This window comes from Methylobacterium dankookense, from assembly GCF_902141855.1.
GTDB lineage: Bacteria > Pseudomonadota > Alphaproteobacteria > Rhizobiales > Beijerinckiaceae > Methylobacterium > Methylobacterium dankookense.
Genome location: NZ_CABFVH010000036.1, coordinates 1 through 56,254, shown reverse-complemented (window position 1 = coordinate 56,254; position 56,254 = coordinate 1). Strand labels below are relative to the sequence as shown.

The following is a 56,254-nucleotide window of genomic DNA, read 5'->3' as shown; positions in this document are numbered from 1 at the left end:
CCCTCGTCAGCCTGCCCACCCTGGCAGCCTGATCCTCCCGGCCCAAGCCGGTGATCGCGATGGCTCTCAACGAGCTACACCACGCCAAGGGACACGACCTTGAGGCATGTCGGGAGGACCCCCGGGCCGGCGAGGGCGGGCACCGCGGCGATTGCAGAGATCCGGCGACGGTTGCGACCTCCACCTCACCGTCGACTTGGTAGGGGTGCGTCGTGAGGCGGCGGACCGGGTACGCGCGGGCGACGATCTGGGGGTCGATCTGGTCCACGAGGGGGGCGCGGTCGGTGCGGTCTGCCGGAACGACGAGGGCGCCGTGGTCGGCGCGCTCGCCGCCTTCCCGGGCCTGACGCGGCTTCTCGACTGCCTCGCGCGGGAGGTGTCCTTCGTCGCCCATGTCGAGGAGGTCTCGTCGACGCGGTGCGTGGTGACGGTGTCGAGGACCGACCCATGATCATCGTGGGCGGCAGTTACCGGGAGGTCTGCGCTTACCCGGAATGGGACCGGATTTACGGTTCCGGTGGCCGGGCCGCCGTGGCCGTGAGCGGGCTCTCGCCCGGCTCCGTGCTGCACACCTACGCCTACTCGGGTTGGGCGGCGGACGTACGCGCGACCATGGCGTCGTTCGGCGTCCGTGCCGAAGTGGTCGAGATCGAGAAGGAACTCGTCTTCGAGTACTACCATCCCCTGAGCAAGGAGCCCGTGCCCAAGGCGTCGGCCGGTCTGCCCCGCATCGCGGTCTCCGGGGACGTCGTGCTGAGCTTCGGGATGCTGGAGGGGCCGGCCACGGTCGTGGCCGGCCGGGCGGTCCACGACCCGCAGTCGGACAGTCGCGAGGCGGCCTTCTCGGCGTCGGGGTCGCGGGCAGGCGAGCTGGCATACGTGGTGAGGGACTACATGCTCGCTGCGGCGGATCCGTCGCAGGCGGCGATGGATGTGGCGACACGCATCATGGCCGATGAGGGCGCCTCGGTCGTCGTCGCCCGCCACGCCATCGGCGGCGCCAGCGTCTATGTCGGTGACACGAAGCCGCGGCTGGTTCCGGCCTACATATCGGACACGTGGTTCAAGATCGGCTCCGGCGACGTGTTCTGCGCCGCCTTCGCGCACTACTGGGGCGAGCGCCGGCTCGACCCCGTCGAGGCCGCCGACCTGGCATCGCGCAGCGTCGCCCATTTCAACGACGGTCATCGCCTGCCTCTCCCGGCGCCGCATGCCTTGGGCGCTCTCGTGCCGCAGCCGGACACGGCGCATGGGGGGCGGGTCTTTCTTTCGGGACCGGCGGCGACGCTGCCTCAACGCTGGCTCCTCGACCAGGCACGGTGGTGGCTTCTTGATCTCGGGAGCGAGGTGTTCTCGCCGTTCCATGAGTACGGCGAGCGGCTTGCCGCGAGCGCCGGTCCCGCGCTCGCCGGGCTGAGGGCCTGCACGGCTGTCCTCGCGCTTGCGGATGGCGGCGACCCGGGAACGAGCGCCGTCATTGGGCACGCCCGGGCCGTCGGGGTTCCGGTGGTCGTCCTGGCGGAAGCGGTGGCTGCGACGGACCTCGCGGTGCACGCGGGCATGTCGTGCGAGATCGCCCGTGACTTCACGACCGCCCTGTACCGCGCACACCTGGCCGGAATGCGCTGACCCGACCGGACATCGTCGATGAGACCTCCGACCCGACCCCCTCCCAAACCGATCCGTGGCGTCTCGGCGGAACCGGTCCAGCCGCGTGGCTCGGCTTCGGCCGCGGACACCGTGGAGCGTCTCAAGTCGGCGCAGGAGACCTGGCAATCCTTCCAGGACTTCCTGGACCGGCGCATGCACTCGCGCTGGGTCTTTCGGGGCTGCGCGTCCCGCGAATTCCTATGTATGCCGAGCGCGGGCCGCACGCCGAACCACGACCCGCTGTTCGAGGAGCACCTGTTCCGCGCCTTCAAGCGCGAGGCACGGTTGCACGTCGCGCTGCCCGGGGCGACCGATTGGGACTGGTTGGCCCTGGGGCAGCATTTCGGGCTGCCGACGCGCCTTCTGGACTGGACGACCAACCCACTCGTCGCGTGCTTCTTCGCGGTCTCCAGCGACCCCCTGGACGACGATGCCGTGATCTACGCCTATCCGGTGGACGACACGCTCGTCATAAATCCGGAGGGCGGACCGGGCCCGTTCGAGATCGACCGCGTGGGGTTCCTGCTCCCGACCACGACGGCCCCGAGGATTGCGAGCCAGCGCGGGTTGTTCTCCGTCCATCCCAGGCCCAGCGAACCCTGGATGCCGAGCGGACTGGCTGAAAACAGCTTCGTCATACCGCGAGGGGTCCGGTCGCGCTTCCAGCGCAAGCTCTTCAGCCTCGGCATCGATGCGGCCCATATCTGGGCTAGCCTTGAGGGCGTATGTCTCTCGCTGAGCTGGCAGTATCGGCAGCGTCTCGGCATTGGCGCCGCCGTGTTCTGAGGAGGTTGCATGCCGGGCCCTGACGCAGCAAGCACGGATGCGGCTGTCCTCCAGGCCGTCGCAACGGCCGTGCGAGAGATCGACCTGACCGGGACCGAAGCCTGGGGGGACCTGGGCGCGCTGTCGGCGCACACGCACGTCGACTCCGTCGAGGTCTTCGCCGACGAGATCAAGGTGCGTGCCGGCAGCTTCGAGGGCCCGATCAACGTCCATTGCACCCTGAATTACGGGAACGGCGCGGACGGCCTTACGGTATCGGAGACCTTTCCAGGACGGTTCGAGGGCAGCCTCTCCCCCGCGGGGCCGGTCATCCTACGGCTGAAGGTGGACACGAGCAGCTTCTACGCCTGAAACGGCCACGGAAACCGCAGGGGCGTATTTATGGTGACGGAGCGGAGGGATGAGTCCCCCTCTACGTCAGACACGACGGTGAAGCGTACTTCCTGACCGAAGGTGGGCCGTTTGCACCTGACCTCGATTGCGGTCGAGTGTTCTATGATCCTGGCGAGAACTTCGGGATCATCAACGATCCGACGGACGGGCGCGACCTGCCGTTCAAGAGCGAGCCTGGCTCGTTGAGAAATGCTCGGCGACGGGTGAAGCCGAGAGGCCGATTTCCGGCCGACGTACCTCCCGGTGGGCGTAGTTGGCGGGGCGCGGTGCATCCGGGGGATGCCGCGGCCGCGCCGTTATTCACCAAGCTTTGCTATTTTCCCTGCGCGTAAGGGCCGGATTACCTTTAAGCAAAGACAGCCGACTGTCCGTGGATCTCCCGAACCAGGTGAGATCTCAAGGTGGCGTTGGCTTTCACGTCGGAAGTAGGCACTTGCGCCTGTTCCGTGCTATAACGAGCGCCACGGATGGCGCGCGCTCTTTTCGCCCTCGGTCTCGAACGCCAGCTGCCCGTTGAACGCACCATGATGTCCGGGAAGAACACTTAATCGCTTTCATAGGTCAGCCTATTCGCTTTGAAAGGCAGCCTAATCACTTTCCCCCAGAAGTGCAATATCACACGTCAAGATTCGCCACGCTGAGCGCGTTCTCCTGGATGAACTCGCGCCGAGGCTCGACCACGTCGCCCATCAGCTTCACGAAGAGGTCGTCGGCGTCGGTCACGTCCTTGACCTTGACTTGGAGGAGCGAGCGCACGTCGCGGTCGAGGGTGGTCTCCCAGAGCTGCTGGGCGGTCATCTCGCCGAGGCCCTTGTAGCGCTGGAGGGACAGGCCCTTGCGGCCGAAGGCCATCACGGCCTCGAACAGGCCGACGGGTCCGTGCAGCGCGGTCTCGTCGGTCTTGCGCATCAGCGTCGCGGGCTCGCCGTAGATCTCGCGGAACGCGTCGGCTCGCTCGGCGAGGCGGCGTGCCTCCTGGGAGGTGATCAGGCCGGAATCCAGCGCCGCGACCTGGCGGACGCCGCGCAGCGTGCGGCTGAGGCGGTAGCCGCCCTCGAAGGCCTCGCCCTCCCAGCCGCGTTCGATTTCTTCGGCTATGGCGTCGAGGCGTTTGGCCGTCATGTCGGCGAGGACCTCAGCCTCGCCAGGGCTTTCGGCCGCATGCGCCGTGAAGGCGCCTGCAAGCACCGCCTGCTCGACGACGGAGCGGTCGTAGCGGGTATGCAGGCCCTGCAGGATGCCGCGGAAGGCGCGCGCCTCGTCGACCAGCGTCCGGAGCTGGGGCCCCGAGAACTCGGCGCCGGAGGCGAGGCGCAGCACCGCCCCCTCCGTGCCCTGGTCGATCAGGTAGTCCTCGAGCGCCCGCTCGTCCTTGAGGTAGATCGCCTTGCGGCCGCGCTCGGCTTTGTAGAGCGGCGGCTGGGCGATGTAGAGGTGCCCGCGGTCGATCAGCTCCGGCATCTGGCGGAAGAAGAAGGTCAGCAGCAGGGTCCGGATATGCGAGCCGTCCACGTCCGCATCGGTCATGATGATGATGCGGTGGTAGCGCAGCTTGTCCGGGTTGAAGCCCTCGCGGTCGGTGGAGGAGCGGCCGATGCCGGCGCCCAGCGCCGTGATCAGCGTGCCGATCTCGGCCGAGGACAGCATCCGGTCGGCGCGCACCCGCTCGACGTTCAGGATCTTGCCGCGCAGCGGCAGCACCGCCTGGAAGGCGCGGTCGCGGCCCTGCTTGGCCGAGCCGCCGGCGGAATCGCCCTCCACCAGCAGGATCTCGCACTTGGTCGGGTCGCGCTCCTGGCAATCGGCGAGCTTGCCGGGCAGCGAGGCGATGTCGAGCGCCCCCTTCCGGGTCACGGTCTCGCGCGCCTTGCGCGCCGCCTCGCGGGCCGAGGCCGCGAGCACGACCTTGCCGACGACGGAGCGGGCCTGGGTCGGGTTCTCCTCCAGCCAGGTCGAGAGGCCCTCGTTCAGCACGTTCTCGACCGCCGGGCGCACCTCCGACGAGACGAGCTTGTCCTTGGTCTGCGAGGAGAATTTCGGGTCCGGCACCTGCACCGAGATGACCGCGGTGAGGCCCTCGCGGCAATCCTCGCCGGTGAGCGAGATCTTCTCCTTCTTGGTGATGCCGGAGGATTCGGCGTAGCCGGTGACCTGCCGGGTCAGCGCCGCGCGGAAGCCCGCCATGTGGGTGCCGCCGTCGCGCTGCGGGATGTTGTTGGTGAAGGGCAGCACGGTCTCGTTGAAGGAGTCGTTCCACCAGAACGCCACCTCGACCCGGATGCCGTCGCGCTCGGCGCGCACGACGACGGGCTTGGTCATCCCATCGATGGGTTTGCGCGAGCGGTCGAGGTAGCGCACGAAGGCCTCGATGCCGCCGTCGTAGTAGAGTTCCTCGCGCTTCTTCTCGGCATGGCGCGCGTCGGTGAGCACGATGCGCACGCCCGAGTTCAGGAAGGCGAGCTCGCGCAGGCGCTTCTCGAGGGTGGGATAGTCGAACTCGACCATCGAGAAGGTCAGCTGGCTCGGCAGGAAGGTCACCTCGGTGCCGCGCCGCCCGTTGCCGGGGCCGACGACGGCCAGCGGGGCCTTGGCCTCGCCGTGGCCGAACTCCATCGCGTGCTCGGTGTCGTTGCGCCAGATCCGGAGCTTGAGCCAGACCGAGAGCGCGTTGACCACCGAGACGCCGACGCCGTGCAGGCCGCCCGAAACCTTGTAGGAGTTCTGGTCGAACTTACCGCCGGCATGGAGCTGGGTCATGATGACCTCGGCCGCCGAGACGCCCTCCTCCTTGTGGATGTCCACCGGGATGCCGCGGCCGTTGTCGGACACCGTGCAGGACCCGTCGGCGTTGAGCGTCACGGTCACGAGGTCGGCGTGGCCGGCGAGCGCCTCGTCGATGGCGTTGTCCACCACCTCGTAGACCATGTGGTGGAGGCCGGAGCCGTCGTCGGTATCGCCGATATACATGCCCGGGCGCTTGCGGACGGCGTCCAGGCCCTTCAGGACCCGGATCGATTCCGCGCCGTAGGCGTCGTTGTCAGTCTGCGGAGTGTCGGCCATGAAATTCCTCGGGCAGGCGGGGTCTTCGCCGTGCTCCGCCCAGCCCTGCCGGGCGGCTTCGCCTGCGATTCGTCGAACCCGCCTGATATAGGGGTTCAGCCTTGAAATTGCATCGGTTTCCCGGCGCGGCACCGAGGCTTGGACTGCGATTTCTGGCCGCTTCGCGTTAAAGCCCGGTTAGGGCTGTCAATCCTGCAGGAACGGGTTCGAGACGCGCTCCTCGCCGAGCGTGCCCGTCGGCCCGTGGCCGGGGATGAAGGCGACGTCGTCGCCGAGCGGCAGCACCTTCTCGCGGATCGCCCGGATCAGCTGCTCGTGGTTGCCGCCCGGCAGGTCGGTGCGGCCGACCGAGCCCTTGAAGACCACGTCGCCGACGAGGGCGAAGCGGGCGTCGCGGGAGACGAAGACCACGCTGCCCGGCGAATGGCCGGGGGCGTGCAGGATGTCGAAGGTGAGGCCGCCCACCGTGACCTGGTCGCCCTCGTCGAGCCAGCGGTCCGGCGTCACCGCGCGGGCGTCCTCGATCCCGTAATTGGCGCCGGTCATCGGCAGGGAATCGAGCAGGAACCTGTCGGCCTCGTGGGGCCCCTCCACCGGCACGCCGAGGCGCTCCTTCAGTTCGGCCGCGCCGCCGGCATGGTCGATATGGCCGTGGGTGAGCAGGATCTTCTCGACCGTGACGCCCTGCTGGGCGATGGTCGCCTCGATCCGGTCGAGGTCGCCGCCCGGATCGACCACGGCGCCGACCTTGGTCGCGTCGTCCCAGATCAGGGTGCAGTTCTGCTGGAAGGGCGTGACCGGGATGATCCCGGCGCGGGGCGTGGGCATGGGGCGTCTGCTCGCTGTTCGTCTGAGGCGCGTTCTAGCCCGGATCGCCCGGCGAGGGCACCTGCCCTGTTATGGGGCTTGCGGCCACCCTTGGAGGCTGTTGCCACACGCTCATCGCCAACAACCTGTCGGCGATGAGACGCACTTTTGAGTAGGTCGGCATCACTCTCGTAGATGAGGCGACCAGTATTACCTGCGCCAGAACATCGCTGCGTTGGACAGGAACGGCATTGGCACGGCGCCGTTATGGGATAGACCACGCACGATCTTGGAGACCGTGCCTCCGTTGACGCAGAAGTAGTGAGAAGCCTTACCTTGACTCCATCTGAGAACGAGGACGGCATGGAGGATGTGGCAGGCAGTCTGACGGTCACAAGGAAACTCGGCCATGACGGCTCCTTCACGCTGAACAAGCGAATTGCAGGGGCCGGCTTGAACGAGGCGACCAAAGATGCGAATCTAAGGCTGTGGGGCCGTCGCTCTCCGGTCTCTATCCAAGCCGGTTAGAGATTGAGGTTGATGGTTCTGGCTCAGACCGGTGCGCTAACACCGGTCTGAGCTATTGAGCTATTCCAAGCTCATAATTGCCGGCTATGAAGTCCTCCGCCGTTTTTGCCGACTAAGGCAGGAGAGATTGAAAGTTCAGTCGGAAAGATTTTCGTCTGAACCAGCATCTGAGCCACCCGACGCGCTAACATCGGAGGGTTCATTCTCGATATGCTCATATCGCGGGCGACGGCGGCGCCTTATCAGAAGGGGAAGATTCCCTGCTGCACGCCCGTGGGCGGTAATTCTGTACAGTCCGTCTATCAGATCAACTTCGCCATCACGTTTCATGCGGCTAAGTTGCGGGCTGAAGCTTGTGCGATCAAGATTGCCGTCCCAAAATTCCTTATTTGCTCGGTCAAGTATATCGCTCGAATTTAATCCAGAATAACTGCTGTTCAAAACAAGTCTTATTGCCTGTTTGATGCTAATGCCGCCCATTGTCGACGGGGAGCTGCCTTCCTGGCGAATATCCTGATCTTCAGAAAAATTTATTGCTTGAATTCCTATTGCCTTTGCTGCGGCGTTGATTTCCTGAATTTCTGGAAAGATAGAATTTAATTCTGAATTTAATTTATCGATTTGTGATTTTAGCTCTTCTCGGCGGGCGATTAACGGCTTTGCACGAGCTTCTAGCTCGCGCAGTCGACGCTCCACTAGGGACCGAAACTCACTCACGGCAACACCCACTCCGCGCTTGAGTCGGCGCGACTGGTGACAACATAAGCAACAAGTCAGACTTTGTCGATAGGCCTTTGTTGCCGGTTGGCGGCGAGGGGCCGGAAGTAGCCCTGGGTTATGGTTAACGGACTCCGACGTCTTCCGCTGCCCTTCTGAAGCCTCCCGCGAGCTTGGAGTCCGTTAACCATATTGACTCTGTCGGGCAGGCTCTCAAGCCGGCGTGCGCTTCAAGGGCGCGTCGAGCCCGCCGACCCGGAACCAGTGGTAGCCGTAGCCCTCCAGGCAGAGGCGGTGGCGGCCTTTCGCCTCCGCCTCGCTGCGCTCGCCCGTGAGGAGGTCGATCAAGAGGTCGCCCGCGGGCGCGGGCACGCCGGTCGCGATCTCGACCTCGATCGGCCCCGGATCGAGGTTGAGCACGCAGACGACGGTGTTGTTGCGCCAGTCGTAGCGTAGCGCCAGCACCGCGTTCCGGCCGGTGGGGAGCGCCGAGACCTGGCCCCAGCCGATCTCCGGCGCCTCCTTGCGCACCCGGATCATGCTCTGCATCCAGGTGAGCAGGGAGTCGCGCTCGTGCCGCTGCCCGGCCACGTTGACATGCGCGTAGCCGTAGGGGCCGTGGTCGATCACCGGCATCACCGGCCGCTCGGCGGCGGTGAAGCCGCCATGCCGCTCGTCCGTCCACTGCATCGGCGTGCGGGCGCAGTCCCGCTCCTTGAGGGCGAGGTCGTCGCCCATGCCGATCTCGTCGCCGTAGCGCAGCACCGGCGTGCCGGGGAGCGCGAACATCAGCGCGTAGGCGAGGCGGATCCGGCGCGGGTCGCCGTCGAGCATCGGCGCGAGGCGGCGGCGGATGCCGCGGTCGTAGAGCTGCATCCCCTTCTCGGGCCCGAACTCCGCGAAGACCGTGGCGCGCTGCTTCTCGGTGAGCCGGCCGAGGTCGAGCTCGTCGTGGTTGCGCAGGAAGGTGCCCCACTGGCAGGAGGCCGGGCGCGGCGTGGTCCGCTCGATCGCCTTGACGAGGGGCCGCGCGTCATGGGCGGCCAGCGCGTAGAAGCTCGCCTGGTTGACCTGGAAGTTGAACATCATGTGCATGCGGTCGGCGTCGTCGCCGAAATAGTCGAGATCCTGCTTCGGCAGGATGTTGGCCTCGGCCAGGATGATCGCGTCGCCCTTCCGCCACTGCAGGAACTCGCGGAAGTCGCGCAGCATGTCGAACTGCTCCCGCGGCTCGCCCTTCACCTCCGGCCCCTTCTGCGCGATCACGAAGGGCACCGCGTCCATGCGGAAGCCGGAGACGCCGAGCTGGATCCAGAAGCCCATGATCTTCAGGATCTCGGCCAGCACCGCGGGGTTGCCCGTGTTGAGATCGGGCTGGAAGTCGAAGAAGCGGTGGAAGTAGTAGGCGCCCGCCTCGCCGTCCCAGGTCCAGGTCGTCTTCTGCACGCCGGGGAAGACCATGCCCTCGTCGGCATTGGCCGGCTTCTCCTTCGACCAGACGTACCAGTCCCGGAAGGGCGAATCCGGGTCCTTGCGCGCCGACTGGAACCAGGGGTGCCGGTCCGAGGTGTGGTTGACCACGAGATCGATGATCACCCGCAGGCCGCGCTGCTTGGCGGCATGGGTGAAGGCCACGAAATCGCCGAGCGAGCCGTAATCGGGGTCGACGCCGTAATAGTCCGCGATGTCGTAGCCGCCGTCGCGCTTCGGCGAGGGCTGGAACGGCATCAGCCAGACCGCGGTGACGCCGAGCCCCTGCAGGTAGTCGAGCCGCCGCTCCAGCCCCGCGAAATCGCCGATGCCGTCGCCGTTCGCATCCATGAAGGTGCGCACCGACAGGCAGTAGATGACGGCGTTCTTGTACCAGAGGTCGGTGATCACGAGGGCCTCCGCGGCGTTGCAACTCGGGCTCGAAAGGCGCTCGGACGAGGGCGCCGGCAAAGCGCAGCCTGACGAGCCGGACGCGACGCGCGCCCTCTCCCGGACGGGAGAGGGGACCCGCGTCAGATCCGGGCGGCGCTGCGATCGCTCCGTCCGAACGTTCATGGGGCTTCGGGGCCCAAACGCCCGCCCGGGGAAAAGCGTTGCCGTTCCCCCTGCCCTCCTTAAAACAGCCGCGTTGTCCAGGCCCTGTTCAGCCGCCCCGGCGTTGTCTCGTGAGCGGCCGGGAACGGACCCCCGCGCCCCGCCGCACCCGGATCGTATGAACACCATCCTGATCAAGCTGTTCGCGACCGCGCTGACCCTCAGCCAGGTCACGACGCGGCCGGAGACCGTGAAGACGCGCTTCGATGCGGCCACGGACGGCGCCCAGGTCGTGCAGATCCTGCGCGACGGCTGCGCCCATATGCGCAAGGCCTTCGACATCGAGGACATCAACCTCGACGAGCTGATCTCGACGGCGATGGAGGATCCGAGCGCGGTGGCCGGGGCCTCCGCCCCGAAGATCCTGCACGGGCTCGATATCGGCGAGCTCAACACGAGCTACCGCCAATTCTGCAAGGGCGAGAACCCGGCCAATTCCCCCTTCGAGGCGGCTGCGGTGATCGCGTTCTACAACAAGGCCACCGAGAACCTGCCCACGGCGGAGGCGCTCCGCGACAAGGCGCTGCCCGGCATGACCCAGATCCTCGACGGGGCGGGCAAGCCCTTCGCCGAGACCTTCGAGGCCAACGGGCGGCGCCTCAACGTGCCGATCGAGAGCGTGCCGGGCCTCGTTCAGAAGGCCTTCGTCGCGGCCGAGGACAAGCGCTTCGAGAGCCATCGCGGCATCGACGAGCGCGGCGTGATCCGCGCCTTCATCGGCAACCTCGCCGCGCCCGGGCGGCCGCAGGGCGGCTCCACCATCACGCAGCAGGTGGTGAAGAACCTCTCGGTGGGCGACGACGTCACCTACGAGCGCAAGATCCGCGAGATGATCGTCGCGGCCCGCCTGGAGCGGATCCTGACCAAGCCCCAGATCCTCGGGCTCTACCTCAACGGCATCTATCTGGGACGGGGCGCCTACGGCATCGAGATGGCGGCGCGCTCCTATTTCGGGAAGTCGGTGGGCGCGCTCACCCTGCCGGAGGCCGCCCTGCTCGCCGGCATGCCCAAGGGCCCGAACTTCTACAGCCCCGACAAGTATCCCGACCGCGCCCGCGAGCGGCGCGCCTACGTGCTCTCGCGCCTGAAGGAGGAGGGCGCGATCACCGAGGCGCAGATGGCCGAGGCCGTGAAGGCCGATCTCGGCCTCAAGCCGGTCGAGACGGCGCGGCGCGACAGCGGCTTCTACGTGGTCGACTACCTCAACCGCGAGGCGCGCACGCTCGCCGGCGTCGAGTCGCTGACGGCCTCCTCCTACACGGTGCGCTCCACGATCAATGCCGGGCTGCAGCGGGCGGTGGAGGGCGCGCTCCAGGACGGGCTCGCCACGTACGAGCGCGCCACCGGGCGGCAGAGCTGGAGCGGCCCCGAGCTGAACCTCGCCGAGAGCGTGCGGCGCCTGGAGGCCGCTTCCCCCGCGCCCGAGGCCGCCCCGCAATCCGCCCCCACCGTGACGGGCGCCGAGCCGCCGCGCGACCGGAAAACCACACGGAAGGCCGAGGCGAAGGCTGCCGGACCCAAGTCCATCGACCCCAAGCCGGTCGCCCCCAAGCCGGTCGGCCCGAAGCCCGCCTGGCTGCGGGCGCTCGAGAGCGCCCGGCCGGTGCTCTACGACGTGCGCTGGCCGCTCGCCGTGGTGCTGGAGACGGGCCGCAACGGCGTGAAGGTCGGCCTGCCCGACGGCCGCGTGGCCGCCCTCGATCCGGGCATCGCCCGCGGCAAGCTCCAGCCCTACGACGCCGTGCGGGTGAAGCTGCGCGAGGGTAAGGGGGCTCCGCGGGCCGAGATCCGGGTGCGCCCGACCGTTCAGGGCGCCGCCCTGGTGCTGGAGAACCGCACCGGCCGGATCCTCGCCATGGCCGGCGGCTTCTCCTACCCGCTGAGCCAGCTCAACCGGGTGACCCAGGCGGTGCGCCAGCCCGGCTCCACGCTCAAGCCCCTCACCTATCTCGCGGCGCTCAATGCCGGGCTCCAGCCCAACACCCTGGTGATGGACAGCCCCGTGACGCTGCCGCCGATCGGGGGCGTCGGCGAGTCCTGGTCGCCCAAGAACTACGACGGCGGCGGCTCGGGCCCGGTGACCCTGCGGCGCGGCCTCGAATTCTCGAAGAACCTCGTCACCGCCCGCCTCCTCCAGGGCGGCATCGCCGAGAAGGCGCCGCAGAGCCTCAAGCGGGTCTGCGACATCGCGCTCGAGGCCCAGCTCTACGCCGAGTGCGAGCCCTACTACCCCTTCGTGCTCGGCGCGCAGCCGGTGCGCATGCTGGATCTGGCCGGCTTCTACGCCGCGGTGGCGAACGAGGGCGCGCGGCCCGCGCCCTACGCGCTGGAAGCGGTCGAGCGCGACGGCAAGCCGCTCTACACCCATGCCGCGCGCGAGCCGGCGCGGATCGGCTCGGCCGACCGGGTCTCCTTCTACCAGCTCAAGACCATGCTGCAGGGCGTGGTCCAGCACGGCACCGCGGCGGCGCTCGCCCGCAACGGCGCCTATGTGGCGGGCAAGACCGGCACCTCGGAGAACGAGAACGACGCCTGGTTCGCCGGGCTGACCAACGAGGTCTCGGTGGTGGTCTGGGTCGGCTACGACAATGCCGACGGCACCCGCCGGACGCTCGGGCGCGGCCAGACCGGCGGCCATCTCGCCGTGCCGATCGCGGGCCGCATCTTCGAGGCGGCCTGGGCCAACGGCCTGCCCAAGACCCCGCTGCGCGGCCCCTCCCCCGAGGCGCGGCCGCTCATCGCCGACATCGCCGTCGATGCCCGCAGCGGCCAGCGCGGCGGCGGGTTCATGGAGCATTTCCGGGTGGGCGGCGACGGGCGCGTGGCCGACACGCAGTACCGCCTCGTGCCGCGCGAGACCCTCTATGCGCTCAGGCCCGACGCCGAGGACGGCGACCTCGCCGGCACCGAGGACGGGGCCGACGTGCAGGGCGATTTCTTCGGCGGCCTGTCCGGCGGCCGCCAGCGGCGCGCCGAGCCCGACCTGCTCGACCCGTTCGGCGAGCGGCCGGCCGGGCGCAGCCGCCGCGCGCAAGGCGACCTCGACGGCTACCGGCCCTGGCCCGGAACCCAGCGCTCGCCCTTCGGCGACGACGACGACGCGCGGCCCCGCCGCCGCGACCCGGACTACCTGTTCGGCGACGACCCGCGCTACTGAACCCCCGATCCCTGTCGAGGAATGCCCGTGAACACGCTGCGTCCGGCGACCCTGTCGCTCGCCCTCCTGGCCGCCCACCCCGCCCTGGCCCAGACCGCGCCGCAGACGCCCGCGCAGGGGCCCGTGGCCTCCGACAGGATCAGGGAGGTGCCCTCGGTGGCGGGGCAGGATCCGGCGGCCCTGAAGCCCGGCACCATCCTGTTCACCGACCACCGCGACCAGCCGGCCAACCCCGAGAGCGGCCTCGTGCCCTATCTCGACTGGCTGCGCCTGCGCCCGGCCGAGGCCGCCGCGCTCTCGCCCTTCCCCGGCTACAAGGAGCCGGACTACGCCCAGACCGTGAACGGGGTGACGAAGCAGCGCCACGAGACCCTGAAGGTCTACGTGGCGGAAGGCCGCTTCGTGGTGGCAAGGCCCCCCGAGGCGATCGACCTCAACGCCTTCGCGAACCTCGACTTCGTCAAGCGGATGGACCCGGTCATCAAGCACAAGACGCTGAGCGCCGCCGAGGTGACGCCGACCAAGGACCCGGCCGCCGCCTTCGCCCGCCGCCCAGACCGGCCCTGGTGCGATGCCGGCACCTGCATCGAGTCCCGCTACGACCTGGAGGGCAAGCTGCCGCTCGGCGTGAAGCTCGCCAACAAGCTGGAGGAGGGCTCGTCCAAGAAGATCGCCGAGTACGTCTCGTTCCAGAGCGAATTGCACACCCTGCCGCCGGAGCAGGCCGCCGCGCTCTCCGGGCTCACCAAGCTCGCCACCCCGGTGACCGGCGGCATCGAGCAGACCATCTTCTGGGTCAACCAGATCCTGCGCTTCGGCAAGTTCCTGGCGGTGTTCCAGCCCATGCCGGGCGATCCGCAGAAGACGGTGGTGACCACCTACATGGCGCTCGCCATCAAGGCGGACGTGCTCGACCGCAAGGCGGAATATGCCCGCGTGCCGGTGCTGAAGAACCTGCTCCCGGCCCAGGTGCTGATGGGCAATTCGAGCTTCAACACCGGCAGCTCGATCAGCGCCGGCCTGCCCACCTACGCCCGCAACCGCATCGTCGCCTTCGCCGACGCGGTGTCGCGGCGCTGAGGCGGTCCGCCCTCCCCCGCCGAGGGGGAGGGCGGCGTCTCATACCGAAGTGCGTTGATCCCGACCCTTGGTCGCGATCAACGCGCCCGGCGGACGGCCGCCGCCGCGCAGGTGCGCGGGCATCGTACGATGAGTCGATCTCATCGCACTCTGGTCTCAGTACCCCCGGTTGCCGATCGTCGGCAGGCTCGGCTGGGTGTAGGCGCGGTTCACGTCCCGGCGGGTCTGGGTGCCGTTGGTGTCGCTGGAGCGCCGGAAATTGTCCGTGCTGAACTGCTCGGAGAAGCCGCTGCGGCTGTCCGAGCCCTCGGTGCTGCTGCAGGCGGCGAGGCCGAGGCCGGTCAGCAGGACGATGGGAAGGAGGAGGAAGCGCATCGCGAAAGGGCCTCGTGGTGGGAATCTGGAACGGGATCGTCGCGCGCGAAGCCGGCATCCGTGAGGCCGCGCAGCAGGTCGGGTCGGGCCGAGTGGCCCGCGCGCGGCGCGCGGTCAAGCCGAGGCGCGGACCGGTGAACGCGTCGGCGCGCAACTGAGGTGATGCGGCCACGGAAAACTCACCACGCCCGCGACTTTGCCGCACCGGCTCCCGGCAATCGTGTGGAGGAGGCGCCCCGCCCCCTGGCGAATCCGGGCGGATTCGAGCGAGAACCGTCGGCGATGAGCAACGTCGTGCCCTTCCGCCAGCGCCCGCCCGTCGCGCAGCTCGCCCGCTGCGAGGTCGTGGCCGTCGCCGGAGACCTCCTCACCCTGCTGGAGCAGCTCGAGGACGTCTGCGCCCGCGCCTCCGCCACCGGCCGCCCGGCCCTGGAGGTCGAGCGCACCGTGCAGCATCTCCTCGACGCGGTGAGCGCCGTGGAGCGCGCCCTCGACTGCATCGGCGAGGGCGAGCAGGCCGCGCCGGCCTGACGGTTCCCGGCTTCCGGAGCTTAACGAAAGCTGAAAGTTTCGGAACTGCCGAGGTCAACTTCCCGTTGAGCGCTTGAGCGACGCCCGCGTCACCGCGCCACGGAGAACCCGGATGCTCCCGACAAGCCCCCGCCGCGCCGCCCTGGCGCTGACCGCGCTTGGATTGATGGCCTGCACGGCGGCCCAGAGCGGCGCCCACGCCCAGGAGGTCGGCTTCTTCGAGGCCCTGTTCGGCCGGGCCCGGCAGGAGGCGCCCCAGCCCCAGATGCAACCGCAGGTCCAGGGGGGCTATGGCGGCTACGTCCCCTATCGCCGGCACGACCGCGGCGCGACGCGCCAGCGCCTGCGCACCCGCTACGCCGCCCTGCCGAAATCCGAGCCGCTCAAGGTGAAGATCACCGACCGCCAGACCCCGCTCGACATGTCCCAGGGGCCGGCCGCGGCCTTGATGAAGGACGAGACCCTGCGCCCCGGCGACATCGTCATCCTGAAGAGCGGGCCGCAGGTCTTCACGGGCCCGGTGGAGAAGCGCCACACGATGCGCGACTTCGAGCCGGCCCAGACGTCCCGCCTCGTCGACCGGCGCACCCGCCAGCAGCTCGCCGCCATGGTCACGCCCGTCGGCGCCCTGCCCGCGGACGAGGCGCGCCGCGTGCTCGCCCGGATGAAGCGCAACGCCCCGCGCAATCTCGCCCCGGTCTCGGCCGAGGCGCGCAACGGCGCCGAGCCGGCGGCGATGCGGGTGATCAACGTCTGGTCCGCGCAGCCGTAGAGGCCTGTTCGCGCGGGATCGCAGCGGATCCCCTCGCCCCGCTTGCGGGGAGAGGGCCGTGACGACCCTGTCGTCGGCGCGGCGAGGCGGCAGCCGACGGTGAGGGGGCGATTCCGACAGAGCCTCGTCCGGAATCACCCCCTCACCGCCGCTCCGGCTTCGCCTCCGCTCCCTGCCTGCACGACGAGGTGCAGGCAGGCCTCTCCCCGCCCGGCGGGGAGAGGGGGGCGCGTGTGGTCGGCCGAAGCGACGCACCGGAAACGGCCTCGCGCGCCCTCCGCCATAGCCGCCCGACGCCTCACGGTCCGGCGGTGCGCAGGTGCTCGAGCAGCAGGGCGGCGGCCGGGGGCAGGGCGCCCGGACGGACCACGAGGGTGAGCGCGCGCTGCGCCCAGGGGTCGGTGAGCGGCACGGCGGTGAGCCGCATCGGGGGCCCGAGCAGCGCGTAAACCCCCTCCGGCACGGTGCCGAGCCCCATCCCGGCCTGGGCCATGCGGCAGATCGCGTCGAAGCTCGGCACGTGGATGCGCAGGCGCAAGGGGCGGCCGAGGCGGCGCGCCTCGTCGCGGAGCGCGGCGTAGATCGAGCTCGCGGCATGCATGCCGACATGGTCGTAGTCGAGGGTCTCGGACAGGGACACCGCCTCCCGCCCGGCGAGCGGGTGCCCGGCCGGCATCACCAGGACCAGCCGGTCGCCGCGGTAGCGGTGGGCGACGAGGGAGCGAGTGTCGGTGCTGCCGGCGCAGATGCCGAGATCGGCCGCGCCCTCCTCCACGCCGGCGACGACCCCGCCGCTCGGGCGCTCCTCCAGATCGACCCGGATGCGCTCCTGCGCCGCCAGGAAGGCCTGCAGGTCCTCGGGCAGGAACTGCACGATCGCCGAGAGGTTCGCCAGCATCCGCACGAAGCCGCGCACCCCGCGGGCATGCTCGGCGAGTTCCAGCGCGATCTGCTCGGCGCTCGCCAGCATGCGCCGGGTATGGTGCAGCAGGGTCTCGCCGGCGGGCGTCGGGCGCATGCCCCGGGGCTCCCGCACCATCAGGGTGCAGCCCAGCGTCAGCTCCAGCTCGGCCAGCCGCTTGCTCACCGCCGAGGGGGCGATCGCGGCACGGCGGGCGGCGCCGTTGAGCGTGCCCTCCTCGCAGATCGCCGCGAAGAGCCGCAGCGTCTTGAGGTCGAGGCGGCTCAGGGTCGCCGCGGCGGGAAGCTCTCCGGAAATGGCCGCACCTCAGCCCGCCCCGCGGGCGGCACCCTCACGCGCCGCACAATCTCCGCCATCTCGCGGAGCGGGACAACAGGCCCGGCCGCGTTGTCACGGCCCTCCCTGGCGCGGCCCGTATCCGTTCGGCACAATCGATGCGTATAGTTCGGATGGTTATCTGACCTGACGCCGTTGCGGAGGCCCCATGCTCGACCGTCGTGCATTCCTCACCCAGACCGCCCTCGCCGCCGCCGCGCTCGGCGCGCCGCCGCTGATGCGCGGCGCCGCGGCCGCCGAGGGCAACCTCGTCGTCGGGGCGCCCCTGCCGATGTCGGGCGCCTTCGCGGCGAACGGCAAGTTCGCGGCGCTCGGCGCGGCGCTCGCCGCCGAGGAAGCGGGCACGGTGCTCGGCCGGAAGGTCGTGGCGCGCGACCTCGACACGGAGGGCAAGCCCGCGACGGCGGCGCGCCGGGTGCAGGAGGCGATGGCCGAGGGCACGCGGCTCTTCGCCGGCGGCATCCTCTCCTCCGAGGCGCTCGTGATGGGCAAGGAGGTGACGAATGGCGGCGGCGTGTTCTTCACCACCGCGGGCGCCGACGAGATCACCGGCAAGGAGTGCAACCGCGGCACCTTCCGCTGGAGCGTGCCCACCTACGGGGCGATCGCCCAGACCGTGCGCCCGCTGATCGCGCAGATGCCGCAGGCCAAGCGCTGGTACACGATCACGCCGCAATACGTGTTCGGCGAGGGGCTCCTGAGCGCGGCCAAGGCGGTCTTCCAGGAGAAGGGCATCGAGCATGTGGGCAACAGCTACCACTCGCTCGCCGAGAAGGAGTTCAGCGGCTACCTGACCAACGCCATCGCGGCCAAGCCCGACGTGCTGCTGATCCTGAGCTTCGGCTCGCAATCCTCCGACACCCTGCGGCAGGCGGTGAGCTTCGGCCTGAAGAAGCGCATGACCATCGTGCTCGCCTGGGCGTCGGGCCTGGAGCAGTTCGAGGCGCTCGGCCCCGACCTCTGCGAGGGCATCTATTTCGGCGCCCAGTACTGGCACGGCGTCGACACGCCCCTGAACAAGGCCCTCGTCGCCAAGGTGCGCGAGACGCGCAAGTTCAGCCCGAACTACTCCTTCGCCGGCTCCTACCTGCTCAGCAAGCTCCTGCTCGACGCCGCCGCCAAGGCCGGCTCGACCGAGGGGCCGGCGGTGACCAAGGCGCTCGAAGGCCTGAAATATTCCGGCCTCACCGGCGAGGAGGAGATCCGCGCCGCCGACCATCAGGTCATCAAGGATTACTACCTGCTCAAGGGCAAGCCCAAGGCGAAGATGGCCGACAAGGACGATTTCGTCGACATCGTCAGCTCCGGCAAGTCGTTCCTCTCGCCCGAAGCGGCCGAGTGCAAGATGACCTGAGGCTTCCGGTCCCCGTCCCGACGCGCCTTCGAACTGGCTCGGGGGCGCTCCGGCACCGCTTGCCGGCTCCATCCGCCCAGAGGCGCGCGTGACCTACCTGTTCCAGATCCTCAACGGCATCGGCCTGGGGATGCTCTATTTCCTGCTCGCGGTGGGATTGAGCGTCATCTTCGGGCTGCTGCAGTTCGTGAACTTCGCGCACGGGGCGTTCTACATGCTCGGCGCCTATCTCGCCTACGAGATGGTCGAGCGCGGGGTGAGCTTCTGGCTCGCCCTGCCGCTGGCCTGCCTCGTCGTCGGGGCGCTCGCCGCCCTGACCGAGGCGGTGCTGCTGCGGCGGGTCTACAAGCAGGCGCACACCTTCCACATCCTCGCCACCGTGGGCCTCGCCCTGGTGGTGCAGGAGATCGTGATCATCGTCTGGGGGCCGATCGGCGGCAATGTCGCGCCGCCCGAGGGCCTGTCGGGCGTCGTCATCCTCGGCGACTTCGTCTACCCCGAATACCGGCTCTTCGTGATCGCGTTCACGGCGGTGCTGGCCGGCGGCCTGTGGTGGCTGCTCGAGGGCACGCGGCTCGGCGCGATCGTCCGCGCCGGCTCGGAATCGGCCGAGGACATGGCGCTCCTCGGCTACGACACGCGGCGCATCAACACGGCGGTGTTCGGGCTCGGCGCCGGGCTCGCGGGGCTCGCCGGGGCGCTCGCCGCGCCGATCCGCGGCGTCGAGCCGTTCATGAGCGTCGAGGCGCTGAGCATCGCCTTCGTGGTCGTGGTGATCGGCGGCATGGGCAGCTACGCCGGCGCTCTGGCGGCGGGGCTCGCGGTCGGCATCGCCCAGAGCCTGATGGCGACGCTCTGGCCCGAGGGCGCCCGGCTGATGATCTATCTCGGCATGGCGGGGATCATCGTGATGATGCCGCGCGGCCTGTTCGGACGCGCGTGAGGGAGCCCGCGATGACCCGCCTCCTCGAACGCCCCCTCGTCCATTTCGCCCTCGCCGCGATCACCGTGCTCGTGCTGCCGCTCGTCCTGCGCTCGGGCACGCTCGCCAGCGAGATCCTGATCTACGGGCTCGCCGCCGCCGCCTGCAACCTGCTGCTCGGTTATACCGGGCTGCTCTCCTTCGGGCAGGGCATCTTCTTCGGGCTCGGCAGCTATGCGGGCGGCCTCCTCCTGCTGCGCGCCGGCTGGCCCGCGCCCCTGATGCTGCCGGCCGTCGCCCTGGTCGGGGCCGCCACCGCCACCGCGGTCGGCTGGCTCTCGATCCGGCGGCAGGGCGTCTACTTCGTGATGCTGACGCTCGCCTTCTCGCAGCTGTTCTACTTCCTGGCCTACACGTTCAGCGACCTGACCGGGGGCGACAACGGCCTGCTCAACGTGCCGCGCCCGCGGCTCGGCGGCCGGGCGCTCTCCGACCCGTGGTCCTACTACGCCTATGTCGCCGTGCTCTTCCTCGCGCTCTTTGCCGTGCTCCAGCGCGTGGCCCTCTCGACCTTCGGCCGCACGCTGCTCGCGATCCGCGACAACGAGGCCCGGGCCAGCGCCATCGGCTTCCCGGTGCGCGCCTTCAAGGTCGCGGCCTTCGCGATCTCGGGGGCGGTCACGGCGCTCGCGGGCGCGCTGCACGCCATGCTGATCGGCGTCGCGCCGCTGTCGAACATCGAGTACCACACCAGCGAGACGCTGCTGATCATGACGATCATCGGTGGGGGCGCCAACCTGTTCGCCTCGGTGCTCGGCGCGGCCTTCTACCTCGTCGCCGGCGACCTCCTCTCGGCGATCTGGCCGCGCTGGCTCCTGCTGCTCGGCGCCCTCCTCATCGCCATCGCCCTGTTCATGCAGCGCGGCCTCTGGGGCCTGGTCGAGCGGGCCGCCGCGCTCGTGACGCGCGCGCCCGCCGAGGGCGCCGTGCCGGAGGAGAGCCGCCCGTGACCGCACCCTCCCCCGCGCCCGACTTCGAGCCCGCGCTTGCCGCCGAGGGGCTCGGCGTCCGCTACGGCAGCTTCGTCGCGCTCAAGGACGTGACCCTGCGGGTGCGCGCCAACAGCGTCCACGCGATCATCGGGCCGAACGGGGCGGGCAAGACCACCCTGTTCCACGCGCTCACCGGCCGCGTCCGCGCGGCGGGCGGGCGCATCGCCCTCGGCGGCCGGGACATCACCCGCACCCGCGACGACGACCGGGTGCGGCTCGGCCTCGCGCGCTCGTTCCAGGTCACCAGCCTGTTCGCGACGCTCAGCGTGCGCGAGAACCTGAGGCTCGCCGCGCAGGGGCGCACGCCCTGGCCCGCCCTGGCGCCCTGGCGCCGGGTGCCCGAGCGCGACGCGGCCCAGGACACGGTGCGGGCGCTGCTGGAGCGCCTCGATCTCGGGGCCGTCGCCGGCCGGGCGGCGGGCGAGCTCTCGCACGGGCAGCAGCGCCGCCTCGAGGTCGGCATGGCGATGGCGGCCCGGCCCAAGGTGATCCTCCTCGACGAGCCGACCTCGGGGATGGGCACCGACGATATCGGGGCGATGACCGACCTGATCCGCGACCTCGGCCGCGACCACACGGTGCTGTTCATCGAGCACAACATGGGCATCGTCATGAACATCAGCGACACCGTCACGGTGATGCGCGCGGGCCAGGTCCTGGTCGAGGGCCGGCCGGCGGCGGTGCGCGACGACCCGGAGGTGCGCCGCGCCTATCTCGGCAACATGATCACGGGGGACCTGCGATGAGCGGGGGGGTCGGCGCTGGGACGGCGCTGCGTCTCGACGACGTCCACGGCTATTACGGCAAGAGCCACATCCTCCAGGGCGTGAGCCTGGAGGTGCGCAGCGGCGAGATCGTCTGCCTGCTCGGCCGCAACGGCGCGGGCAAGACCTCGACGCTGCGCAGCGTCAGCGGCCTGCTGCCGCCGCGCAGCGGCCGGGTCACCTTCGGCGGCGCCGAGATCGCCGGCTGGGCGCCCCACCGCATCGCGAAGGCCGGCCTCTGCCTCGTGCCCGAGGATCGCGGCATCTTCGGCCTGCTCACCGTCGAGGAGAACCTGAGGATCGCGGTGCGCAAGGGCTCGCCCTGGTCGATCCGGGACGTCTACCGGATCTTCCCGCGGCTGGAGGAGCGGCGCCGCAACGGCGGCGCCCAGCTCTCGGGGGGCGAGCAGCAGATGCTCTCCATCGCCCGCGCCCTGCTCAACGGCCCCAAGCTCCTGATGCTCGACGAGCCGGTCGAGGGCCTCGCCCCGGTCATCGTCGAGGAGATCGTGGCGCAGATCCGGCTGATCCGGGATGCGGGCGTGCCGATCCTGCTCGTCGAGCAGAACCTCGCCGTCTGCACCAGCCTCGCCGACCGCCACTACATCCTCGAGCTCGGCCGGATCGCCTACCACGCCGACGCGGCGGAATTCGCGCGCGACGAGGCGGCGCGCGACCGCTTCCTCGGGGTGAAGGCCCATTGAGCCCCGCCCTCCTCACGCGTCCGAAGGCCGCCATGCGCATCGTCACCGCTCGCCTCAACCACGAGACGAACACCTTCTCGCCGCTCGCCACGCCGCTCGCGGCCTTCCGCCCCGTCTGGGGCGAGGCGGCCCGCGCCGCCGGCACCGGCAGCGCCACGGCGCTCGGCGCCTTCCTGGCCTTCGCGGAGAGCCGGGGCGCGGAAGTGGCCGTGCCGGTGATGGCCCACGCCAATCCGAGCGGGCCCGTCGCCGACGAAGCCTTCGAGGACCTCGCCGCCGCGATCCTCGCCGCGGTGTCGGAGGGCTGCGAGGCCATCCTGCTCGACCTGCACGGCGCGATGGTGACGCAGAGCCACGACGACGGCGAGGGCGAGCTTCTCGCCCGCATCCGCGCCATCGCCCCGGACGTGCCGCTCGGCGTCGCCCTCGACCTCCACGCCAACGTCACGGCGCGCATGGTGGAGAATGCCGACGTCATCGTCGGCTTCAAGACCTACCCCCACGTGGACATGGCCGAGACCGGCGCGCATGTCGCCCGCCTCGTCGGCCGCATGCTCGACGAGGGCCTGCGCCCGCACCAGGCCTGGTGCCACCCGCCGCTGCTCGCCCACACGCTCCGGATGGACACCCGCGTGCCCGGCGCCATGGCCGACATCGTCGCCGAGACCCGGGCCATGGAGGCGCGGCCGGGCATCCTCGCCGCCACCCTGTTCGGCGGCTTCGGCCTCGCCGACCTCGCCGAGACCGGCGTGTCCTTCGTGGTCGCGGCCGAGAGCGCGGAGCAGGCGCGGGCGGCCGCGGACGCGCTCGGCGCCGCGATCTGGGCGCGCCGGGCGGAGTTCGTCTACGACGAGGCGCCGCTCGCGGACTCGATCGCGCGGGCGCGGGAGGCGGCGGCGGGGCCGGGCGACGGGCCGATCCTCCTCCTCGACCACGGCGACAACTGCATGTCGGGCGGCACCTGCGACGTGATGGACGTGCTCGCCGCCTGCCTGGAGGCCGGCCTCGACGGCCTCGTCGCCGGGCCGATCTGCGATCCCGAGGCCGTGGCCGCCCTCTACGCGGCCGGGGCCGGCGCCGCGGCGGAGATCCGCCTCGGCAACAGGATCGCGCTGCCGGGCTTCCCGCCCCAGGCCCCCCTCGCCCTGGCGGGCCGGGTCGCGACGCTCGGCGACGGCAGCTACGTCGTCACCGGCCCGACCTATACCGGCCAGCGCTTCTCGATGGGCCGGGCCGCCGTCCTCGACACGGGCCGGGCCCGCGTGCTGGTGACGGAGGAGCCGCACGAGCCCTGGGACCTCGCCATCTTCACCGGCATCGGCATCGATCCGCGGGCGGCGCGCTTCCTGATCCTGAAGTCGCGCATGTATTGCCGCCCGGTCTTCGAGCCGATCGCGCGGGCGGTGGTGGAATGTGCCAGCGCCGGCGTGACCAGCTCCGATTACGGGCTGTTCCCCTTCGCCAAGCTCGCCCGCCCCATCTACCCGATCGACCGCGAGGCCCCATGGCAGGCCCGATAGCGACAGGCCCGATGAGCGCGGAGGAGGCGGGCGCCTCCGCCTCGCCCCTGCGGCGGATCAAGCTCTCCGACCAGATCGCCGAGGATCTCTGCCGCCGCATCGCCCGCGAGCGCATGGAGCCCGGGCAGCGCCTGCCGAACGAGCAGAAGCTGATGCAGCATTACGGCTGCGCCAAGGGCACGATCCGGGAGGCGCTGAAGGCCCTGGAGGTGCAGGGGCTGGTGGCGATGCGGCCGGGCCCGAACGGGGGCGCCGAGATCCGCCCCGTCTCGATCGACGCGGCCGCGCAGCAATTGCGGCGCTTCCTGCATTTCCGCCGGCTCGACTTCGCCCAGGTCTATGCCGTGCGCCGGGAACTGGAGGTCGCCCTCGGCCTCGACGTGGCGGGGCGCCTCGATGCCGAGGCCCTGCAGCGGCTTGAGGAGAACATCCTGGCCTGCGAGGCGGCCTTCGCCGCCGGCGAGCATGCCCGCGGCCGCAGCCTGGAGCTGACCTTCCACGACCTGCTCTGCGACGCGAGCGACAACGCCCTCCTCGCCTTCATGTGCCGCTTCATCAACAGCCTGCTGCGCGACCTCGTCGAGTTCCAGGGCAGCGCCACCGAGTACGCGGCCTTCGGCGCGCACAACCTCGAGAGCCACCGCCAGCTGGTCTCGGCCTTCCGGGCGAAGGATGCCGAGGCGGTCGGCCGCATCATGCAGGAGCACATGTGCTGCGCCGAGCACTACATGCGCCGCCTCGACGCCTCGTTCCGCCGCGACCTGCTCAGCGGCCGGTGAGGCCTCGGCGGAGCGGAATACACCGGGGCTTCGCCACCGGGGAGCGGTTGGCGGGCCGACGCGTTGGGGCAGCGTAGCCGCTCGAACCCCCCGGCCCGCCATGCGCAACCTCATCCTCCTGCTCGTGCTCCTCGGGGCCGGCTTCATCCTCGTCGGCATCTATGTGGCGCCGGGCCAGCCGGCCCTGCGGGCCTGGTACCGCGACACGGCCTGCGTGCATCTCGACAAGATCAGCCCGGAGATCTGCGCGCCGATCCGGCGGGCCGAGGCCGAGCGCGGCTGAGCCGGTGGAACGCCTCCGGCGCGCCCTGGACTGGACCTTCCGCAGCCGCGTCGACGGGCGGATCACGATCGCGCAATGGCCGAACCTGCCGCTCTGGCTGTTCCTCGGCCTCGCCGCCGCGGGCCGGATCCTCGCGCCTGCGGGCGGCGCCGGCACGGCGCTCCGCGTCGCCGCCGACCTCGCCTTCGCGTGGTGGGCGCTCGACGAGGTGCTGCGCGGGGTCAATCCCTGGCGGCGCGTCCTCGGTGCCGCCGCGCTCGCGGGCTACGCGCTCCTGCGCCTCTGGGGGTCATAGGCCCGGGAGTCGAGAGGGATCATCCCTCTCGCGGGTCCGGGGCGGAGCCCTGGAAGACCTCGGGGCTCCGCCCCGAGACCCCGCCAAAGGGATGATCCCTTTGGGATCCCGGACCGCGAGCTACAGCTCGGCCGAGCGGCGGGAGAGTTCGGCGCGGAGCTGCCGGGCGATGTCCTGGAGGGTCGCGTCCCGGCGCAGGCGCGGGCGGGGCAGGTCGATCCGCACCTCGGCGGCGATCCGGCCCGGGGGGCCGGCGATCACCACGACGCGGTCGGCGATGGTGACCGCCTCGTCGATGTCGTGGGTGACGAAGAGCACCGTCTTGCCGGTCTCCGCGGTGATGCGCTGCAACTCGTCCTGCAGCCCCTCGCGGGTGAAGCTGTCGAGGGCCGAGAACGGCTCGTCCATCAGGAGCACGTCGGGCTCGACGGCGAGCGCCCGGGCGATGGCCACGCGCTGGCGCTGGCCGCCGGAGAGCTGGTGCGGCCAGCGCCCGGCGAGATCGGAGAGGCCGACCAGCGCCAGCATGGCCCGCGCCCGCTCCCGGCGCTGGCCGCGCGACAGGCCGGAGCCTTCGAGGCCGAAGGCCACGTTGTCGATGACCCGCCGCCAGGGCAGCAGGCGCGCGTCCTGGAAGACCATGGCCATGGGCGTGCGGCAATCGGGCCGGGCATGGACCGCGACGCTGCCGCCGCTCGGCCGGCTCAAGCCCATCAGCACGCGCAGCAGCGTCGACTTGCCGACGCCGGACTCGCCGACGATGACCAGCACCTCGCCGCGGGCGACCGCGAGATCGAGGGATTCCAGCACCACGTTGCGGCTCTCGCCCTCGCCATAGGCGAGGCTGAGGGCCCGGATGTCGATGATCGGTTCCGGCATGGTCAGGCCCGCCAGCGCAGGAGCCAGCCCTGAAGGGCGACGAAGGCGGAATCGAACAGGCCGTAGAGGCCGGCCATGGTCAGCATGTAGACGACGACGATGTCGGTGGAGAGGAGCGAGGAGGCCTGCATCATGCGCTGGCCGACGCCGGGCACGCCGAAGATCTCGGCCGCCACCACCGCCATCCAGGCCTGGCCGAGGGCCGTGCGCAGGCCGACCAGGATGCCGGGGGTCGCCGCCGGCAGCAGGATCTTGACGAGCCGCTGCAGGGGCCCGCGGAAGCCGAAGGCCTGGGCCACCTCGACGAGGTCGCGGTCGACGCCGCGCACGGCGCCTTGCGTCGCGAAGAACACGATCCAGAACACGCCGACCGCGATGATGAACACGGCGGCCGAGGGCTCGACCCCGAACCAGATGATCGCGAAGGGCACCCAGGCGAGGCCGGGGATCGGGCGCAGCAGCCGCACCACCCAGGCGGTGAACGCCTCGAAGCCGCGCGACATGCCGCTGACGAGGCCGAGCGCGATGCCCGCGCCCGCCCCGGCGCAGAGGCCGGCCACGTAGTGGCTGAGGCTCGACAGCACGGCGGTGAGCCAGACGCCGAGCTCGATCTCGCGCAGGAAGGCGGCGGGGATCGTGCTCGGCGGCGGCAGGAAGGCCGGGTTGACGAGGCCGAGCCGGGGCACCGCCTCCCACAGGACCAGGAAGGCGAGGAGCCCGGCCGCGGCGAGCGCCGTGCTGCGGATCAGCTGCATCGCCCTAGCGCCGGTTCTTCACGTGAAAGACCGGCTCCAAGCCGTTGATGACGATCATCTTTATCCTGTTCTTCAAGTGCAGGCCGGCATCAGCGCTTCACGGCCTTCTCGTAGAAGCCCGGCACGAACAGGCCATCCATCGGCACCGCCTTGTCGAGGGTGCCGATGCTGACCTGATAATCCTGCATCGCCTTGGTCGCCTCGACGATGACGCGCGGATCGGCGGTGAACTTGGCGGCCGGCGAGGTCAGCGCCTTGCGGATGGTGGCGAGGTCGGTGATGCCCTTGCCCAGCGCCTGCTCGACGGCCGGGGCCGCCTTGTCGGGATCGGTCTTGAGGGTCTCGGTGGCCTTCACCAGGGCGTCCACGAGGCCCTGCACGGCGGCCGGGTTCTTGTCGGCGAAGGCGCCCGAGACCGCGACCACGGTGCCCGGCTGGTCGGGGAACATCTCGGCGCCGGTGGCCAGCAGCTTGATCGCCGGGTTGCGGGCCTGGACGATGGTCAGCGCCGGCTCGCGGATCGAGGCGCCGTCGACGGCGCCGGCCAGCAGCGCCTGCTGCGTGGCGTCGATGCCCATCGCCACGATCTGCGCGTCGGCCTTGTCGGCCTTGGCGACGGTCCAGAGCCAGTGCTGGAGCGTGGTGTTCGGCACCGAGCCGGGGGGCTGCGTGGCGAGCCGGGCGGGGCGGCCCTCCTTCGCCTTGAACTGGCGGAAGGCCTCGGCCTTGTCGGCAGCCGCCGCGAAGTAGGGCGCGAGCTTGGGGCCGGCCACGAACACCATCTCCTCGACCGCGGTGGCGGCGACCACGCGCACGTCGATGTTCTTGGTGCGCGCCACCGCCAGCGGCGCGATGCCGGCCACGTAGACGTCGATCGTGCCCGAGGCCAGGGCCTGGATCATGTTCGGGCCGGACTCGAAGGTGGTGAAGGTCGGGTTCAGGCCCACCTGCTTCAGCCCGCCCTCCCCGTTCGCCACGAAGATCGGCGCGGCCCCGATGACCGGGATCACCCCGATGCGGACGGGGGCCGGCTGGGCGAGGGCGGCGCCGGCCGTGAGGGCGGCCGCGACGAGCGTGGCGAGGGCGGTGAGCGCCGTGCGCATGGGCAGATCCGGTCAAGGAGGACGGGGCCGTTCCCATGCCACAGGCGGCGGGCCGTGCAAACCTCGCCGCCGCGCGGCGGCCGCGGGGCGGCCCCGCCTGTCATCGGCTGCCGGGTCCGTCGCCGACGGGTTCAAGTCTGCGTCGGCAGGCGGCTTATAGCAGGCCTTCAGCCTGTCAAGTCTTCCGCGACAGGAAGATGTTCAATAGAGCGGGCATTCCGGCGCCCGGTTGAAGGAGTGCAATGGTCTCGCTGGCCAGTCTCGGTTGCATCGTCTGCGGCGTCGTGCTGGCGCTGCTCTCCCTGCGCCGGCCCGAGCAGGCCGTCAGCCTGGAGCGCTGGAGCGGCATCTGCCTCGTGGCGGGGCTCGGGCTGCTCGGCTTCGCGCTGCGGAGCGGGCGGTAGCGATCAGGCCGGTCCCGGCCAGGCGCCCTCCTCCGGCCAGCCCTCGGCGCCGATGAGGGGGACGAAGCTCACCGGGCCGCGATCCTCCTCTGCGTAGAGATCCGCGCCCCGCCGCGTCAGCACGACGAGGGTCTGCGCGCCCGCAGGCCCGACCGGCGCCACCAGCCGGCCGCCGAGCGCCAGCTGCGCCTTCAGCGCCCGCGGCACAGCCGGCGCCCCCGCCGAGACCAGGATGGCGTCGAAGGGGGCCGCCTCCGGCCAGCCGGCGCTGCCGTCGCCCGTGCGCAGCGCCACCCTGCCGTAGCCGAGCCGCGCGAGGCGCATCCGCGCCGCCTCGGCGAGGGCCGGCTGCCGCTCGATGGCGTGGACCTCGGCGCCGAGCGCGGCCAGCACCGCCGCCGCGTAGCCCGAGCCCGCCCCCACCTCCAGCACCCGGGCGCCGGGGCGGAGGCCGGCCGCCTCGGCCATCAGCGCGACGATGTAGGGTTGCGACAGGGTCTGGCCCTCGCCGATCGGCAGGGGACCGTCGTCATAGGCCGCGGCCTCGAAGCCCGGCCGCACGAAGGCCGCGCGCGGGACGCTGCGCATCGCATCGAGCACGGCGGGATCGCGCAGGCCCCGCCGCACGATCTGCTCCTCCACCATGCGGGCCAGGGCTGGGTTCGGCATCGCGGCCTCCATCGCGGCCTCCTCGGCGCCGGCGGTCGCCGGAACCAACCGCGGACGGGCCCGATCGGCTGCCTCGACCCGAGCCGGGGATATGATCATGTTCGTCTTCGAAAAGGCGCAGCTTTACTGGTCGGATCTTCGCGAAGATCTCGGACGATCTCCGGAACCGCGATGGCCGGACTGGGCTTCCCCTGTCGGATACGGGCCGCGCCGCGAGGCCGGCCGCTCGAGCCTCACAGAACGCCAGGAGTACGCGATGGGCCTGTTCACGCGAGACATCAAGACCCTCGACGACCTGTTCGTGCACACCTTGCAGGACGTCTACTACGCCGAGAACCAGATCACGAAGGCGCTGCCGAAGATGATCGCCAAGGCGACCGATCCGCAACTCAAGCAGGGCTTCGAGACGCATCTGCGCGAGACCGAGGGCCAGATCAAGCGCCTGGAGCAGGTCTTCCAGATGCACGGGCACCAGCCCAAGGCCGTGGATTGCCCGGCGATCGACGGCATCATCAAGGAAACCAACGAGACCGCGGGCGAGGTCGCCGACAAGGACGTGCTCGACGCCGCCCTCATCGCCGCGGCGCAGGCGGTGGAGCATTACGAGATCACCCGCTACGGCTCGCTGATCGCCTGGGCCAAGCGCCTCGGCCGCGACGATTGCGCGGGCGTGCTGCAGCAGACCCTCGACGAGGAGAAGGCCACCGACAAGCGGCTCACCGACATGGCGGAAGCCCAGGTGAACCGGAAGGCGGCCTGAGGAGACCGGCCATGGCCGACGATCGCCGCGACACGCCCCGGAAGCCGCCCCAGGGCCCCGCCACGGGCGCGGACCGGCCGCGCCCCGAGCCGCATCCGGGCCCGCACTCCCCGCCCCCGCAGACGGACGACACGTCCCGCGACGCCGCGCGGCGGGGCTCCTGATCGCGGGATCCTCCAGGGCTCCGCCCTGGACCCGCCAAAGGGATGATCCCTTTGGAATCCCGGATTCGGGACGCGTGCTATAGGCCCCCGCATCGTGGGTGAGGCGGGGACGGGCATGCGCGGCACACGGGCTCTTCTGATCGGCGCGGCGCTCGTCGCGTCGCCCGCGGCGCAGGCCGAGGGGCAGCCCTTCGGCCTCTGCCTGCTCGACATCGCGGAGGCCGCGCAGGCCCGCGGCGTCCCGCAGCCGCTGCTGGGCGAGCAGCTCCTCGGCCTCGCCCCCGACCCCCAGGTGCTCGCCGCCACGCAGAACCAGGCGGAGTTCGTCCGGCCGGTCTGGGCCTATCTCGATGCGGGGATCGGCGAGGCGCGCGTCGCGGAGGGGCGCCGGCGGCTCGAGGCGCTGGGCCCCCTGCTCGACGGGATCGAGGCGCGGACCGGCGTCGACCGCTTCACCCTGGTGGCCTTCTGGGGCGTCGAGTCGAGCTACGGCGCCGTCCTCGACGATTCCAGCATCGTGCGCCCGGCCCTGCGGTCGCTCGCGACGCTCGCCTGCGGCGATCCCGGCCGCGCCCCCTACTGGCGGGACGAGCTGGTCGCCACCCTGCAGATCCTCGCCCGCGGCGAGGTCGCGCCCGAGCGGCTCACCGGCTCCTGGGCCGGGGCGCTGGGCCACACCCAGTTCATGCCGAGCGTCTTCCTCGCCCATGCCGTGGACGGGGACGGCGATGGCCGGCGCGACCTCTGGTCGGCCCCCGACGCGCTCGCCTCGACGGGCAACTACCTCGCGGCGATGGGCTGGTGGCGGGGCGAGCGCTGGGGCGCGGAGGCCGCGCTGCCCGAGGGCTTCGACTACGCGCTCGCCGACGAGACCACCGAGCGCAGCCTCGCCGAATGGGCGGCGCTCGGCGTGCGGCCCCTGCGCGCGGCGCCCGGCCCCGAGACGGCGCGGGCGAGCCTGCTCCTGCCGGCCGGCGCCCGCGGGCCGGCCTTCCTCGTCCTGCCGAACTTCCGCACCATCCTGCGCTACAACAATGCGCTGGCCTACGCGCTGACGGTGGGGCATCTCTCCGACCGCCTGCGCGGCGAGCCCGGCCTCGCCCGGGACTGGCCGCGCGCCGACCGCGTGCTCACGACCTCCGAGCGGCGCGAGCTGCAGACGCTGCTGGCGCAGCGCGGCCATCCGGCCGGCACGGCGGACGGCAAGGTCGGCCCGCGCACCCGTGCGGCAATTCGCGCCTACCAGGCCGCCGGCGGCCTGCCGGCGGACGGCTACGCCGACGCCGCCCTGCTGGAGCGCCTGCGCGCCGCTCCCTGAATCCGCTCCATCCCGGACACGCTGTTACGAGCCAGCGTGCGATTTAATCCGTGGTATATTGCACACCTAGAAAAATTTTGCATGATGGCGCGACTCGGCGGGCAAGCCGGGCCTTCGAAAAAGCCTTCGAGCAAGGAAGCAGGGATGGAACGCCACGACCCGCCTGCCGCCAAGTGGTGGCAACTCGCCTTCGGAATTCTCTGCATGGCGATGATCGCCAACCTGCAGTACGGCTGGACGCTGTTCGTCGATCCAATCGACGCCAAGCATCACTGGGGTCGCGCCGCGATCCAGTTCGCCTTCACCCTGTTCGTCGCGACCGAGACCTGGCTCGTGCCGATCGAGGCCTGGTTCGTGGACCGCTACGGCCCGCGCATCGTGGTCTGCTTCGGCGGCGTGATGATCGCGCTCGCCTGGGTGCTCAACTCCTACGCCGACAGCCTCACCCTGCTCTACGTCGCGGCCGTGATCGGCGGCATCGGCGCGGGCTCGGTCTACGGCACCTGCGTCGGCAACGCCCTCAAGTGGTTCCCCGACCGCCGCGGCCTCGCCGCCGGTGCCACCGCCGCGGGCTTCGGCGCGGGCGCCGCCGTCACGGTGGTGCCGATCGCCAAGCTGATCGCGACCAGCGGCTACGAGACCGCCTTCCTGTATTTCGGCCTCGGCCAGGGCGCGATCGTGGTGCTGATGTCCTTCCTGCTGCGCAAGCCCGGCATCTCCGCGCCGGTCAAGCGCAAGGTGCTGAACCTGCCCCAGTCCAAGGTCGACCGCACCCCGCGCGAGGCCGTGCGCACCCCGGTCTTCTGGGTGATGTACGCGATGTTCGTGATGGTCGCCTCCGGCGGCCTGATGGCGGCGGCGCAGATCGCCCCGATCGCCCACGACTTCAAGGTCGCCGACGTGCCGGTCTCGCTGTTCGGCCTGCAGATGGCGGCGCTGACGCTGGCGATCTCGCTGGACCGCATCTTCGACGGCTTCGGCCGGCCGTTCTTCGGCTTCGTCTCGGACAAGATCGGCCGTGAGAAGACGATGTTCATCGCCTTCAGCACCGCCGCCTTCGCCGTGATCCTGCTGCTCGGCTACGGCCGCAACCCGATGGTCTTCGTGTTCGCCACGGCGATCTATTTCGGGGTGTTCGGCGAGATCTACTCGCTGTTCCCGGCCACCTGCGGCGACACGTTCGGCTCGAAGTTCGCGGCGAGCAATGCGGGTCTCCTCTACACCGCCAAGGGCACGGCCGCGATGCTGGTGCCGCTCGGCAGCATGGTCTCGGCCGCCTATGGCTGGACCGCGGTGTTCGGGCTGATCATCGGCCTCAACGTCGCCGCCGCCGCGCTCGCCATGTTCGTGCTGCGCCCGATGCGCCTGCGCTACCTCGCCGGGGGCGCGCAGGAGGAGGCCCTGGTCGCCCGCCCGGCCGGGATCGCCTGAGGCGCGGATCACCGTCCGGTCCTCTCGCGGCGGCGCCCTCCCCGGCGCCGCCGCTCTCGTCTTCGCGAGGCCGTCCATGAACATCGCCGCCGCGCTGGCCCTGCAGAGCATCCCCTTCGCTGGGCTGGCGATCGCTGTCAGCGAACGGCGCGAGCTCCTTCTCGTCTCCTATGTCGGCGCCCTCGGGATCCTGCTCTCGGTCATCGCCATGATCGACGACTATCACGGCTTCTCGGAGGTCTTCGGCCTGGCCGTGGACGCGCTGCAGTAAGGGGCCGTTCGAGCGCGACGCAGCGATCCGGCGTGGAGCCGCTGCCATCCCACCCACCCCCTCATCCTGAGGCGCCGGAGCGAAGCGGAGGCCTCGAAGGAGGCCTCCAGCAAGCACCGAGATCCCTGGAGACCTCCTTCGAGGCCCGGCGCCTCACGCCGCGCACCTCAGGATGGGGTCGAGGAGGGGATGAGCCACCCGAAGCCGGGCCGGCCCACGTATGGTTGCATTCCATCCGCTGTGCCGGCCCCGCTTCGGCACGGCCGGCACAGGCGCTGCGGCAACCACAGGCAGTCCCGCGCCGCATCCGTCCCGTTGCAGGACAATCTGAAGCTGATTTCAGCGTCGCCGGCTTGGCACGGACTTAGCTCCCCGGAAACCATTGTCCGGACTGTCCGAGGTTGTCCCGTGCAGACGATTCCCCTCGCCCCCGCGACCGTATCCGTCCCGCTGCCGGAGCCCGACCCGTTCGAGGCGCGGCTCGACCGGCTGCGGGGCGCGACGGGCCGCCGCCGGACATCCGAGGCGCGTAAGGGTGGCCTGCGCCTCGGCTGGAAGACCTGGCTCGCGATCGACACGTCCTGCCTCGTCCTGTTCCTCGCGGCGATCGTGGTCTGGCCGCCGCTCAGCGCCTGCCGGGCGAAGGCCTACCATGTCGGGCTCTATGCCGGCGACACGGTGGAGAAATGCACCCGCCGCGGCGTGGCCGAGCGCCTCGACCGGGCGGACCAGCGCGTCAAGATGCTGGTCCGCGGCTCGGGCCGCTGAACCATGGATTTCATACGCCATCCGGGTGATCCCTTCGGGATGGCGGATGTCGTCTTCGCTCAGGCGCCGCGCGGGCTTGCCGAGACCGCGTCCGGTCCGATCAACCGGACGCGGTATCAGCCGGTCGAGGCCGCGCCGGGCAGCCGGTAGCCCGCGGTGCGGCCCGCCCGCGCCGTCAGGTCGGCGGCGAGGTCGTCGAGGATGTCCGCCCCGAGGGAGCGGCTTGCGGCGAGGTAGTAGACCTCCCAGCCGACCGGCACGAAGTCGAGGCCGAGCCGCTCGGCGGCGGCGCGCGCGCCGAGCCCGGCATCGGCCTCGCCGCAGGCGATCACCGCCGCCACGGCCTGATGCGTGAACTCCTCGATGCCGTAGCCCCGGACCGCCGTCGGCGGGATGGCGGCGGCGTCCAGCAGCCGGTCGAACCACAGGCGCGTGCCGGAGCCCTTCTGCCGGTTGACGTAGCGCACCTGCCCGGAGGCGAGGTCGGCGACGCCCTGGATGCCCAGCGGGTTGCCGGGCGCCAGGATCAGCCCCTGCTCGCGCTCGAAGACCGGCCGGAGGACGAGGCCCTCCCCCGCCCGGAGCGTCGCGAAGGGCGGGCCGGCGGCCTCGGGCGCGAGCAAGCCGCAATGGAACCCCGCCAGGTCGGCCTGCCCCGCCAGCAGCCGCCGCGCGGCCTCGCTGCTGCCCAGCACGCTCAGCTCGCAGCCGGTCCGCTCCGCCACGGCCTCGACCAGCAGCGGATCGTGGCTGCCAACGACCCGGAGCGGGGCCGCCTCCCCGCTCACCAGGCGCGTCAGCCGATGCTCCAGCGCGCGCGCCTCGCGGTCGAGCGCCCCGTCGAGGCTGCGCCGGGCCTCGGAGAGGGCGTCCGCCAGCGCCCGTCCCGCCTCGGTCAGGGCGCTGCCATGGCCGCGGACCTTGCGCACCAGCGGCTGCCCGAGCGCCGCCTCGAAGGCCTGAAGGCGCGCCCACGCGGTGCGGTAGGACAGGCCGAGCGCGTCCGCGAGCCCCTGGACCGAGCCCGTGCGCTCGATCGCGTCGAGGGTCGCGATCAGGTCGGGCAGGTCGAGCCGCCCGGCGCCGATTACGACGCTCCCGCCGAGGCCGAGGGCGACCCGCACCCTGCGCTCATCGGCAATTGGATTCATATTGAAGCGTTCGAAACTGTCATTCAAAACGAAACTCGCAGACCGGAGGAGGAGCGGCAAGCCCGGCGCGCCGCGGCGAGCAGGGCGCAGGCAGCGCGATGCGTATGAGTCAGGTTCAGTTCGTCTCCTACATCAACCTCGACGCGGCCGAGCCCGCGACGCTCGCCGACGCGCTGGCGACCCAGCGCGCCGCCGCTGCCGCCCATCTCGCGCGCTGCGGCGGCCACCTCGTCGCGGAATTCCGGGAGATCCGGCTCGACGGGTTCGAGCCGGCGCGGACCGAGCTGCGCAAGGCGCTCGACCTCTGCCAGCGCCAGGGGGCGACGCTCCTCGTGGCGCGGCTGGAGCGGCTGGCCCGGGACCCCGCCTTCCTCGCGGAGCTGCGCCGCGACCTCGAACGCCTGGGCCTGCGCTTCGCCGCGGCGGACATGCCGGAGGCGAGCGAGGTCACCCTCGGCCTCATGGCCGTCCTCGCCGCGGTCGACGGCGCTCCGGCCGCGAGCGCGGAGCGCCTCGCGCGCAAGCGGGACTATTTCGCCCGCGTCATCGACCGGCAGCGCCGGGACGCCGTGGAGCCCGGGCAGGCCCGGCACCGTCCCGCTGCCCCGGCCAGGGCCCGGCATAACCGGCCCTGCATGCGGCGCACGATGGAGCGCGCCCTGAGCGTCGCGCCGGTCCTGGCGGAGATCCGGGCCGCGGGCGCGACCACGTTCGAGGAGGTGGCGCATGCCCTGAACGAGCTCGGCGTCCCGAGCGCGCGGGGCGTCCGCTGGTATCCGTCGCAGGTCCGGCAGGTGGAGAAGCGGATCGCCTCCGTCGCCTGATACCGCGCGGCGCCTGAGCGAAGACGACATCCGCCATCCCGAAGGGATCGGCCGGATGTCTATGAGATGCGGCTCACGGTTCCCTCGGCCCGGAGGGACCGCGACCCCGATCGATCCGCCGGGCCCGGTGCCGCCGCTGCGATGCCAGAGCTTACCGACAAGGCGGACCGACCTCCCTTCACCCTGACGGTCTCGCCGGCCTTCCGCCCGGCCGGCTGGTATTCCTGGCTGATCTGCCGGGACGGACGCCCCTACCAGCGCGGCGAGCGCTCCTTTCCCACCGAGCAGAAGGCCCGCGCCGACGGCGCCGCCGCGATTGATCGGCTGCTGCGATAGGGCGCTCTTCACCGGAACGGTGGTCCGGTCCTGCCGGATCGGGCGTTTCCGCAGCCGCCGGTTCCCGCTAAAGCTGCCGCGCTTCCTGGGCGCCCCCGGCTCTCGGGCGAGCACGGCAAGGGGCACGATGGGACGCGGCATGACGGGCGCGGTGACCTCCCTGGACGCGGCCCTCTCCGCGATCGGGACCGGCCGGTTCCAGTACCGGCTGCTCGGGATCTTCGGGCTGGTCTGGGCGGCGGACGCGATGCAGGTGCTGGCGGTCGGCTTCGCCGCGCCGACGCTCGCCGCGGAGTTCGGGATCCCGGTCGCGCAGGCGGTGCAGGTCGGCACGGCCTTCTTCTTCGGCATGATGCTCGGGGCCTGGGGCTTCGGGCGCCTCGCCGACCGCTACGGCCGGCGCCGGATCCTGATCGTCACGGTGCTGGCGGACGCGGTCTTCGGCCTGCTCTCGGCGCTGGCGCCGGGGCTCGCGAGCCTCGTCGCGCTGCGCTTCCTCACGGGCGTCGCGGTCGGGGGCACGCTCCCGGTCGACTACGCGGCGATGGCCGAGTTCCTGCCCGCCGACCGGCGCGGGCGCTGGCTCGTCGCCCTCGAAGGGTTCTGGGCGGCGGGCACCCTCGCCCTGGCGCTCGCGAGCGTCGCGGCGGCGGCCTGGGCCGGCCCGGCGGCGTGGCGCTGGATCTTCGCGGCCACCGCCGCGCCCGCCCTCGTCGGCGTGACCCTGCGGCTCTGGGTGCCGGAGACCCCCTACCATCTCTGGCGCACCGGCCGGCTCGGCGCGGCGGAGGCGGTGCTCGCCCGCATGGCGGCGGTGAACGGCCGGGCCTTCACGGCGCGGCTCGCGGCCGATCCGGGCGCCGGGGGAGCGCGCGGAAGCCTGTTCGCGCCGGGCCTGCGGCGGACCTCGGCGCTGGTCCTGGCGGCCTGGCTTCTCGTGGCGATGGCCTATTACGGGCTGTTCGTCTGGCTGCCCGCGCAGCTCTCCGCCGCGGGCCACGGCTTCCTGCGGGGCCAGGGCTTCCTGGTGCTCGTGGCGCTGGCGCAGATCCCCGGCTACGCGCTTGCCGCCTACGGGGTCGAGCGCTGGGGGCGGCGGCCCACGCTGATCGGCTTCCTGCTCGGGGCGGCCGGGGGCTGCTTCCTCTACGTGGCGACCGCCGATCCCCTGGTGATCTCGGCGGCGACGCTGCTCATGAGCTTCGCCATGCTGGGCGCCTGGGGGGCGCTCTACGCCTTCACCCCCGAACTCTACCCCACCGCCCTGCGGGCGAGCGGGATGGGGGCGGCGGGGGCGCTCGCCCGCCTCGGGGCGCTGCTCGCGCCCTCCGGCATCGGGCTCGTCGTCGCCGCGAGCTTCGAGGCGGCGATCGCGCTGTTCGCCGTCCTCCTGGTGCTCGCGGCCGCTGCGGTCCTGGCGATCCGCGCGGAGACGCGGGGCGCGCCGCTCACCTGAGGCGGCCCCGCCCGTCCGCTCAGCAGCTCAGGCGGCGCCCCTCGCGGCGGCCGAAGGTGCGGTAATGCGCGAGGCCCGATTCCATCTGGCCGTTCACGATGGCGCGACGGACGTCCGGGTTGCAGCGCAGGTACTCGCGCTCGTCGAAGGCGTAGTCGCCGCGGTTCCGGTAGCGCGGACGATCCTCGTCGTCGTCGCGGCGGCGGTAGTCGCGCGGGTCGCCGCGGTCCCGGTAGCCGTAGTCGCGCTCGCCGTAATATTGCGCGGCCGCGGGGCTCAGCGCGCCTGCCAGGCTCAGGCCGAGCACCGCGATCGTGGTGAGGGTCTTCATTGTCGGACTTCCTTCCGTTCCGGGGCCTAACATGCCGCGCGAGCCGCGCTTCGCAAGGGGGCATCCGCAAGGGGGAACAGCTTCTCGGCGGCCATGCTGAACGGGATCGGCGGCCTGTCCGTGGCGGATACGTAGAGGCGCCGCGCAGCGGGCCGGCGCCGATACGGCAACCGCGGGCGCGGACTCGATCCGAGGTCGGCGCAGGGCTCCCGAAGGCGGCGGCCCGGGTCCGGGGACAGGGCGGGCCGTTCCGATTCTTCGAAGTCCAGATTGAGAAATATTGAACTCGATCCGAATCGTCTTGCGATCTGCTTCATTTGCAAGCTCTATCGACCGCTGAGCCGAGGGGCGGGATCGGGGGCGCGGATCGCCCATCCCGGCCTTACCTCACAGGGACACAGATGGATTCCTTTCGCGGGGCCGACATCGTTGCACGCACCCTGGAGGCGCTCGGCGTCAGCCGCGTCTTCACCCTGTCCGGCAACCACGTCATGCCCGTCTTCGATGCCCTCCTGGAGACGGGCATCGCGATCGTCCATGTCCGCCAGGAGGCGGCCTGCGTCCACATGGCCGATGCCTGGGGCCGGCTGTCGGGCGAGGTCGGCGTCGCCCTGGTGACGGGCGGCCAGGGGCATTCGAACGGCGCGGCGGCGCTGTTCACGGCGCTCGCCGCGGAATCGCCGGTCCTGCTGCTCTCGGGCCACGCGCCTTTGAGCGAGCTCGGCCGCGGCGCCTTCCAGGAGATGGATCAGGCCGCCATCGCCCGGCCGATGACCAAGGCGTCCTGGACGGCGACGGCGGCCGCCACCCTGGGCTCCGATCTCGCCCGCGCCTTCCGCCTCGCCCGCGAGGGCCGGCCGGGGCCCGTCCATCTCAGCCTGCCCGTGGACCTCTTGGAGGCGCGCCTGCCGGCCGGCAGCGTGCGGATCTCAGGGCCCGAGGCCGCCCGCATCCGCGTGGCGGAGCCCGAGGCCGCCCTCGTCGACGACCTGCTGCGGCATCTCGCGGGGGCCGAGCGCCCGCTCGTCGCCTGCGGGCCGGCCCTCTGCGACGGGCCCGGGCGGGCCGCCATGGCCGCGGCGGCCGAGCGGCTCGGCCTGCCGGTGATCGGCATGGAGAGCCCGCGCGGCATCAACGATCCGAGCCTCGGTTGCCTCTCGGAGATCCTCGGCCGGGCCGACCTCCTCGTTCTGGTCGGCAAGCCCCTCGACTTCACCCTGAAGTTCGGGACGGCCCTGGCGCCGGATTGCCGCCTCGCCCTGGTCGACCCGGACCCCGCCTTGATCGCCCGCGCCCCGGCGGAGCGGCTCGTGGCCTCGGGGATCGCGGATCCGCGCCCCACGCTGGCCGCCCTGGCGGAGCGCGGCGGCGTGCACCCGAACGCGGCCTGGGCCCGCGAGGCCCGGGAGGCCCTCGCCTACCGGCCGCCCGCCTGGGCGGAACGCGCGGGCGGTCCCGGCCGCCTGCACCCGGTGGAGCTGTGCCGCGGCGTCGACGCCTTCCTGGCGGACCATCCGGAGGCGACGCTGATCTGCGACGGCGGCGAGATCGGGCAATGGCCGCAGGCGCTGGTCCGGGCCGGGCGACGCCTCGTCAACGGGGTCTCGGGCACGATCGGCGCCTCGATCCCCTTCGCCATCGCCGCGCAGATGGAGCGGCCGGGGGCGCCGGTGGTGGCGGTGCTCGGCGACGGCACCTTCGGCTTCCACATGGCCGAGTTCGACACCGCCCTGCGCTACGGCGTGCCGATCATCGCGGTGGTCGGCAACGATGCCCGCTGGAACGCCGAGCACCAGATCCAGCTGCGCAGCTACGGGGCGGAGCGGGCGCGCCACTGCGACCTGCTGCCGACCCGCTACGACGCGGTCGTGGAGGCGCTCGGCGGGTTCGGGGCGCTGGTCACGCGCGCCGAGGATCTCGGGCCGGCGCTCGCGGTGGCGCGGGCGAGCGGCAAGCCCGCCTGCATCAACGTGATGATCGAGAGCGTGCCGGCCCCCGCGATCCGCCGGCCGGCCTGATCCTTCTCCAGGCATGGTCCGCTCCGGCGCCGGTGCCCGCGCGGAGCGGAAGCCGGCTCGCCCGGCCCTCGACCGCGCGGCGCCAGGGAGGGTGGAATGCGGAGACGGGATGTCCTGGCGGGCGCCGCGGCGGCGTGGGTCGCGGGAATGGGCCGCTCGGTGGCCGAGGCGGGCAGCGTGCGCATCGCCCGCCAGCCGAGCCTCGGCCATCTGCCCCTGATGCTGATGGAGGAGCAGGGCCTCCTGCAGAAGGCCGCCGCCGCACGCGGGATCCCCGGGCTCCAGGCGCAGTACGTCACCCTGGCGGGCGGAGCGGCGATGAACGACGCGCTGCTCTCCGGGCAGATCCAGTTCGCCGCGGGCGGCGTGCCGCCCCTCGTCCTGCTCTGGTCGAAGACGGCCGGGACGCGGCTCGCCGTGAAGGGCGTGGCCGCGATGAACAGCATGCCGCTCCTGATGAACACCAACAATCCGAAGGTGCACCGGCTCGCCGACTTCACCGACCGGGACAAGATCGCGCTGCCCGCCGTCAAGGTCTCGGTCCAGGCGATGTTCCTGCAGATGGCCGCGGAGAAGGAGCTCGGCGAGGCGCGCCGCAACGAGCTCGACCGGCTCACCGTCACGCTCTCGCATCCGGACGGCATGGCCGCGCTGCTCGCCGGCAACGAGATCACGGCGCATTTCACCGCGGCGCCGATCCAGGAGCTGGAGCTGCGCCGCCCCGGCATCCGCACGGTGCTCAACACCTTCGACATCCTCGGCGAGCCGTCGACCTTCAACGTGGTCTGGGCCTCCACCGCCTTCGCGGAGGCCAATCCGCAGCTCTACGCGGCCTTCACGGCGGCGCTCGACGAGGCGGTGGCGGCGATCGACGCCGACAGGAAGGCCGCGGCGCAGGCCTATGTCCGCCTCGCCCGCGATTCCAGCGATGCCGGGCTGATCGGCGAGATCCTGTCGGACCCGCAGGTCAGCTTCACCACGACGCCGCGGGCGATCGGGCGATATGCGGACTTCATGGCGCGCACGGGCGCGATCCGCCGCGGCGCGGAGAGCTGGAAGGAGCTGTTCTTCGCCAACGTCCACGACAAGGCCGGGAGCTGACGAGGCGCGCCCCGCCCGCCGCGGCCCGGCCTCACGCCTCCGGGGCGCAGCCGGGGAAGACCGCGAAGCCGTCCGCCCGCACCCGCTCGAGGATGCGCCGGTAGGCCGGCTCGCAGGCCATGCCGGCCGCGATGCGGCCGTATTGCAGGTCCGGCAGGTCCAGGGCGGGGGCCGCCCGCTCCGGCACCAGGGCGATGGGCGTCGCGGCCGGCGTGAGCTGCGCGCCGCGGCCCGAGAACAGCGTCGTCAGGATGCCGAACATCTCGCCCTGGATCGTCGGCCGGCCGAGCATGGCCAGGCGGTACTGCCCCTGGAAGTTGGTGACGAGATAGATCTGGCCCGACTGGTTGGGCACCGAGACGGTGCCGGACTGGGCGAAGGGCGCGTCGAGCCGCTCCGCCTCCCGGAACACCAGCCGGGCGCTCTCGGCGTCCCAGGCGATCTCCGTCCGGTAGGCGAAGATCGCCCCGGCCTGCCCGAAGGAGGGCCTGAGCGTGAGGTAGCGGCCTTCGAGGAAGGCCACGGCCTCGCGGGTATAGGAGCCGAAGGCTTCCGGGGCGTGGCGGGGCAGGGCCGGGGCCGCCGCAGGCCGCGGGGCCGGCAGCCGCAGGGGCAGCGCCAGCGCCTCCTCCAGGCGGATCGTGGTGGCGAGGGTGAAGGAGCGGCGGCCGGACAGGGCCTTCTCCAGGGTCGAGATGCTGATGCGCGCCGCATCGGCCAGCGCCTGCCGGGACATGCGGCGGCGGGCCAGCTCCTCGCGCACCGCCTCCGCGATGGCGCGGCTCTGCGCGTCGGGCAGCTCGGTCTCGGGGGGCTCGACCGGCGGGGGATGGGTCTCGGACAGCGGCATCGTTGCGGATTCCGGACGGATCCGCACAGAACCGCACGGCATTCGGGCGCGTCAAGGCTCGGCCGTTCGGCTGTCCTCGGCGATCGCCTCCACGAGGAGGCGGTCGGGCCCCGGCGCGAGCGCGTCGAGCGGCCAGCAGGTGGCGAGGACGAGCCGCCGCCCCGGCGCGTCGGCGTCGAGGCCGGAGGCGTCCCAGCGCGCGATCCGGCGTCCGGTGACGCGGAAGCGGATCGTCCGGCCGTCCCGGCGCCGGACCTCGACGGAATCGCCGGGGGCGAGGCGGCCGAGGCTGCGGAATTGGGTGTCGCGATGGGCGGCATAGACCGCCGTGCCGGGCTCGCCCGCCTCCGGCGTGCCCTCCACATGGCCGGGCCCGAAGGCCAGGGCCTGCCCGCTCGATCCGGCCAGCGCCACGTAGGATTCGCCGAGCCCCGGGAAGGCGATGCGGGCGACCGGCACCGTGTCGGCCCAGGGCCAGGGACGGCTGGGCGCGCCCGCGGCGAGCGTCCGGGCGAAGGCGCGCTCCAGGAGCGCCTGCGCCAGGGCGGCCTTGGCGGGGATCCAGGCCCCCTGCGCCAGCAGGACGAGGCCGCCCGCGGCCAAGAAGAGGGCCGGGAGTGCCGGGAGGGCGGCGAGCCCTGCCCGGCCGGAGCGCCGGCTCGGCAAGCCCGGCATCCGGGGCGTCCTCACGGCGCGACCCGGCGGCGGCGGGCCTGCAGGAGCAGGCCGAGGCCGAGGAGGATCGCCCCGACGAGCACACGGATCTCGAAATCCGTCGCCGTCTGCGGCAGGGCGACCTCCCGGGACGCGTCCCGGGCCGGGATCAGCTCGGCGCGGCGCTCGCGCGGGGCCGGGGCGAGGCCGGGCGCCTGCGGAGCCTCGCCGTCGCGCCCGAACACCGCCTCGAAGTCCCAGCCGGCGGGCAGGTTGAGCGGCAGGTCGGTGCGGGCGAGGCGTGCCCCTTGCGGCCGCCGCGGCGTGGCATCCACGGCGACCAGGGCGGTCAGGCGCGTCGTCAAGCCGTGGTCGAGGGCGAGCCGCAGGATCTCGGCATCGGCGGCCGCCGGCTCCATCGCGCCGGTGAGGCGCGCGGTCTCGGCGTCCCCGATCTTCGCCCGTGCCCAGACCTTGCCGATGCCGGTGCCCTCCGCGGCCTCGTCCAGGCGCAGCACCACCCGCCAGGGCTCGCCCCCGATCCGGCCGGCGAGGGTCAGCGTCCCCCGCGCCGCGCGCATCCGCGCCGCGACGGTCACCGGCTCGCCGCGATAGAGGTCCGGCATCTGCGCCGGGGTGGCCTCGGCGGCCTCCGAGAAGGTCGCGCTCAGGTCGGTGACGACGGGGCTCTCGAGCTTGAGGAGCAGCTCGCGCATGCGGTCGGCGACCTGGTCGGCCGAGCCGATCAGGGTGAAGCTGCCGCGGCCGAGCTCGGCCGCGTGGCGCATCAGATGGCCGTTCGGGGCGGAGCCGATCCCGACCATGAACAGCCGCGTGCGCCCGCGCCCGGCCGCGATGGCGGCGAAGATCTGCGCCTCGTTGCCGATGGCGCCGTCGGTGAGGAACACGACCTGCCGCAGGCGGCCGGTCTCCTCGGGGCGGCCGTCCCGCAGCGCGGCCTGGAGCGGTGCCAGCATCTCGGTGCCGCCGCGCGCCTCGAGCCCGGCCACGAAGCGCTTGGCATGCGCCAGATGCGCCTCGTCGGCCGCCACGAGGTCGGGGAAGACCGTCTCCATCGTGTCGTCGAAGCGGATCACGTTGAAGCGGTCGCCTGGGCGCAGCCGGTCGAGGCCGACGAGCAGGCTCGCCCTGGCCTGCCGGATCGAGGTGCCGCCCATCGAGCCCGAATTGTCGATGACGAAGACGACGTCGCGCGGCATCGGCGCCTGCGCGATCGCCGCTGACGGCGGCGTCACCACGGCGAGCACGGTCTCGGCCCCCGCCACGCGCTCGCGGAACAGCCCGATCGCGGGGCGCGTGCCGGGCGCGGGCGTCCAGGTCAGCTCGAAATCCCGGTCGGCCGCGGTGGCGCCGTCGCGCAGGGCGATGCGGCGCTCGCTCTCCGAGGGGGCCTCGACCCGGATCGCGTGGGTGGCGCTGTGCACGGAGCCGATGGCGAAGCCGGGTTTGAGGTCGATGGAGAGGGTCAGCGGGTTGACCGGGGCGCTGCGCGCCGGGTCGAGCACCGGCGCCGCGATCCGTCGGCGGTCGGGGACGGGATCGGGCGCGGCCGGGCCTTCCGCGGCGGACTGGATCGCCGGCGGGGCCGGGCTGTAGCGCGGCGCCGCGACGGTCGGCAGGCGCAGGGAATAGGTGTCGCCCGATTGCCGGACCGTCTGCTGGTAGGCGATCTGGACCAGCACGGTCTCGCCGGGGCCGATATTGGCGACGGCATTGGTGAACAGGTTGGGCCGCTGCTGCTCGGTCAGCGCCGCGGCCTTGCCCTCGGCCTTGGCCGCTTCATAGGCGCGCTGGGCCGCCCGCCGCTCGCGGATGTCGGCGACGATCACGCGGTCGCCGACCACGAGCTTCATCGAATCGACCGCGGCATCCTCCGGCAGCGGGAAGAGGTAGGTGCCCTCGACCCAGTCCGCCGTGGTGTTGCGGAAGGCCTGGGTGATGGTGGCCCGCGCGGTGGGCCCGCTGACCGCGATGGCGGCGTCGGCGGCGAGGCGCGGCGCCTCGACCGGCTGATCGCCCGCGTGGCGCAGGAGCAGCGTGCCGCCCCCCGCTTCGAGGGCTCTCGCCGGGGGCGCTCCGGCGAAGAGCGCGAGGAGCGCCGCGACGAGCGGGCCGATGAGGAGGTTGCGGGGCAGCGGGTCGGAGATGGAGCGCCTTTGCATGGGGAGCCTCGTCGGGTCTGCGCCGGCTCGGGACCGGCCGACAGAGGCTCGCGCGGGCCGACCTCGGCCGCCACGGGAAGCTTCGCCCACCTTCCGGCCGCTCCCGCACCGGGGCTCCGCCTCGGGTGCGCGAAACGGCGACGGCGCGTCCGGATGGTGAGGTCCTGTCCGGATCCGTGCGCAAGGGCGTGCGGAAATCAGTTTTCCACGGGTCGGCCTCTGGACGAAGGCTCATCGAGCACGGAATAATGCTCCGGCTGCCGCCTTCCGAGGCGTACAGACACAACGTTGCATCAAGCAGCGGCCAAATGACCTGGGAGGATCAGCGTGCAGAGCACCTGGATGACCGTGGTGGAGATCGCTGCCGCGCGGCGGCTCACGCTCGCCGAAGCACAGAAACTCGTCGACGAGCTGAGATGCCCGAAGCTGTTTCGGGCGCAGGGGACGCTCTACCTGCTCTGAGGCTCCCCTTCGCGCGCGCCGGCCGGGCGACGCCCCGGCAGCGGACCGGAAGCCAGGCCTCCGGCCCGCCGGCCACGCGATGGATCTGAGGGGCGTCACCACCGCGCAGCGAAGCCGAAAGCTTTGCCGGGGCGTTCGGGTTCATTCCGGCTGCCGGTAGGGTTGAGCGGGCGTTAACGCCGATGCGGCGGATGGCGGAGGGCGCGCCCGGCCGCCGGCCTCGCCGAGGCCTTGTCGGAAGCGAGCCCCGCCGGGCTCGTCCGAAATCATGATGGTCCGCCGGGATGCCCCGGCGGAACCGATGTGACATGTGACCGCCCTTACCAGGCGTAGCGCAGGCCGCCCGCGAAGATGTGGGCGGTGGCGTTGGAGCCGACGGCCGCCTCGTAGCGCGTGAACACCTGCAGGTTGGCCTTCTGCGCCGTGAGGCCGGCGCTGATCACGCCGGTGTCGCGGCCGATGCCGGCGAAGGTGGTGGTGAAGGGGGCGCCGGGGGCCCCGATCAGCGACGCCGTCACCAGCGAGAGCGTGTCGCCGACATTGCGGTAGTAGCGCGCCCGCAGCTCGGGGCTGATCAGCACGCCGTCCCGCAGGAAGGCCGTGCTCAGCCGCACGCCGACCGAGGGCTGCACGATGTCGTGCGTCTCGCTCCGCACGGCGAGGCCGGCCGAGCCCGCGCTCCGCTCGGCGAAGCCGTCGCGGCTCAGCCGGTACCAGTCGAGGCCGAGGCTCGGCTCGGCGTAGAGGGCGCCGAACTGGTAGCGCGTGCCGAGCTTGACCGCCCCGCTGAAGTCGTTGCCGCCGAAGGTGCCGACCGCGGTGCGGGCCAGGTCGCCGAAGACCAGGCTGCGCGCCGTCCGGTTCTCGGTGGCGGTGTAGGCCGCCACCGCGTCCACGAAGACCGGGCCGAGATCGAGCGAGCCGTAGACGGAGCCCTGGTAGGCGCTGGCCCAGCTGCGGTTCAGGCCGGAGACGCCGTTGGTCGTCCCGTCGGCATAGCCGAAGCTGACGCCGAGCAGGGCGCCGTCGAGCCGCTTGTCGGCGCCCACCAGGATGCCGGCATGGGTGAGGTCGAAGCCGTTGCGGCCGCCGATCCGGCCGGGGCCGCCGAGCGCCCGCGCCCAGAGGGACAATTCGCCCGCATCCGGGGCGCCGGCCGCCGGCGCGGTCCGGGTGAGGCCGGAGGCCGCGGCGCGCAGGGCCGGGCCGGTGCCGGTCTGGTCGAGGGCCGTCCACGAGCCTTCGAGGCCGATGCCCGGCTGCACGTCGACGCGCCCGACGCGGCGGTCCGCCATGCGGTCCTCGAGGGCGCGCACGAACTGCCCGCGCTGCACGGCATCGGCGGTGGTCGTGTTGGCGATCGCCTCGCCCGACAGGGCCTGCAGGGCCAGCGCGCCGGCCGCATCCGTCTCGGTGCGGTCGAGGGCGAAGAACACCGTGTCGAGATCGCCCTGCGGCTCCAGCAGGTAGGAGCGGTTCAGGTGCCGGGCGACCGCGCGCTGGTTGGCCGTCACCGCCGGCGCCGCGAAGTCGCGGTTGAAGGTCATCGAGACGGAGTTCGCCCCGTAGCTCAGGGTCTCGGTCAGGAACGGGTTCAGGTCGATCACCTGCCCGAACTGCCCGCTCGTGGTCCCCTTGCTCGACGCGAAGGTGAAGGTCTGGTTGGTGATCTTGTCGGTCGGGTCGAAGGCGAGGTCGATCCCGCCGCCGACGGTGAGGTTGCCGTTGACCCGCAGGGCGTCGAAGCGGTTGGTGTCGACCTCCATCAGGATGCGGCCGTTGCCGGTCTGCTCGTAATTGCCGTCGATGGTCAGCGTGCCGATCGAGTTGCCGGGCGACAGCGTGCCCTCGTTCTTGACCGTGCCGATGATCGTGCCCGATCCGCCGAGCACCGCGCCCTTCGCCACGGTGAGCTCGGTCGTCCGGTAGGTCGAGGCCGTGTTGACCTTCAGCGTGCCTTCCTGGACCGCGGTCAGCGCGCGGGCATCGGTGACGTTCGAGCGGATGTCGAGGGTGCCGAGACCGGTCTTGGCGAGGTCGCCGCTGCCCGAGATCGTGTTGTCGCGCAGCGTCAGCATCGTCCCCGCCTCGGTCCGGAAGGTCGCGCCGAACTTCGAGCCGCCGATCTCGCCCGTCGAGACCGAGGCGTTGAGCGCGATGTCGCGGTCCATCGTGAAGGTCTGCGTGGTGTTCAGCGTGCCGCCCTGGAGGGTCAGCAGGCCGGCCCGCGCGCCGAGATTGGCATCGGCGCCGATGCGGATGGTGCCGTTGTCGATGCGGGTGCCGCCGGCATAGCTGTTCAGGCCGGCGAGCGTCAGCACCGACTCGCCGCTCTTGATCAGGCTGCCCGTGCCGGTGATCTGGCCCGCGAAGGTGCGGTCGCGGATCTCGATATTGGCCACGTAGGGCCGCACGAGCTCGGCCGTGTCCCCCGCCTCCAGCAGGTCGGTCTTCCAGGCGTAGTCGGCGATCATGGCATGCGCCTTGGTCGTCGGGTGGAACTCGTCCCAGAACAGGTAGTCGCCGACATTCGAGGCCGAACAGGCGCCGACATATTTGCCCGTCGTGGCGTTCACGCAGTTGTCGGTCGCATTCTTGAACCCGAACGAGCCTGGACGCGCCTGGACCTCCTTCAGGAGGGCAGCCGCATCGACAACCACGAGACGTTCGGAGCGCTTGTTGGAATCGAACTGATCTTGAATTTGATACAGTCTTTCTTTGACCTGCCGATTGGTGTTGGTAATTTCCTTGGTGAGAGCATCAGCAAAATCGGCGTGAGACTGCGCGATCTTGGGCGTCGTTCCGATGTTCGGTATGGTGTTGACGTAATATGTCGCGCCATTCTGCGCGATGTCGCTGCGGCTTCGGACGGCCTCGCTGAGCCGGACGATCTCACCGGGTATGCTGGAAAGCAGCGTCTGGGAGGCTTTCGCGAGATTCACATCTTTCGGATCTTTTCCCGAATTTGTGAAAGCCGTATCCTCGACCTCCTGACGGTAGTTGTTCCCGCCTATCCAAAGAGTAAAAAGAGGTTTTTTACCAAAATTCGAAGCGTCGTTCTTATAATCCTTGGAGTCGAAAAACAGGAACCCGCCCTTCTTCGTGATCGTACTGATCAAATCGTCGTTTTGCTCGTTAACCTTCGGGATTAGCCCTGCAACGAAATTATTGACGTTGTACCCTGCCGTAGCGCCGCCCCAGGCGAGATTCCGATCCTTTTTATAAGGCCCGGCACCATTGGTGTCGTTCAGATACTCGACCCAGACTTTGCCGTTGGAGAAACGACCGTCAAGGTACTCCGGACCGACCGGCACGACGTCCGAGCTGCCACCAGAGGTGATTCCAAGTCCGAATAAGCCCTTTGCGAAATCTTTGGTATTTTGCACCGACTGGGTCCGGGCATAGGTCCGTCCCGTATCCGACAGGCTATCGCCGAGATTCCAGATCGTGCTGTATCGGCTTTCCGCCAGAGCCGTGCTCGACAGCAAACCTGCGAGCAGCGTGCCGAGGCAGAGGGTGCGGGCCCTGTTGACCAACATGGGGATCGTATCCGGTTGAGGCGATGATGGCCGAATTCACTGCGGCTGAGCGATTGCGATCGCTGTCGGGCAGTGAATTCTGTGTTTTGGATATGATCAGAAACATAGTTAACAGATCGTAAACACTTGGCTCTCGGTCGTAAATCCAGTGCGTTCCTGGGGCTCTTATGCAACACATCGGCTCGAACGCCTCGGCCGATGATCGGCGGCGACGGCTCCATGAAAGCTTTCCGGATACTCGAATAGCCGTCTCATCTGTACGGCCGGGAGGAAAGACCGGTGGGTCGAGATCGAGTGCGCCGCCATAATGCGGCAGCAGGCTTCGAGATCTGATCTATGCTATACGGTCCGAACGGAAGGTCCCGCCAGCGGGTTGAGCGCAGGATCTCTTCGGAAACACAGTTTCCCTGCGCGGCGGCTGCGTCGGGATACAGCATCGGCCGCGCCGGCGGCCGGGCGGAGCCACGAGAGGATTGATGGGGCCGCATTGTCCTTCGCGGAACCGACGACCCTGTCCGCGGACACGGCTCGATCCGCGCCATCCGGCGGCGCGCCTCCGCCCTGTAGGGCGGCGCGGGCCGGGGCCCGCGCCGTCACAGGGTTCAGAACCGGACCGACAGGCGCGCCGTGCCGAGATGCGACAGGAACCGGTCGCCGACATGGGCCTGGTACTCGCCCGTCAGCTCGACGCCGCCGCCGAGGCCGATCTGGAGGCCGAGCCCCGCCTCGCCGAGCTTGTCCGGAATGCGCGAGCCGGTCGCGAACAGGCCGAGCCCGCCGCTGCCCTGGAAGCTCGCGAGCCCCGTGAAGTGGTCGTCGGACAGGAGCGTCACGCCCAGCGTGCCGTAGGGCCGCAGCCAGCGCCCGCCATCGAGGTCGAAGCGGCCGCCGATCTCGACGTTGGGGCTGAGCGCCAGCAGGGTCTTGCTCATGGCCCGCACGTCGAGGTTCAGCCCCGGCGCACCGAACTCGGAATAGGCCGGGCTGTGGGAGTAGAGCAGGTCGAGATCGAGGTAGGGCTTCACGTACCAGTCGCCGAACAGGATCTGGTAGCTCGCCCGCAGGCGCCCGCCCGCCGTCAGCACCTCCGACTTGGCTCGCGCCAGCGCGTTGCCGCCGCCGATATCGATCGCGCGCAGGTTGCTCTGCCACGCGTAGCCGAGATTGGCCGAGGCGGCGAACAGCCAGGGGCCGACCTGATGCTTGAGCGCCACCGAGACGTCCGCGGCATCGCTCGCCGTGCCGGTGATCCGGTCGGAATCGTTCTGGTAGGCGCGGGTATAGGCGCCCGACAGGCCGAAGAACCAGTCCGGCGCGAACTCCACCTGGCTGCCGGCCTGGTAGCTCAGGGCGTTCTGGCGGTAGCCGCCCTCGCCCGGCGAGGAGAACAGGCTCGTCCGGGCCGCCGTGATGCGGCCCCAGACGCACTCGCCCTCGCGCAGCAGGGTGCCGGTGCCCTCGAAGGCCGGGCAGCTCATGGCCCGCTTCAGCCCGGCCCGGGTGTCGAGGGTGCGCCCGGTCAGCACGTACTGGCTCGATTCCTGGCCCAGCTCGTCGAGGGCCGCGGCGTAGCCCTTCTTGCTGTCGACCGACAGGAAGCGGGAGAACAGGCCGGCCTCGCCGATCGACCGGTCGTTCCAGAGCGTCTGCAGGGCTTCGGCCGCGGATTTCTGGTCGCCGCTCAGGCTCATCCCGAGGGGAGAGACGAAGTTGGCGGTCGGGCTCAGGGCGAGGCTGTTGCCCGCGCGCAGGATCGTCCACGACACCGGCACCGAGCCCGACTGGATCGTCGTGGCGGCGGCGGCGGCATCGGCGCTGCCGATGCTGCCCGCCGTCAGGAAGGTGTACTGCCCGGGCAGAAGGCCGCCGATGACGTTGGGCTGCACGGTGCCGCCGAGCCAGGCCATGCCGCTCACCGTCAGCAGGTCGGCGCGCAGGCCGCCATCCGGGGCGAGCGGCGCGACGTCGACCAGCAGCCGGCCGCGGCTGGTCTGCAGGAAGCTGCCGGTGAGGTCGGTGCGGGCGACGGTGCCGACGCCGCCGATGTCGAGGGTGGCGTAGTTCTTGACCCAGCCCGCGGCGCCGACATCGATCACGCCGCCCTGCCGCGTGCGCAGGATCGCCGCGCCATAGCCGTCCGGCCCGTTCGAGACGGTGCTCGTCCGCCCCGGGATGGCGGTCAGGCTGATGTCGCCGATCAGGACGCCGCGGTTGACGACGTCGACGGGGTTGATCGTCCCGACGACCGCGCGACCGGACAGGGCGCTGACCACGGCCCGCTCGTCGATCAGGATCCGGTTGTCGAAGGCGCCGCCCTCCAGGCGGATCGCGGCGCCGGCGCCGCTGCCGCCGGTGACGGTGCCCCGCACGGTGACGGCGATGGTGCCGCCCGCGCGGGTCGGGTCGAGGCTGCCGTCGCGGCCCTGGACGCCGCTCTGCGCGAAGATCGCGTTCGCATCCTTGCCCGAGGCGGTGATCGACCCGGCGCTCTCGATGGTGATCGTCCCGCCGGAGCCGATGGAGGCGGTGCGGGATTTCAGCGGGTCGGGCGCCTTGACCAGCTGGCCGGAGGCGAGGGTCGTGTCGGAGAGGTCCACGATCAGGCCGCCGCCGCCGCCGAGGCTCTGGGCCAGGATGCCGTGGGCGAGGCTGCCGCTCGTGCGGATCGCGGCACCCTCCTTGAGGGTGACGGCGATGGTGCCGCCATCGCCCTTCGAGCCCTCGTCGAGCAGGAAGGGAACGGCGTAGCCCATCACCTGATGCGCGCCGGCATAGCCGCCGCCGCCGCCGATCGATTGCAGCAGCAGGGCGGTCGCCGCGTCGCCTGAGGTGGTCACCCGCGCGCCCGCCGAGAGGGTCACGCCCACCGTGCCGCCCTGGCCGGCCGCGCCGCCCGAGCCGCCGATCCCGAACGTGTAGGCGTCGCCGCCGGGGCCGGCGGCGGCGGCCGCCATGCCGCCGCCGCCGCCGACGCTCTGGGCCAGGATGCCGATGGCGCCGAAGCCGCCGGTGGTCACCGTGCCGCCCTGGGTCACCGTGACGGCGCCGCCATTGCCGGCCGCCTCGCCGGAGCCGCCCAGGGTCAGGCTGCCGGATTTCTTCGGCGCGCCCTCGGCCGTGCCCTGCTCGGGGATCTTCTCGATGCCGAGCGCTGCCAGCAGCGCGCTGGCGAGGTCCTTGGCGTCGCTCTCGGATTTGGCCTTGTCGGACGTGGCCTTTGCCGCCTGCGCGGCGTCGGTCTGGGCGGCATCCGTCTTGGTCTCCTTGGCGACCGGCAGCAGGAAGGTGCCGCCGCCGCCGCCGACGCTCTGCGCCACGATGCCGTGGGCCTCGCCGCCGGCGGTGACGATCGCGCCGGTGTTCACGACAGAGACCTCGCCGCCCCGGCCACCCGTGCCGCCATTGCCGCCGACATTGAGGGTCAGCGTCAGGCTGTCCGTCGTGCCGCTGCCGGTGGTCGTCGCGGCCACGCCGCTGCCGCCGCCGCCGCCGACGCTCTGGCCGAAGAGGCCGTAGGCCATGTCGCCCTGCGTCGCGACGCTGCCCCCGTTGACGATCGCGACCCTGCCGCCCGCGTTGCCGTCGCCGCCCGTGCCGCCGAGGACCGCCCGGACATTCGTGGCGTTGGTGGCGGTGGCGAAGGCCAGGCCGCCCTGGCCGCCGCCGCCGCCGACGCTCTGGGCGAAGACGCCGTGGGCCGTGGCCCCGAGCGTCGTGACGGCGCCGTCATTCGTGACGCTGACCGCGCCGCCCGTGCCGCCGCTGCCGCCGTCGCCGCCGAGGCTCAGGGTCGCCGCGACGTCCGGCAGCTTGACGCTGCCCTTCTTCTGGGCGGCCAGATAGTCCGACGCGCTCTGGCCGTAGGATTGCAGCATCTTGCCGAACTCGGAATTCTTGAGCTTCTCGGCAAGCGCCTTGTACCGGTCGCTCTCCTTGATGTCCTTCAGGAACTGCTCGAGGGCCTCCTTGCTCTCGGCGTTCTTCTTGTCCTTCGCCCATTCCTCGTAGGCGGTGACGCCGATCGCCTGCCTGATCTGGGCCCAGATCGCGCCGACGGCGTCAGGCGTCGCCGCCTTGCGCGCCGCGACGCTGCCGCCGCTGCCGCCGCCGCCGCCGATGCTCTGCGCGACGATGCCGTGCGCGCCGTCGCCCCAGGTCTCGATCGTGCCCGCCGCGGCATTGGTGACGGTGACGCCGCCGCCGGTATTGCCGGTGCCGCCTGTGCCGCCGAGGGTGAGTGTGACGGCGAGCTTGCCCTGGGCCGCGCCCTGGACGTCACCGCCGGTTCCGCCGCCGCCGCCGATGCTCTGGGCGAGGATGCCGGCCGCGTCGGAGCCGCCGGTCCGCACGGCGCCGGCATTGGTCACGGTGACGGCCTGCCCCTTGCCGCCGCCCCCGCCCTGGCCGCCGATGGTCCGGGTCACCGTCAGCGCATCGGCGATCGGGAGCTTGCCGACGAGATCGTTCAGGGTCTTGTCGAAGGAGAGGCCGGGCGCGGCGAGCCCCGTGGCGCTGCCGCCATTGCCGCCGCCGCCGCCGATGCTCTGGGCCAGGATGCCGTGGGCGAAGCCGCCGCCGGTCACGACCGTGCCGAGATTGCCGACGTCGATCGTGCCGCCGTCGCCGCCGCCGCCGCCCTTGCCGCCCACGGCCTGCGTGGCGACGATGTTCTGGTGGAGGCTGAGGGCGTTGCTCGTCGCGTTCGCCTTGCCGGCATTGCCGCCGCCGCCGCCGATGCTCTCGGCGAGGAGGCCGATCGCCGCGTCGCCGGAGGTCGAGACGGTGCCGCGATTGGTGATCTCGGCCCGGCCGCCGCTGCCGCCGCCGCCGCCCGTCCCGCCGAGGGTGGCGGTGACGCTCACGGCGACCTCGCCGGGCGGCGCGATGGCGAGCGCGTAGGCCAGGGCATCGCCCGCCATGCCGCCGCCGCCGCCGATGCTGACGGCCTGCAGGCCGGTCGCCCCGCCGCCATAGGTGGCGACGCCGCCATCGTTGGTCACCGTGGCGAGGCCGCCCGTGCCGCCCTCCCCGCCCGAGCCGCCGGTCGAGGCCGCCACGGCGATGCTCGGCAGCGTCTTGCCGTTCGGCAGGACGAGCGGCACCGCGACGGCCGTCGCCCGCGCCAGGCCGCCGACACCGCCGCCGCCGCCGATGCTGAGCGCGTCGAGGCCCGTCGCCGCGCGGCCGGTGGTGGTCACGGTGGCGCCGCTCTCGATCCGGGCCTCGCCGCCCCTGCCGCCGCCGCCGCCGCTGCCGCCCACCGCCAGGGCGATCGAGAGGGCCGGACCGCCCGTATCGGCCCTGGCGACGCCGCCGGCCCCGCCGCCGCCGCCGATGCTCTCGGCGAGGATCGCGCTCGCGCCGTCGCCGGAGGTGCCGATGCGTCCGCCCGTCGCCGTCACGTGCACCGTCCCGGCATGTCCGCCGGCACCGCCCCCACCGCCGAGGGCATAAGTGAAGAGCGCGCCCGGCTTGATCGAGGCGCCGCCCACGCCGCCGCCGCCGCCGACGCTCTGCGCCAGGACGCCGTAGGCCTCGGTGCCCGCCGTCTCGATCACGCCGCTCTGCCGCACGGTGACGGCCCCGCCGAGGCCGCCCATCCCGCCGGTTCCTCCGGAGGCGAAGGGCAGGATCCCGCTCTGGCCCCCGCTTCCGCCGCCCTGCCCCGTCTGCGGAGCCGAGGCCTGGAAGGCATCGAGCGCGTTGCCGCCGCCGACGCTCTGCGCCAGGACGCCCACCGAGCTGGTCCCCGACGTCCGGATCGTGCCGGACTGGGTCACCTCCACCGATCCGCCGGGACCGGCGGCGCCACCGTCGCCGCCGCTGCCGAAGGGCGCGCGGCCGCCATCCCCGCCCGGCCCGCCGATCGATTGGGCGATGAGGGCCGCGCTGTAAGGCCCGAGCGTCGCGATGGTGCCGGCCTGCTCCACCTGGACCGCGCCGCCGGCGCCGCCCCGGCCGCCCGTGGATCCGTTGATGCCGGTGGTGTCGCCGCCACCCGCGCCGCCGACGCTCTGGACCAGCGCACCCACCGAAGTCGCGCCCGCGGTGACGATCGCGCCCCGGTTGACGAGCACGGCCCGTCCGCCGGCACCGGCATCGCCGGAGAGGTCGCTGCTCCTCCGCGTGGTCCGCATGCCGCCATCGCCGCCGAGCGATTCGATCACGGCGCCGGGAGCGTAGACCCCCCGGGTCTCGATGCCGCCCGCGGCGCCGACGCTGAGTTCCGCCAGACCGCCCCGGCCGCCCGTCTCCGCCGAGCGCTTCGCCGCGGCGGTGGCTCCGTCGCCCGCCTTGCCGCCCCGGGACTGGACCGCGACGCCGGAGGTGCGGGCCCCGATGGCTGAGACCGGCGCCTGCAGGACGAGGCGGGCCGGACCGCCATCGCCGCCCCGGGCGATGCCGACATTGCCGCCATCACCGCCATTGCCGCCCTGAGAGGCGACGCTGATGAGCGCGAGCCCCGTCTCGCGATCGATGCCGCCGCTCACAGCCCCGGTCTCGGTGAGGGTCACGGCGCCGCCATTGCCGCCGGCACCGCCCGGCCGATCGAAGATCAATCCCTTCGGCGTGGAGCCGCCCCTGCCGCCGACCGACCGTGCCTCGACGGCCGCTCCCCGCATGGCCGCGAGCGCGTCGCCCTGGCTGACCTGCACGTCCGGGCCCTTGCCGCCGCTGCCCGCATCGCTACCCAGGCAGCCGATGAAGAGGGGGCAGTTCTCACCATTGCGGCCGTCGCTGCCGCGCTGCACGAAGGAGCGCGCCGCCTCCTCCGCCCGGGCCGGCCCGCCTTGCGCCGCGGCAAGCGCGCACACGCTCACGCCTGCCAGCAGCGCGAGGGTCCGTCCGAGCCGAGCGGAATCGATCTGCCGGAGATGCCGGGACAGTCGAGGCGAGGTCATCGCAGCAGGGTCCTTGTGATCGTCGTCACAGCGCGTCGATCGCGCCTGCCGAACCGGCCGGTCGTCGCGCGCCGATGGTTTGATGGTGTGGGGTTCATGCCCGCCCGCGCAGCGGAGCCGCTTCCCCGGCGCCGCCAGTCCTCGGGATGAGCGTGCCGTGTCCGAGACCCAGCAAGCCGGCACGAATGCCCGGCCCGTCGATGCCGACGCGATGCGCGGAGGCAGCCGTCGGCCAGTCCGAATGCGGCGGAGCCGAGACGCATGTATATTCAGTCCAGCATGCAAACATTGGCGGCTATCATCGCGTCACACTCGCGTCGCCACCTTGAACTTGGCTGGCGAAAGATCCGGATCCAGCAGCACAGGCGCGCAGGAACAAGCCAGCCGCCGCGCCGAAAGCACTGCGGAGCGTTCTCGATTGTTAACGTTAAGAGGTGGTTAACAATGTTGCTGCGGCGTCCGGAGAGCTGCCATGCCGCCGCTGTTTCCGAGTGTGGCGCTTGGTTTCCGAGGCCGCCTCAGAGCCTGTTCGAGGAGCCTTCGCCGGATGTCCCCGCCTGTCGCCTGTGGAACCGGCAGGTTCGCTTGGCCGAGCGGGAAGGAGGATGATGTCGTGGTGCCGGTGCGGCTGGACCCGGCAGAGGACAGCCACGATCCACCGAGAACAGGAAGCACGCCGGAGCCGGCGGGTTGGCGATAGCGGCCTGAGCGGACGTGACGGCGAGACTGCCGGCGCAGCCGCTTCGAGCTTTGTGTGAGAGCCTGTTTGACTATGCTGGGCAGACTTCGGCTTGGTGATAGGCGCGCAGCAGGCGGTGGCAGTTGGCGATGCTGATAGTGTCCTCGGCCGCCGCGGGGCTCAGCTCCCAGTGGGGCGTCAGGCGACGGGCGGCGTGCTGGATCCTCTCCACCTCCTCGCGCCGGCCGCGCTCGAACCGGTCGAGGGCGGTCGAGACCTCGGCTTCCGCGACCAGCGCCTCGTAGAGGGCGATGGCATCCTCCATCGCGAGCTTGGTGCCGGAGCCGATGGAAAAATGCGCCGTGGCCTTGGCG

General features: G+C 71.6%; 47 protein-coding genes and 1 pseudogene. 30 read left to right on the top strand and 18 right to left on the bottom strand.

Going from position 1 to position 56,254, the window contains the following annotated elements; all coding sequences use genetic code 11:
* The first annotated feature begins 151 nt into the window (after positions 1-151).
* From MTDSW087_RS21660 to MTDSW087_RS21645, 4 genes are all read left to right on the top strand, one after another.
* A complete protein-coding gene (locus MTDSW087_RS21660) occupies positions 152-451 on the top strand; it encodes a hypothetical protein (RefSeq protein WP_238179118.1) in 300 nt (99 codons plus the stop codon).
* Complete coding sequence (locus tag MTDSW087_RS21655; protein ID WP_144766958.1) at positions 448-1,629, top strand: hypothetical protein; 1,182 nt, start codon at positions 448-450, stop codon at positions 1,627-1,629. Before MTDSW087_RS21660 ends, MTDSW087_RS21655 begins: the two co-directional genes overlap by 4 nt.
* A gap of 111 nt (positions 1,630-1,740) precedes the next feature.
* Positions 1,741-2,436: an FRG domain-containing protein gene (locus MTDSW087_RS21650; protein WP_238179119.1), complete on the top strand. Its 696-nt coding sequence runs from the start codon at positions 1,741-1,743 to the stop codon at positions 2,434-2,436.
* Between the two features lie 9 nt (positions 2,437-2,445).
* On the top strand, positions 2,446-2,787 hold the full coding sequence (locus MTDSW087_RS21645; protein ID WP_012454400.1) for a pPIWI-associating nuclease domain-containing protein: 342 nt from the start codon (positions 2,446-2,448) through the stop codon (positions 2,785-2,787).
* Positions 2,788-3,444: 657 nt separating this feature from the next.
* Here MTDSW087_RS21645 and gyrB read toward each other — a convergent pair.
* The 4 genes from gyrB to MTDSW087_RS21620 all read right to left on the bottom strand — a co-directional run bounded on the left by gyrB (position 3,445) and on the right by MTDSW087_RS21620 (position 9,822).
* On the bottom strand, positions 3,445-5,889 hold the full coding sequence (gyrB, locus tag MTDSW087_RS21635; RefSeq protein WP_144766957.1) for a DNA topoisomerase (ATP-hydrolyzing) subunit B: 2,445 nt from the start codon (positions 5,887-5,889) through the stop codon (positions 3,445-3,447).
* A gap of 186 nt (positions 5,890-6,075) precedes the next feature.
* Positions 6,076-6,717, bottom strand: a complete 642-nt coding sequence (locus MTDSW087_RS21630) for an MBL fold metallo-hydrolase (RefSeq protein WP_144766956.1) — start codon at positions 6,715-6,717, stop codon at positions 6,076-6,078.
* 642 nt (positions 6,718-7,359) lie between these two features.
* Entirely contained in the window at positions 7,360-7,941 is a 582-nt protein-coding gene (locus MTDSW087_RS21625) for a hypothetical protein (RefSeq protein WP_144766955.1), read from the bottom strand.
* Between the two features lie 213 nt (positions 7,942-8,154).
* Complete coding sequence (locus tag MTDSW087_RS21620) at positions 8,155-9,822, bottom strand: alpha-amylase family protein (RefSeq protein ID WP_144766954.1); 1,668 nt, start codon at positions 9,820-9,822, stop codon at positions 8,155-8,157.
* A 322-nt stretch (positions 9,823-10,144) separates the two neighbouring features.
* Between MTDSW087_RS21620 and MTDSW087_RS21615 the strand changes: the two genes are divergently transcribed.
* Positions 10,145-13,183 (top strand): penicillin-binding protein 1A, encoded by a 3,039-nt coding sequence (locus MTDSW087_RS21615; RefSeq protein ID WP_144766953.1) that lies wholly within the window; start codon positions 10,145-10,147, stop codon positions 13,181-13,183.
* A 27-nt stretch (positions 13,184-13,210) separates the two neighbouring features.
* Positions 13,211-14,263: a hypothetical protein gene (locus MTDSW087_RS21610; protein WP_238179121.1), complete on the top strand. Its 1,053-nt coding sequence runs from the start codon at positions 13,211-13,213 to the stop codon at positions 14,261-14,263.
* A gap of 156 nt (positions 14,264-14,419) precedes the next feature.
* Here MTDSW087_RS21610 and MTDSW087_RS21605 read toward each other — a convergent pair whose 3' ends face one another.
* On the bottom strand, positions 14,420-14,638 hold the full coding sequence (locus MTDSW087_RS21605; RefSeq protein WP_144766951.1) for a hypothetical protein: 219 nt from the start codon (positions 14,636-14,638) through the stop codon (positions 14,420-14,422).
* 282 nt (positions 14,639-14,920) lie between these two features.
* On the opposite strand from MTDSW087_RS21605, the gene MTDSW087_RS21600 reads away from it, so the two are divergent.
* Together MTDSW087_RS21600 and MTDSW087_RS21595 are read left to right on the top strand one after the other, a co-directional pair.
* Positions 14,921-15,169, top strand: a complete 249-nt coding sequence (locus MTDSW087_RS21600; protein WP_144766950.1) for a hypothetical protein — start codon at positions 14,921-14,923, stop codon at positions 15,167-15,169.
* Positions 15,170-15,281: 112 nt separating this feature from the next.
* A complete protein-coding gene (locus MTDSW087_RS21595; protein WP_144766949.1) occupies positions 15,282-15,941 on the top strand; it encodes a hypothetical protein in 660 nt (219 codons plus the stop codon).
* A 298-nt stretch (positions 15,942-16,239) separates the two neighbouring features.
* Here MTDSW087_RS21595 and MTDSW087_RS21590 read toward each other — a convergent pair whose 3' ends face one another.
* On the bottom strand, positions 16,240-17,160 hold the full coding sequence (locus MTDSW087_RS21590) for a LysR family transcriptional regulator (RefSeq protein ID WP_144766948.1): 921 nt from the start codon (positions 17,158-17,160) through the stop codon (positions 16,240-16,242).
* A gap of 187 nt (positions 17,161-17,347) precedes the next feature.
* Here MTDSW087_RS21590 and MTDSW087_RS21585 point away from each other — a divergent pair, with 187 nt between their 5' ends.
* The 9 genes from MTDSW087_RS21585 (at position 17,348) to MTDSW087_RS21545 (ending at position 24,872) form a co-directional block, all read left to right on the top strand.
* A complete protein-coding gene (locus MTDSW087_RS21585) occupies positions 17,348-18,553 on the top strand; it encodes an ABC transporter substrate-binding protein (RefSeq protein WP_144766947.1) in 1,206 nt (401 codons plus the stop codon).
* Positions 18,554-18,641: 88 nt separating this feature from the next.
* Complete coding sequence (locus tag MTDSW087_RS21580; protein ID WP_144766946.1) at positions 18,642-19,496, top strand: branched-chain amino acid ABC transporter permease; 855 nt, start codon at positions 18,642-18,644, stop codon at positions 19,494-19,496.
* Between the two features lie 11 nt (positions 19,497-19,507).
* On the top strand, positions 19,508-20,485 hold the full coding sequence (locus tag MTDSW087_RS21575) for a branched-chain amino acid ABC transporter permease (RefSeq protein WP_144766945.1): 978 nt from the start codon (positions 19,508-19,510) through the stop codon (positions 20,483-20,485).
* Complete coding sequence (locus MTDSW087_RS21570) at positions 20,482-21,273, top strand: ABC transporter ATP-binding protein (RefSeq protein WP_144766944.1); 792 nt, start codon at positions 20,482-20,484, stop codon at positions 21,271-21,273. Before MTDSW087_RS21575 ends, MTDSW087_RS21570 begins: the two co-directional genes overlap by 4 nt.
* Complete coding sequence (locus tag MTDSW087_RS21565; RefSeq protein WP_144766943.1) at positions 21,270-21,995, top strand: ABC transporter ATP-binding protein; 726 nt, start codon at positions 21,270-21,272, stop codon at positions 21,993-21,995. Before MTDSW087_RS21570 ends, MTDSW087_RS21565 begins: the two co-directional genes overlap by 4 nt.
* 32 nt (positions 21,996-22,027) lie before the next feature.
* The gene (locus MTDSW087_RS21560; protein WP_144766942.1) at positions 22,028-23,515 is read left to right on the top strand and encodes a M81 family metallopeptidase; all 1,488 of its coding nucleotides are present in this window, start codon (positions 22,028-22,030) and stop codon (positions 23,513-23,515) included.
* An 11-nt stretch (positions 23,516-23,526) separates the two neighbouring features.
* Positions 23,527-24,294 (top strand): FadR/GntR family transcriptional regulator, encoded by a 768-nt coding sequence (locus tag MTDSW087_RS21555; RefSeq protein ID WP_144766941.1) that lies wholly within the window; start codon positions 23,527-23,529, stop codon positions 24,292-24,294.
* 100 nt (positions 24,295-24,394) lie between these two features.
* A complete protein-coding gene (locus tag MTDSW087_RS21550) occupies positions 24,395-24,577 on the top strand; it encodes a hypothetical protein (protein WP_142583492.1) in 183 nt (60 codons plus the stop codon).
* 4 nt (positions 24,578-24,581) lie between these two features.
* Complete coding sequence (locus MTDSW087_RS21545; RefSeq protein WP_144766940.1) at positions 24,582-24,872, top strand: hypothetical protein; 291 nt, start codon at positions 24,582-24,584, stop codon at positions 24,870-24,872.
* Positions 24,873-24,992: 120 nt separating this feature from the next.
* Here the strand turns inward: MTDSW087_RS21545 and MTDSW087_RS21540 are convergent, their stop codons facing one another.
* The 3 genes from MTDSW087_RS21540 to MTDSW087_RS21530 form a co-directional block, all read right to left on the bottom strand.
* Entirely contained in the window at positions 24,993-25,751 is a 759-nt protein-coding gene (locus MTDSW087_RS21540) for an ABC transporter ATP-binding protein (protein WP_144766939.1), read from the bottom strand.
* Between the two features lie 2 nt (positions 25,752-25,753).
* Positions 25,754-26,506 (bottom strand): ABC transporter permease, encoded by a 753-nt coding sequence (locus MTDSW087_RS21535; RefSeq protein ID WP_144766938.1) that lies wholly within the window; start codon positions 26,504-26,506, stop codon positions 25,754-25,756.
* Positions 26,507-26,595: 89 nt separating this feature from the next.
* Positions 26,596-27,609 carry an ABC transporter substrate-binding protein gene (locus MTDSW087_RS21530; protein WP_144766937.1) on the bottom strand — a complete coding sequence of 338 codons (1,014 nt, stop codon included), beginning with the start codon at positions 27,607-27,609 and terminating at the stop codon, positions 26,596-26,598.
* Positions 27,610-27,851: 242 nt separating this feature from the next.
* Between MTDSW087_RS21530 and MTDSW087_RS30340 the strand changes: the two genes are divergently transcribed.
* A complete protein-coding gene (locus tag MTDSW087_RS30340) occupies positions 27,852-28,013 on the top strand; it encodes a hypothetical protein (protein ID WP_186383946.1) in 162 nt (53 codons plus the stop codon).
* A gap of 3 nt (positions 28,014-28,016) precedes the next feature.
* On the opposite strand, the gene MTDSW087_RS21525 is transcribed toward MTDSW087_RS30340, so the two are convergent.
* Positions 28,017-28,682: a protein-L-isoaspartate(D-aspartate) O-methyltransferase gene (locus MTDSW087_RS21525; protein WP_144766936.1), complete on the bottom strand. Its 666-nt coding sequence runs from the start codon at positions 28,680-28,682 to the stop codon at positions 28,017-28,019.
* 256 nt (positions 28,683-28,938) lie between these two features.
* Here MTDSW087_RS21525 and MTDSW087_RS21520 point away from each other — a divergent pair, with 256 nt between their 5' ends.
* From MTDSW087_RS21520 to MTDSW087_RS21495, 6 genes are all read left to right on the top strand, one after another.
* Positions 28,939-29,442, top strand: a complete 504-nt coding sequence (locus tag MTDSW087_RS21520) for a YciE/YciF ferroxidase family protein (protein WP_144766935.1) — start codon at positions 28,939-28,941, stop codon at positions 29,440-29,442.
* A gap of 11 nt (positions 29,443-29,453) precedes the next feature.
* Entirely contained in the window at positions 29,454-29,606 is a 153-nt protein-coding gene (locus tag MTDSW087_RS30335; protein ID WP_186383945.1) for a hypothetical protein, read from the top strand.
* Between the two features lie 115 nt (positions 29,607-29,721).
* The gene (locus MTDSW087_RS21515; RefSeq protein WP_144766934.1) at positions 29,722-30,924 is read left to right on the top strand and encodes a lytic murein transglycosylase; all 1,203 of its coding nucleotides are present in this window, start codon (positions 29,722-29,724) and stop codon (positions 30,922-30,924) included.
* 144 nt (positions 30,925-31,068) lie between these two features.
* On the top strand, positions 31,069-32,355 hold the full coding sequence (gene oxlT / locus MTDSW087_RS21510; RefSeq protein WP_144766933.1) for an oxalate/formate MFS antiporter: 1,287 nt from the start codon (positions 31,069-31,071) through the stop codon (positions 32,353-32,355).
* Positions 32,356-32,431: 76 nt separating this feature from the next.
* The gene (locus MTDSW087_RS21505; RefSeq protein ID WP_144766932.1) at positions 32,432-32,626 is read left to right on the top strand and encodes a hypothetical protein; all 195 of its coding nucleotides are present in this window, start codon (positions 32,432-32,434) and stop codon (positions 32,624-32,626) included.
* 408 nt (positions 32,627-33,034) lie between these two features.
* Positions 33,035-33,394 (top strand): hypothetical protein, encoded by a 360-nt coding sequence (locus MTDSW087_RS21495; protein WP_144766930.1) that lies wholly within the window; start codon positions 33,035-33,037, stop codon positions 33,392-33,394.
* A gap of 116 nt (positions 33,395-33,510) precedes the next feature.
* Here the strand turns inward: MTDSW087_RS21495 and MTDSW087_RS21490 are convergent, their stop codons facing one another.
* Positions 33,511-34,545, bottom strand: coding sequence for a substrate-binding domain-containing protein (locus tag MTDSW087_RS21490; protein ID WP_186383944.1), 1,035 nt, complete (start codon positions 34,543-34,545; stop codon positions 33,511-33,513).
* Positions 34,546-34,649: 104 nt separating this feature from the next.
* Between MTDSW087_RS21490 and MTDSW087_RS21485 the strand changes: the two genes are divergently transcribed.
* From MTDSW087_RS21485 to MTDSW087_RS21475, 3 genes are all read left to right on the top strand, one after another.
* Positions 34,650-35,369: a recombinase family protein gene (locus tag MTDSW087_RS21485; RefSeq protein WP_144766928.1), complete on the top strand. Its 720-nt coding sequence runs from the start codon at positions 34,650-34,652 to the stop codon at positions 35,367-35,369.
* A gap of 141 nt (positions 35,370-35,510) precedes the next feature.
* Complete coding sequence (locus tag MTDSW087_RS21480; protein ID WP_144766927.1) at positions 35,511-35,705, top strand: hypothetical protein; 195 nt, start codon at positions 35,511-35,513, stop codon at positions 35,703-35,705.
* 139 nt (positions 35,706-35,844) lie between these two features.
* Positions 35,845-37,161, top strand: a complete 1,317-nt coding sequence (locus MTDSW087_RS21475; protein WP_144766926.1) for an MFS transporter — start codon at positions 35,845-35,847, stop codon at positions 37,159-37,161.
* Between the two features lie 19 nt (positions 37,162-37,180).
* On the opposite strand, the gene MTDSW087_RS21470 is transcribed toward MTDSW087_RS21475, so the two are convergent.
* Positions 37,181-37,492, bottom strand: a complete 312-nt coding sequence (locus tag MTDSW087_RS21470; RefSeq protein WP_144766925.1) for a hypothetical protein — start codon at positions 37,490-37,492, stop codon at positions 37,181-37,183.
* Positions 37,493-37,893: 401 nt separating this feature from the next.
* Here MTDSW087_RS21470 and MTDSW087_RS21465 point away from each other — a divergent pair, with 401 nt between their 5' ends.
* Together MTDSW087_RS21465 and MTDSW087_RS21460 are read left to right on the top strand one after the other, a co-directional pair.
* The gene (locus MTDSW087_RS21465) at positions 37,894-39,510 is read left to right on the top strand and encodes a thiamine pyrophosphate-binding protein (protein WP_144766924.1); all 1,617 of its coding nucleotides are present in this window, start codon (positions 37,894-37,896) and stop codon (positions 39,508-39,510) included.
* 96 nt (positions 39,511-39,606) lie between these two features.
* The gene (locus tag MTDSW087_RS21460) at positions 39,607-40,611 is read left to right on the top strand and encodes an ABC transporter substrate-binding protein (protein WP_144766923.1); all 1,005 of its coding nucleotides are present in this window, start codon (positions 39,607-39,609) and stop codon (positions 40,609-40,611) included.
* 31 nt (positions 40,612-40,642) lie between these two features.
* On the opposite strand, the gene MTDSW087_RS21455 is transcribed toward MTDSW087_RS21460, so the two are convergent.
* Genes MTDSW087_RS21455 through MTDSW087_RS21445 form a run of 3 tightly spaced genes read right to left on the bottom strand, consistent with a single transcriptional unit; the run spans position 40,643 to position 44,298 of the window.
* Positions 40,643-41,461 carry a helix-turn-helix domain-containing protein gene (locus MTDSW087_RS21455; RefSeq protein WP_144766922.1) on the bottom strand — a complete coding sequence of 273 codons (819 nt, stop codon included), beginning with the start codon at positions 41,459-41,461 and terminating at the stop codon, positions 40,643-40,645.
* A 51-nt stretch (positions 41,462-41,512) separates the two neighbouring features.
* Positions 41,513-42,136 (bottom strand): class GN sortase, encoded by a 624-nt coding sequence (locus MTDSW087_RS21450; protein WP_144766921.1) that lies wholly within the window; start codon positions 42,134-42,136, stop codon positions 41,513-41,515.
* 11 nt (positions 42,137-42,147) lie between these two features.
* Entirely contained in the window at positions 42,148-44,298 is a 2,151-nt protein-coding gene (locus tag MTDSW087_RS21445) for a marine proteobacterial sortase target protein (RefSeq protein WP_144766920.1), read from the bottom strand.
* A 327-nt stretch (positions 44,299-44,625) separates the two neighbouring features.
* Here MTDSW087_RS21445 and MTDSW087_RS31250 point away from each other — a divergent pair, with 327 nt between their 5' ends.
* Positions 44,626-44,760, top strand: a complete 135-nt coding sequence (locus tag MTDSW087_RS31250) for a hypothetical protein (RefSeq protein ID WP_280525284.1) — start codon at positions 44,626-44,628, stop codon at positions 44,758-44,760.
* A gap of 320 nt (positions 44,761-45,080) precedes the next feature.
* Here MTDSW087_RS31250 and MTDSW087_RS21440 read toward each other — a convergent pair whose 3' ends face one another.
* The 3 genes and pseudogenes from MTDSW087_RS21440 to MTDSW087_RS30945 all read right to left on the bottom strand — a co-directional run.
* On the bottom strand, positions 45,081-48,299 hold the full coding sequence (locus MTDSW087_RS21440) for an autotransporter domain-containing protein (RefSeq protein WP_144766919.1): 3,219 nt from the start codon (positions 48,297-48,299) through the stop codon (positions 45,081-45,083).
* A 602-nt stretch (positions 48,300-48,901) separates the two neighbouring features.
* Positions 48,902-55,201, bottom strand: coding sequence for an autotransporter outer membrane beta-barrel domain-containing protein (locus MTDSW087_RS21435; protein WP_144766918.1), 6,300 nt, complete (start codon positions 55,199-55,201; stop codon positions 48,902-48,904).
* A gap of 770 nt (positions 55,202-55,971) precedes the next feature.
* Positions 55,972-56,254, bottom strand: a pseudogene (locus tag MTDSW087_RS30945) (hypothetical protein); the annotation flags it as partial.

What these genes read in the sequence shown, in the direction of transcription:
- MTDSW087_RS21560 (WP_144766942.1), top strand. Translation starts at nt 22,028, where the DNA reads ATGCGCATCGTCACCGCTCGCCTCAACCACGAGACGAACACCTTCTCG.
- MTDSW087_RS21540 (WP_144766939.1), bottom strand. Translation starts at nt 25,751, where the DNA reads ATGCCGGAACCGATCATCGACATCCGGGCCCTCAGCCTCGCCTATGGC.
- MTDSW087_RS21575 (WP_144766945.1), top strand. Translation starts at nt 19,508, where the DNA reads ATGACCCGCCTCCTCGAACGCCCCCTCGTCCATTTCGCCCTCGCCGCG.
- MTDSW087_RS21440 (WP_144766919.1), bottom strand. Translation starts at nt 48,299, where the DNA reads ATGTTGGTCAACAGGGCCCGCACCCTCTGCCTCGGCACGCTGCTCGCA.
- MTDSW087_RS21605 (WP_144766951.1), bottom strand. Translation starts at nt 14,638, where the DNA reads ATGCGCTTCCTCCTCCTTCCCATCGTCCTGCTGACCGGCCTCGGCCTC.
- MTDSW087_RS21550 (WP_142583492.1), top strand. Translation starts at nt 24,395, where the DNA reads ATGCGCAACCTCATCCTCCTGCTCGTGCTCCTCGGGGCCGGCTTCATC.
- MTDSW087_RS21515 (WP_144766934.1), top strand. Translation starts at nt 29,722, where the DNA reads ATGCGCGGCACACGGGCTCTTCTGATCGGCGCGGCGCTCGTCGCGTCG.
- MTDSW087_RS21565 (WP_144766943.1), top strand. Translation starts at nt 21,270, where the DNA reads ATGAGCGGGGGGGTCGGCGCTGGGACGGCGCTGCGTCTCGACGACGTC.
- MTDSW087_RS21530 (WP_144766937.1), bottom strand. Translation starts at nt 27,609, where the DNA reads ATGCGCACGGCGCTCACCGCCCTCGCCACGCTCGTCGCGGCCGCCCTC.
- MTDSW087_RS21475 (WP_144766926.1), top strand. Translation starts at nt 35,845, where the DNA reads ATGACGGGCGCGGTGACCTCCCTGGACGCGGCCCTCTCCGCGATCGGG.
- MTDSW087_RS21535 (WP_144766938.1), bottom strand. Translation starts at nt 26,506, where the DNA reads ATGCAGCTGATCCGCAGCACGGCGCTCGCCGCGGCCGGGCTCCTCGCC.
- gyrB (WP_144766957.1), bottom strand. Translation starts at nt 5,889, where the DNA reads ATGGCCGACACTCCGCAGACTGACAACGACGCCTACGGCGCGGAATCG.
- MTDSW087_RS21645 (WP_012454400.1), top strand. Translation starts at nt 2,446, where the DNA reads ATGCCGGGCCCTGACGCAGCAAGCACGGATGCGGCTGTCCTCCAGGCC.
- MTDSW087_RS30335 (WP_186383945.1), top strand. Translation starts at nt 29,454, where the DNA reads ATGGCCGACGATCGCCGCGACACGCCCCGGAAGCCGCCCCAGGGCCCC.
- MTDSW087_RS21435 (WP_144766918.1), bottom strand. Translation starts at nt 55,201, where the DNA reads ATGACCTCGCCTCGACTGTCCCGGCATCTCCGGCAGATCGATTCCGCT.
- MTDSW087_RS21655 (WP_144766958.1), top strand. Translation starts at nt 448, where the DNA reads ATGATCATCGTGGGCGGCAGTTACCGGGAGGTCTGCGCTTACCCGGAA.
- MTDSW087_RS21525 (WP_144766936.1), bottom strand. Translation starts at nt 28,682, where the DNA reads ATGCCGAACCCAGCCCTGGCCCGCATGGTGGAGGAGCAGATCGTGCGG.
- MTDSW087_RS21465 (WP_144766924.1), top strand. Translation starts at nt 37,894, where the DNA reads ATGGATTCCTTTCGCGGGGCCGACATCGTTGCACGCACCCTGGAGGCG.
- MTDSW087_RS21555 (WP_144766941.1), top strand. Translation starts at nt 23,527, where the DNA reads ATGAGCGCGGAGGAGGCGGGCGCCTCCGCCTCGCCCCTGCGGCGGATC.
- MTDSW087_RS21455 (WP_144766922.1), bottom strand. Translation starts at nt 41,461, where the DNA reads ATGCCGCTGTCCGAGACCCATCCCCCGCCGGTCGAGCCCCCCGAGACC.
- MTDSW087_RS21445 (WP_144766920.1), bottom strand. Translation starts at nt 44,298, where the DNA reads ATGCAAAGGCGCTCCATCTCCGACCCGCTGCCCCGCAACCTCCTCATC.
- MTDSW087_RS21505 (WP_144766932.1), top strand. Translation starts at nt 32,432, where the DNA reads ATGAACATCGCCGCCGCGCTGGCCCTGCAGAGCATCCCCTTCGCTGGG.
- MTDSW087_RS21460 (WP_144766923.1), top strand. Translation starts at nt 39,607, where the DNA reads ATGCGGAGACGGGATGTCCTGGCGGGCGCCGCGGCGGCGTGGGTCGCG.
- MTDSW087_RS21450 (WP_144766921.1), bottom strand. Translation starts at nt 42,136, where the DNA reads ATGCCGGGCTTGCCGAGCCGGCGCTCCGGCCGGGCAGGGCTCGCCGCC.
- oxlT (WP_144766933.1), top strand. Translation starts at nt 31,069, where the DNA reads ATGGAACGCCACGACCCGCCTGCCGCCAAGTGGTGGCAACTCGCCTTC.
- MTDSW087_RS21595 (WP_144766949.1), top strand. Translation starts at nt 15,282, where the DNA reads ATGCTCCCGACAAGCCCCCGCCGCGCCGCCCTGGCGCTGACCGCGCTT.
- MTDSW087_RS21600 (WP_144766950.1), top strand. Translation starts at nt 14,921, where the DNA reads ATGAGCAACGTCGTGCCCTTCCGCCAGCGCCCGCCCGTCGCGCAGCTC.
- MTDSW087_RS30340 (WP_186383946.1), top strand. Translation starts at nt 27,852, where the DNA reads ATGGTCTCGCTGGCCAGTCTCGGTTGCATCGTCTGCGGCGTCGTGCTG.
- MTDSW087_RS21615 (WP_144766953.1), top strand. Translation starts at nt 10,145, where the DNA reads ATGAACACCATCCTGATCAAGCTGTTCGCGACCGCGCTGACCCTCAGC.
- MTDSW087_RS21480 (WP_144766927.1), top strand. Translation starts at nt 35,511, where the DNA reads ATGCCAGAGCTTACCGACAAGGCGGACCGACCTCCCTTCACCCTGACG.
- MTDSW087_RS21490 (WP_186383944.1), bottom strand. Translation starts at nt 34,545, where the DNA reads ATGAATCCAATTGCCGATGAGCGCAGGGTGCGGGTCGCCCTCGGCCTC.
- MTDSW087_RS21630 (WP_144766956.1), bottom strand. Translation starts at nt 6,717, where the DNA reads ATGCCCACGCCCCGCGCCGGGATCATCCCGGTCACGCCCTTCCAGCAG.
- MTDSW087_RS21485 (WP_144766928.1), top strand. Translation starts at nt 34,650, where the DNA reads ATGAGTCAGGTTCAGTTCGTCTCCTACATCAACCTCGACGCGGCCGAG.
- MTDSW087_RS21470 (WP_144766925.1), bottom strand. Translation starts at nt 37,492, where the DNA reads ATGAAGACCCTCACCACGATCGCGGTGCTCGGCCTGAGCCTGGCAGGC.
- MTDSW087_RS21520 (WP_144766935.1), top strand. Translation starts at nt 28,939, where the DNA reads ATGGGCCTGTTCACGCGAGACATCAAGACCCTCGACGACCTGTTCGTG.
- MTDSW087_RS21585 (WP_144766947.1), top strand. Translation starts at nt 17,348, where the DNA reads ATGCTCGACCGTCGTGCATTCCTCACCCAGACCGCCCTCGCCGCCGCC.